This window comes from Bradyrhizobium iriomotense (assembly GCF_018130765.1).
Classification (GTDB): domain Bacteria; phylum Pseudomonadota; class Alphaproteobacteria; order Rhizobiales; family Xanthobacteraceae; genus Bradyrhizobium; species Bradyrhizobium iriomotense_A.
Genome location: NZ_JAFCJZ010000019.1, coordinates 114,463 through 168,567, shown reverse-complemented (window position 1 = coordinate 168,567; position 54,105 = coordinate 114,463). Strand labels below are relative to the sequence as shown.

Genomic DNA, 54,105 nt, shown 5'->3' with positions numbered 1-54,105 from the left:
TCATGATGTCGGCGCCGAACTTCTGCGCCTGGGTGAAGGCGCGTCCCGCCAGCGCCTGGCCGGAGATGCCGGTCGGGAAGCCCAGATAATTCTCGATGCGCGCGCTGGCGCCGGCCTGGCCGCCAAAGGCGCGGGTATCGACGACCGCGACCGAGAGACCTTCGGAGGCCGCGTAGACCGCGGTCGCAAGCCCTGCCGGTCCGCAGCCGACGATGGCGACGTCGTAGATGCGGTTGTCCTTGGCCCCGCCGATCATGCCGATGGCGCGGCCGAGCTCGGTCTCGCTGGGATTGCGCAGCACCGTGCCGCCCGCCGTGACGACGAGCGGCCAATCCTCCGGCTTCGGCGAATAGCGCGCGATCAGCTCGGCGGCGTCATGCTCGCTGTCGGGATCGAGCAGATGATGCGGCTGGCCGTTGCGGGTGAGAAAGCCCTGCAGGCGCACCACGCCGGCGGAGTTCGACGGCCCGATCAGCACGGGACCACCGATGCCGCCCTGGATCAGATTGACCCGGCGCAGGATCAGCGCGCGCATGATGCGCTCGCCGAGCTCGGCTTCGGCCACCAGCAGCGCGCGCAGCCGGTCCGGCCGGACCAGCAGCACCTCGACATCGCCCTCGGCGCGGCCGTCGACCAGCGCCGGCCTGCCCGAGAGCTGGCCGAGCTCGGCCAGAAATTGCCCCGGCCCCTGATCGATCACCGGGGTGACGTGACCGAGACCGTCGCGCTGGGTGATGGCGACGTGGCCCGCCAGCACCACGAACATGCCCGGCCCGGGCTTGCCGGTCTCGAACAGGAGTTCGCCGTCCTTATAGTGCCTGAGCTCGCCGAAATGGCGCAGGCGCTCGATCTCGACTTGTGTCAGCGTCGGAAAGGTCTGCTCGGGACGCGTGAACTGCGCCATCTGCGCCTCCCTGTCGGTTCGTTGCACCTCGTCCTGCGCCATCGTCATTCCCGCTCATTCCAAAATCTACGGCCTTCAATCGTCCGCCTTGCCGGCGGTCCCCTCATCTAGGGTGCCATCGTCGTTCTGCGAGGGCTCGGTGATTGCGGCGCGCTCGCGCGCCTGCAGCTTCCGCCGCTTCAGGTTTTCGCGCAGCGCCGATTTCAGCCGGTCATCCCGGGACGCCCGGCCCTGTTTCGAATTCTGGCTCGCGCTCTTGTCGTTTGGGTCAATCATCAAAGGTCCACCGCAGCGATCGGCCATAACATGCCCAACGAACATGGCAGCTCAAGAGGCGAGCGCGACCCGATCGTGCGAAACTCGAAATGGATCGAATCCGGGCCCTGGGCCAACTGGCCAGTTGGGCGGGGATATCGGACGCCGAATCGCCCGAAAGTCGGTCGTTTCAAGCGAAAACGGGCATTTTGGCCCCGATATCGACCCGATTTTCTCGTTTTGACGGAGCTTGCAAGCTTGCACAGGAGGGGGGCTTGTGGCAGATATCGGCCCGCTTGGTAGGCCCCTGTGGCGGCCGATTCTGATCCCAGCACATGCTGCCGTAGCTCAGTGGTAGAGCACTCCATTGGTAATGGAGAGGTCGACAGTTCAATCCTGTCTGGCAGCACCATTCTCTTCGTTCAATCCGACATGAATCAGCGTTCTCGCGGCATCTGACGCCCGAGTTTTGCTCTTCTCTTTCGCCCTCCTCTGTGAAGAGGGCGCAGGGAAGGCCGGGTGCCGGCTGGCACCCATGATCCGCTGCGCGAAGATTTGCACACGCAAATGCGCAGGCGGGACAACAGGTGGGCCGGAAAACACCCGGCCTTCCCTGCGCGATGGATTGACGGCTTATGCCTGCTCTCCCCGGAGCCGAGTTCCTTCTGGCCTCCGTCACCTCGCGAATTGGCGATGTCTCCAGGCCCGGTTGAGCCTAGAACCATCTCCGCAAGGCTTGACCGTAGCAACGACGGTCAGGACCACACGGTTTTGCCGTACGCAGCTGCGCCGTCCGTCCGCACGCTAGCCAAGACCTCACGAGGTTCATCTCGCCCTGGTCCCGCCTTCCCGTGCCCGACGCAGCCGCGTCCACCGCACCCCGATCCACGTTCGTTACGACGTACGATCGCCCCTCTCCGGGGACCGGGATGGCGGGATACTGCCGTAATTCCGAATTTCGGTAAAGTAGAATATTTTTGCGGGAGGGGATTGACGGGGGTTTGGCGCGAAGGGGGTGTTTTGCCCGACGGGTCAGATTGGCGTGCATGGAGAACACAAGCCCGACGGCACATCCCAAAGACCTGATGCCGAGGTTCCTGCCTGCTCAGCCGCGCAAGTAAGGTTAATTCTTCCTTTCGATTGTCGGTAAAATTTTATCTATTATCGTCTTCTCATTCATAACGAACCAGAGGCTCCGATAGTGTTTGCGTTTTGCCTGATCGTGACTGGGACTGTGCTGCTTCTGTCCGGCTTGGTTGCCTTCGGCTTTCATCGAAACTCGCTGCACTCAATGGCGTTGCTCTAGCCGCACCGGCCTTCCCTGAACGTCCGGATCTCTCTGGCCAAGACCTGAGCATCCGCGGCAGGATTACGAGAGATCGGGCGCTTCAGCGGACTTGCAGAGCTTTTGTTAAGAGTGCGCCAAAGGCCAACGCGTAGGATGGGTAGAGCGAAGCGAAACCCATCAGAGCCTTGATCGGTGACGAGACATGATGGGTTTCGCAAGTGCTCTACCCATCCTACGCGCTATCCATCACTTCGTCGGCCCGTCCAAATATTGTGACGGCTTAAGGCCAGAGGGGGACGTGGTGATTTTGACCGGCGCTGGGGCTATAGTTCCCAAAGTCAGCTTATGCCGTCCTTTCGTCAGCCCGTGCGTAGAGGATTGACTAATGACCCGCGGATATTTTGAAGACATCGAGATCGGTGACAGCCAGAAGGCTGGGCCATATTCTGTCTCCAAGGAAGAAATCATTCAGTTCGCCAAGCGGTATGACCCGAGGCCCTTCCATATCGATGAGGCCGCCGCTGCTCGTTCCGTTTTTGGCGGACTGTCGGCTTCTGCTGCCCACACGTTCGCGATCTTCATCTCGCTCACTAACGAATTACAGCCGCCGGTCCGTGCCGTTGCCGGGTTGGGCTATGATGAGCTGCGGCTACCCAACGCAGTGCGTCCCGGCGACGAACTCTATCTCGAAGCGACCACGTTGGAAAAGCGCGAGTCGAAGTCGAGACCCGATAGTGGAGTCGTTCGCGGCCAGTTCCGCTTGCGCAACCAAAAAGGCGATACGGTGCTCCAGTGCGTCGGCAACGGTCTCGTTGCGAGGCGACCGGATGCGAAAGCATCAACGTAAGCCATTGTCGGCTCGGTCGGTTGTCTGCCTTGGATCAGCCCGCAGGACGGGCAGAGCGAAGCGAAACCCGTCGAAGGCCTGCGCCAATGTGAAGCATGATGGGTTTCGCAAGTGCTCTACCCATCCTATGCGGGCACGCATCAACGTGTCTCCGATGCCTCTTCCTGCACCGCAACCTAGGAAGTATTGCGCGAACCGGCGAAGCAAGGAGTTGCGGCCCATCGACGAGCCAGAACCGTGGTCGAACCCCGCGACATCCGAACTGCGTCGCACTGTCCGTTGGCCCTCCAAATTCATGGTGATAGACTCATATCTCGCGGTCTGTCCGGGAGGACACAATGGGATGGTTTGACGGGCTGTTTGGAAGGACGTCGGCGCCTACGACCCCACCACTCTTTGCGAGATTCAGGCGGAAATCACGGGCACCGACTGATCCTGATCTTCTGAAGATTGCCAAAGACCGAAAAGGGCATGTTTCGAGGAGAGCCGTAAGAGACGAATATCATCGGCTGCTCCTGGAGAAGTACGCGCACGATAAGTCGTGACTTTCGCAGGAAGGGCGGAGTGAAGCCCGTAGGATGGGTAGAGCGAAGCGAAACCCATCGGCATGTCGCTCGGTGACGAAACATGATAGGTTTCGCAAGTGCTCTACCCGTCCCACGCACGACGCGTGATCAACTGCCATCACCCGCCCGTTGCCCGGCAAACCGATCGTCGGAGCGGCGCAGCCGCCGGCAAAGCTCGCGATTGATGTTCTGCAGGACGATCACATAGGCGTGGATATCGGTCTTGTAGCAGGCGTAGAGCTTTCGGGCCGTCAGCTCGTACAGCACGGTCGGACTTTCCGTGACCACCGTGGCCGAGCGATTTTGCATTTCGATCAGCGTCATCTCGCCGAAGAAATCACCAGGCTCCAGACGGGAAATCGGCACGATGCTCCCCGAATTCGTGCGTTTGCTCACCGCCAGCCGGCCGGACTTGACGATGAACATCGAGCGTCCGGGCTCGCCTTCGGCCACGACGGTTGCTCCGGCATCGAAGCGGCACTCGACCAGCATCGAGATCAGGAGGTCGAGGCTTGGATCCGGAAGACCGCCGAAGAACGGCGTCGCCAACAGGAACGCTTTCAGATCGGGGGCCGTGACAGTCATCGCGCAAGGATACGCCTCACCGCTACTTGCGGCAAGCAAAGCACATATCGGCGCCGACGACGCCCAACCTGTTTGAAGAAAGCGGCCTGCAAAAGCGCACAGCGCGTCGGACGGGCAGAGCGAAGCGAAGCCGCCGAGGCGCTGAATTTCGCCTATTCTACGCGCTCATGCCGCAGACTGCAGTCACGGGCCGCCGAACCGATAATTGAAGCCGACGCGGAGAATGTTGTCGGTGACGTGGGACGAATACCGGACAGTCACCGGTGCGCCGCTGGGCGAGGTCACCGGCGTGATCGCCGTCCCCGAAACGGTGCCGAGATCGACATAGAGATATTCGGCCCTGGCGGACCAATTCGCGCCGATGAGCCCTTCAACGCCGGCGCCGATCGTCCATCCCACCCGCGTGCTGCGGTCGCCGAAAGATGTCGCGGCCGAGGTCAGAATGACGGTGTTCGTGCCCTGCGGCCCCGTGATGTTGGTGCCGCTGACGCCGCCGGTCGTGCTGACCTCGCCATAGGCGAGGCCGCCGGTCACATAGCCCAGAATCGCGGGCATGAAAGTCGTGCCGATGCGGCCCCGTACGGTGCCGAACCATTCCAGCTTCTGGTTGAGATTGAAATTGACCGGCATGCCCGGCGTATTGAACGGCGCCGTGTCGCCGATATGACCTGGAGTGCAGGCGCCGTTGAACGGAGCCGCAGCGAGCGTTCCGCCGGCGCAAACCGCAGCAGTGGTGCCCTTTTGCGCCGAACCCTGAACATCAGTTTCGATGCCGAACACCCAGTTCATCCGCTGCCAATTGTAGCCGGCCTGGCCGCCACCAATCGCACCGGTCATATCGAAACCGCTGGCGGCCGAGCTCAGCAATGCACCGCTTGCCGAGTCATAAAACGATTGGGTCGTGGAGGAGTTGCCCCAGCTGTAACCGACATTGAGGCCGGCGTAGAAGCCGTTCCAGTTGTAGACGGCGGGCGGAGCCGCATGCGCGCCAGTCGCGATCAATGACACCAAACACACGATACCACTGAGGATGCGCTTCATAACCGCTCTCCAGCTCAATATCAAAGGTCGGGCAATCGTTGTGAGCGTAGCGGAGTTTGGCGGTTTTCGCTGTGGCCCTTGCGCCACAAGCCCGGCTTCTTTTTGGACCTCATGGAACCCAAAAGGCGGAGCGGCTCGAGGTGATGGACATCGGTTCCGCCAGTCGTCTCACCCCATCCCGGATGCGCTAGGCTTGCGCTTCTGCCTTCGTGTCCGGGCCATTTCGACCGAGGCGTGGTTCCGTTCGCGTCAGCAGCCGCTGAATGTTGGCGCGATGGCGAACGATCACATAGATGCCGCCTGCGATCACGAGCAACCGATAGGGCAGCGGCTGCGCAAAGGCGCAGACCAGAACGATTGCGGTCAACGCCGCGAGCATCGAGCTGAGAGAAACGATCCTCGCAATCGCCAGCACGATGCCGAAGACCGCGGCAGCTCCCAGTCCCACCGGCCACGACATCGCCAGTAACACGCCGAGCCCGGTCGCCGCGGATTTGCCGCCTGTGAAGCGCAACCAGATCGAGCGGCTATGCCCGAGCAGCACGGCAATTCCGGCCAGGCAAACAACCCATGGCACCCAGACTTGCAGGTCAGACGCTGTGGGCGGGATCGGGGACAGCGCGGCATAGAGCCAGGGACAGAACGCGCGGGCAACGATGATGGCCGCCACGCCTTTCAGCACGTCGGCGACCAGCACCAGCAGCGCGGGCCATTTTCCAAGAGTCCGCAAGACATTCGTCGCGCCGGTGGATCTGGAGCCATGCTGACGAATATCAATGCCTCGAAGGAGTTTCCCCGCCAGATAGCCCGCGGGGATCGAACCCAGGAGATAGGCGATCACCAATGCGAACGCGCCCGCAGTCCAGAAAGCCATGGGATGAATTGCCTTCGAAAAAGATCAACGGGAATACCTTAGCGCGCAGGATGGGTCGAGCGAAGCGAAACCCATCAGACTCGTGCGGTGGCGAAGATGATGGGTCTCGCAAGTGCTCCCCCATCCTCAGCGCTGAAAGCTATTTGGGCCGGTGTCCCCTGATCGCGTGTGCGCGCGCATTGTAGGTGATGCGACCGTCCGCATCTGCCGGCAGGCGCGCGCGGACCCGCGCGATGAGCGTCTCGACGTCTGCGGGTTTCATCGCTGCAACGGCAGGCCGGATCGCAGGCGACTTCAGATTGATGGCCCAGAAGTCGTCGAAACCTGAAAACGTCCGTTGCACCGTAATCTCTCGCATTTGCACGTCCTCGAGACCTGCTCCTCGCCACAGGTCGCGCAACGCGTCCATGCGAGAGGCGTCCAACCGCGGCGGGCGGGTCGCTGTAACTCCCATTACCTTCATCTCGTCGTAGATCGGATCGAGCGGAAAGCCGCCACCCAACATGTCCCACATGTAGGTCACGACCGCACCGCCGGGGACGACGACCCGCACCATTTCGCTGACGCCCTTGGCGGGATCCGGAACGAACACGAGAACCAACGCCATCACAGCCGCATCGAAGCTGCTATCGGCGAAAGGGAGTGCCATGGCATCACCCTGACGAAACTTTGCCACGCGCGCCGCAGGTCGCGTGCGTGCAAAAGCGAGTTGCTCTGCGGAGGGATCGATGCCCTGGACCTCGACGGGGCTGCATCGCTCGACCAGGAGTTCAGTGAAGGCCCCGTTGCCGCAACCGATGTCGATCCACCGCAAGCCCGCAGGAGGTGCCAGCCAATCAAGGAATATCTCGCCGGCGGACCGGCTCCAGATTCCCATCATCTGCTCGTAGGCGGCACCGTCGTCGAAGTGAATTGTCTGCTCTGCCATTTCGAGATCCTCCCGGCCCGATGACGATCCTTCGCGCGCCATTCTGCACACAAGGACGGCATCGGGAAAGTCTCGGATGTGACCCGGTCCGCGCGGCTCACTGCCGCGCAATGCTCTCGCCGCGCAACGTCCGTCGCTTTCGCCACACCTGCAGGTCAATCATGACTTTCACAGTTGCCGCGAGGACGAGCGCGCACAGCGCCGCCTTCGAGATCGTCTCCATCGTCCCTTCGATCAGCAGGCAATGAACCACGCTGCCTGCGACGATGACGATCGCGAGCGGCACATGAACGAAGCGCCAGGTTCGCGGTCGCAATCCCAAGCGCCGGCGCAATGCTGCCAGAAGCGCGACGATGAAGATGGCCCACATGGCAATGACGCCGAAGGGGGAGAACGGCGTCGGCGATGAGAAGGTCAGGGCGTCGATCATGTCAGGCGGGCTGGTGATCCAGAGGCCGGCGACATGGATCACGATCGCCAGAGCAAGCGCGCCGCCGATCCAGTGATGGGCGCGCCGCCCGCGATAGGCCGATAATCCCGGCAAGTAGCCGCCGATCAGCAGGGGCTGAACGAGCACGAGAGCGAGCGCGACGATGCCGGCGAATCCCGCGAAGATGTAGACCGGACCGCGCCATGCGAGCTGCTCGCTTGCCGCGGCAGCGGCGATCGGCACGCCAATGGCTAGAGCAAGAGCGGCCCAGATCAGGATCACCCGGGCCGATTTCCACCGCGTCATTCGCTCGCCCGGTCAGGCCGGCTGCAGGACGAAGTGCGCCTCGAGGCTGGTCTCCTTTGCGCTGCGCATCACCGGGCGCAGGAAGACGGTCTTGAACTCCCCGCTGTCATAGGCGAGGTGACCATGCGGCTGGCCGAAGATCGGAATGATCTGCGGCATCTCGAGCCGGAACTTGCCGTCCTTGTCGGTGAGCGTGGCGCCGTGACTCTGCGGCTCGTGCTCCTGGCCTTCGACCGTGTGCGCCCAGATCTGGATGCGCTGCCCGGCCAGCGGAGCCCCGTCGCCGGCACGGCGCACGGTGCCGCTCATCCAGAAGCCGCCCTTGCCGATCCGGTCCACGATCGCCGCGCCCTTGCGGTAATTGTTCGCTCCGCCCGACATCGACTCGGTCGGCGCGAGGCCGTCCGCACGGGCGGGCAGCAGCAGCCCGGGTACGCCGGCCGCCAACATTCCGGTTGCGAGGACGGAGCCGCCGGCGACCAGGAGATTGCGGCGGTTGAGTACGACAATGGTCATGTCAATTCCTCCCGGCGTCCGTGCAATGCCGCCGACAAGCGTACAACAACAGGCGCAAAACGCCCAGTTGAGACCTTGGGCGCCACAGGTCGCAATAACAGTGTTGTGAACGGAGGCGCGGGCCGCTCAGACAGGTCCGTAGCATGGGGAGAGCGAAGCGATTCGCAACTGCTCTGCCCGTCCCACCGCTATTCAGCCGCGCTTGCCCTGTTGTCGTTCAAGGCGGAGCCTTTGTGCTCTCATACGCTTTATCTCGTCATTGAGAGCGTCGGTTTTTTCATCAAGGCGTGAAGTCTCTGATTTCGGCTCGTCGCGCTGACGTATCTTTTCGAGCGCTTTCTCAACCGAGAGCTTGGTCGGATCAGCCATCATACCTCTCCAGAAAGGAAATCAAAGCAACCAATGCCGGAAGTGAAAATGAAGCCAAGTTTTGAATGTTGACGTAAGTCAAACCTGCGCTGGAAGTCCGCAGGGTCAAACACGTTACCTGGGCAGTTCGCCGGTCACCCACGACAATTCCGAATGGCATCGTTGCGTCCGTGTCCAATCGACACTGCAACGCTAACATTTGGGCTGGACGGTATTACATATGGAGCCCGCGCTCCACCCGGACCCCCACGCATGATTCCCTTCTCCGTGCTCGACCTCGCTCCCATCCGCCAGGGCGGCGATGCCGCACAGGCGTTCCGCAACTCGCTCGATCTTGCCCAGCATGCGGAGAAATGGGGCTTCAAACGCTTCTGGCTGGCCGAGCATCACAACATGACGGGCATCGCGAGCGCGGCGACGTCGGTGGTGATCGGACATGTCGCAGGAGGCACCAAGACGATCCGTGTCGGGTCCGGCGGGGTCATGCTGCCGAACCACTCGCCACTGGTCATCGCCGAGCAGTTCGGCACGCTGGAGTCACTCTATCCCGGGCGGATCGATCTCGGGCTCGGGCGGGCACCTGGCACGGACCAGTTCACGGCGCGGGCGCTGCGGCGCGATCTCGCCACCACGTCCGAGAATTTTCCGCATGACGTGCTGGAATTGCAGGCGCTGCTCGGCAACGTGCAGCCGAACCAGGCGATCCGCGCCGTGCCCGGCATGGGCACGAAGGTGCCGCTCTGGATCCTGGGATCGAGCACGTTTGGTGCGCAGCTTGCGGCCATGCTCGGCCTGCCCTTCGCGTTCGCCTCGCATTTCGCGCCGCAGATGATGATGCCGGCGCTGCGCGAATACCGCGCGCGCTTCGAGCCCTCAGTGCAGCTCGACAAGCCCTATGCGATGGTCGGCGTCAACGTGTTCGCAGCCGACAGCGATGCGGAGGCGCAGCGCATGTTCTCCTCATTGCAGCAGCAGTTCATCAACTTACGCCGCGGCACGCCGGGCCCGCTGCCGCCGCCGGTCGACGACATGGACGCGCTGTGGTCGCCGGCGGAGAAGGCCGGCGTCGGCCAGTCGCTGTCCTGCTCCGCGGTCGGCTCGCCCGCCGTCGTCGAAGAGAAGCTGAAGGCACTGATCGCCGAGACCGGCGCGGACGAATTGATGACCACGGGGCAGATCTACGATCACGCCGCGCGGCTGCACTCGTTCGAGATCGCGGCCGAGGTGCGCGACCGGCTGGCGTCGCCCAATCGCTGAACCAGGCACCGGCGCGCCGCCTCGGCTGAAACCATGCGTGAGATTGCGGGCCCCGCAATGCTGTCCTAAAATCGGGATATGGAAAGGTAGCGTAGCGCCGATCCCTCAAGGCCTGATCGGAAGATCAACGATGGATGTGATCCGCAGCCGCGCATTCGAGTTCATCGAGACGGTCCAGCAGCTTTCCGACACCGCGAGTGTCCTGGATGCAATGGGACGCATGCTCGGCCAGTACGGCCCCGATCAGTTCTGTTGCGCCTATGTCGCCCCGCTCTCGACCGAGGCCCCGCGCGAGGCCGTTCTCGCCCATCGGCTGCCGCCCGGCTTTCTGGACATGTATTCCGCCGAGCAGTTCGTCTGGGACGATCCGGCGCTGCGCTACTGCAAGACGACGCTGCGCCCGTTCCGATGGCTCAGGGAAGCGCCGTTCGATCCGACCCGGGAGCCGCGCGCGGTCGAACTGGTACGCCGCGCCCGCGACTTCGGGCTGCGCGACGGCGTGATGGTCCCGATCGCTTCACCCGCCAACCGCATCGGTCAGATGTTCTTCGGCGGCCGCGAAATCGATCTGCCGGAGCGTGATTTGCCGGCCCTGCATCTCATGGCGCTTTATGCCTTCGACCGGGCGCTGACACTGCGCGGCCAGCCCGAGGCACGAACACTCGCGCTGTCTCTGCGCGAGCGCGAGGTGCTGACACTGGCGGCAATCGGGCGATCCACCGAGGAGATCGCCGATGCCTTGACGATCTCGGCGCGCACCGTGAAGGCGCACGTCAAGAGCTGCTGCAAGAAGCTCGGCGCGACCACCCGCACGCAGGCCGTGATGATCGCCATGCGCGACCGGATCATCTCGCCCTGATCCGTCGCGCTATGGCTTAGTCCGGAAAGCCGAACAGTTTTGCGGGATTGTGCACCAGGATCTTCTCCAGCTCGGCCTGGTCGGGCGCGTAGCGGTACATCAGCTCGAGCAGATCGGCATCGTTCGGCGGCTGCTTGACCGACACCGGATGCGGCCAGTCGCTGGCCCAGACGCAGCGGTCGGGGGCCGCCTCGATATAGGCGCGCGCGATCGGGATCACGTCGTCGTAGGGAGCGCCGGTCTGCGAGGTCTTCTCGCCGAGCGAGAGCATGACCCAGAAATTGCCCTTCTTGAGCAGCTCCAGCATCTTGCGCAGGTTGGGATCATCCCTGCCATTCGAGGGCACGGGCCGCGCCATGTGGTCGATCAGCACGGGCACGTCGAGGTTCTCGTACTTGGCGACACTCGACATGATGCCGTCCTTCTCCGGCTGGATCTTGACGTACCAGCCGAGCTCGCGGATGCGGGCGATGGCACGGGCGAAATCGGCATCCGAGAGCACGGCGCCAAGCTCCTGGCGGAAGCTGAAGCGTGCGCCACGCACGCCGGCATCATGCAGCTTGGAAAGATAGGAGTCGCTCGCCTCCGCGAATACCAGCGCATTGGCACAGCCGCGATAGTTCGGGCCCATCGCGGCGAGGCCGTCGAGCACGACGGCATGATCGGCGCCATAAGTGGTTGTCTGCACGATGATGCCGCGCTCGATGCCGAGCGTCTTGTGCACGCGCAGCGCCGCTTCCCAGGTCGCGGTCGGCATCCGATAGGCAGCTCCAGGGCGCTCCGGATATTTGTCGATGGGACCCAGCACGTGGAACTGGCTGTCGACGGTCTTGGGCGGCGGCGCCTTGACCGGACGGCGCGGATTCGGGTCGAACGGCAGATAGGTCGGCATGCAAACGCTCCTTCAGTCGATCACGGCGGTGAAGTCGCACTGCACCAGCGCGCCGCCATCCATGTTGTCCATCGGCAGCGCGTGGCGGGCCGGGCGCGAATGCTCGTCCGGAAACATTTTCAGCCACTCGACATTCACCGGGCCGCGCTGCGAGCGGTCCTTCAGCCAGACCGTCATCTTGATGATGTCGTCGGTGGTGCCGCCGGCGGCCTCCACCGTCGCCTTCATATGCGCGAACATGTTGGCGCATTGGGCGTCGAGGCTCTCGGGCATCGCATTGGTCGCGGGATCGCGGCCGAGGATGACGCCCGACATCACGAGATTACCGATGCGGCAGGCGTTCGGGATCGGATTGACGTGCTTGAAGCCGCCGATATGGATGCTCTTGCGCCGTGACATGGTGCGCTCCCTGCTTGTTGTTGCTTCAGACGAACTGGCACGACACCGAGCCGAAGGCGCCATAGTCCGCGTGGAAGGTGTCGCCGCGGCGGATGTCGACCGGACGCGTGAACGATCCCGCCAGCACCACCTCGCCGGCGGCGAGATATTCGTCATGCGGCGCGAGGCGGTTGGCGAGCCAGGCGATGCCGTTGGCGGGATGATTGAGCACGCCGGCGGCAAGGCCGGTCTCCTCGACCTCGCCGTTGCGGAACAGCAGCGCGCCGATCCAGCGCAGATCGGCATCCATCGGGCGGATCGGCCGGCCGCCGAGCACCAGCGCGGCGTTGGCGGCGTTGTCCGAGATCGTGTCCATGACTTTTCGCGTCTTGCCTGTCTCAGGATCGACGCGATGCATGCGCGTCTCAAGGATCTCCAGCGCGGGCGTGACGTAGTCGGTGGCGTTGAGCACGTCGAAGATGGTGCAATCGGGCCCGCGCAGCGGTGCCTTCAGCACGAAGGCGAGCTCGACCTCGATGCGCGGCGCGTGGAAACGATCGAACGGGATCGGCGCGGCGTCGGCATAGAACATGTCGGCGAACAGCACGCCGTAATCGGGCTCATTGATGCCGACCGCGTTCTGCATCGCTTTCGAGGTGAGGCCGATCTTGTGGCCCTTGATGACGCGACCGCGGCCGAGCTGGAGTTTCGTCCAGCTGCGCTGGATGGCATAGGCATCCTCGATGCTGAAGTCCGGATACTCCTTCGTGAACATCGGGATCAGCGCCTTGGTGCGCTCGGCTTCATCGAGGCGCGCGGCAAGGCGTTCGATCGTGGCGGTATCCAGCATGGTCTATTGCTCCGCGGCGACGGTGTTGCGCAGCACGCCGATGCGGCTCGACTCGACCTCGACGACGTCGCCGACTTTCAGCCAGCGCGGCGGATCGAAGCGCGCGCCCGCGCCTGTGGGCGTGCCCGTGACGATCATGTCGCCGGGCTTCAGCGTGGCGAAGGTCGAGAGATAAGAGATGATGAAATCGAACGGGAACATCAGCCGCTCGGTGGTGTCCTGCTGCCGTACCTCGCCGTTGACGCGCGTGATGATGTCATGCGGTCCGCGCGGATCGAGCTCGTCCGCCGTGACGATCCACGGGCCGATGCTGCCGGAGCGGTCGAAATTCTTGCCCTGCGTGACGTTGAACTTGCCGTGGCGCAGCCAGTCGCGGATTGTGCCTTCGTTGCACAAGGTCATGCCGAAGATGTGCGACCACGCCTGTTCGCGCGGGATGTGACGGCCGCCCTGCCCGATCACGATGACGAGCTCGCCCTCATAGTCGAGCTGGTCCGAAACCTTGGGCTTCTCCAGCGGCTGGCCGGAGCCGGTCATCGAGGACATGCTGCGCACGAACAGGCTGGGATATTTTGGCAGGTCCGAATTGTCCTTATATTCCGCATTGCGCTCGGCGTAGTTGACGCCGATGCACCAGAGCTTTTCCGGCGCCAGCACCGGCGGCAGCAGGACGAGCTTGTCCAGCGCATAGTCCGGCTCTTGTCCGGCAATTGCTTCCTGCGCATCGGCGAGCGCATTGGCGGCGATCAGCGCCTTCACATCCGAATAGTCGCGTCCGATCCGTTTGGTCAGGTCGACCACGCCGCCAGCAACGGCCGCGCCGTAGCGCGCCTCGCCGTCCAGGAGATAGCTCAGGAGTCGCATTGTCATTTCCTCCGATGATCTTGAGGCGGCTGGGCGCGACGGCCGGCCCGCGCACTCAGTCTTTCGATTTGGGCGTCTGGAAAACGGTGTTCAGCGTCACGATCTCGCCGAGGCGGGCGTAGCGCGGCCCGCCGATGCGCGCGATCGGGTCGAGCGCCTTGGTCTCGACCTTGCCGTCGTTCACGAGGCCATCGCGTAGATGGAACATCACGACCTCGCCGACGATGAGCCGACTCTTCGCATCGCCGAACTCGAGGCACTGGCGGAAGCGGCACTCCATCGCGACCGGCGCAGCGCTGAGCCGCGGCACCTTGATGCGCTCGCAGGGCAGCGTTTCCAGCCCGAGATGCTCGACCTCACTGACTTCAGGCGGATGCTCGACCGAGCTGTCGTGCACCGCCTTCATCAGAGGCGTATCGGCGATATGGATCACATACTCCTCGGTGTCGAGGATGTTGTGCGCGGTGTCCTTGTAGTCGGCGCCCTTGCGGCCGACGCTGATGGCGAGCATCGGCGGCTTCTGCGAGACGAAGGTGAAGGCGCTGAACGGCGCGAGGTTGAGCACGCCCTTGCTTGACAGGCTCGTGACCCACGCGATCGGACGCGGCACCACGATGCCGGTCATCAGGCGGTAGATGTGCTCGGCGCCGAGCTCGGTGGGGTCGATCCGCATCGATCATTCAGCCCTGATGTTGGCCTTGCGCACGACCGGAATCCACTTGGCGTCCTCGCGCTCCAGATAAGCCCTGAACTCGTCCGGCGTCATCGCCGTTGCTTCGCCACCGAGTTTTTCGAACTTGTCGACCACGCCGGGGTCTTTGAGGATCGCGACCAGCGTTTCATGCAGCTTGTCCACGACCGGCCCGGGCGTGCCCGTAGGCGCGAACAGGCCCGTAAAGGTCTGGCCGTCAAAATCCTTGTAGCCGAGCTCGGCGAAGGTCGGCACATCAGGCAGCGACTTCAGGCGATGCGGGCTGGTGACGGCCAGCGCGCGGAACAGGCCGGCCTTGATGTGCTGGAGGCTGACCGTGAGCTGGTCGAATGCGAACTGCACCTGGCCGCCGAGCAGATCGTTGACCGCCGGCGCATTGCCGCGATAGTGCGCGGTCACCCATTGCAGCTCGAGGTTCGACTGCATCAGCTCGCTGAGCAGATGGTTGGTGGTGCCGGGGCCGGGCGAGGCCATGGTCAGCTTGCCGGGCTCGCGCTTGGCGAGGTCGATGAATTCCTTGAAGTTGTTGGCCTGCACCGACGGATGCACCTCGAGCACCAGCGGCGTCATCGAGATGGTCGAGATGGGAAGGAAATCCTTCTTCCAGTTATAGGCCTCGCGCTTGTTGATCTCGGTCGCGAACAGCACCGGGCCGTTGGCGCCGACGAACAGCGTGTAGCCGTCGGGCGCCGACTTCGCGAAGGCCTCGCCCGCGATCATGCCGCCGGCGCCGGCCTTGTTCTCGATGATGAAGGGCTGGCCGAGCTTTTCCTGGAGCTTGTCGGCGATGATGCGCGCGGCGCTGTCGACATTGCCGCCGGCAGGATAAGGCACGATCAGCTTGACGCTGCGGGCGGGCCATTGCTGGCCCGATGCGGGCCCTGCCAGCATCGCGGCCGCAGCAGCGATGGCAATCCAGATTAATCTCATGTTAACCTCCCAGCAGCGCTTCCAATTCCAGTATCGAGTGCCGCTGACGTCGCGCACGGCATCCCGATCGCGGCGCAATCTCCAGATGCGCACTTTACCTGTCGAGTGAATTGTGGCGTTCTTGTCCATATTATGGACAGAACCAGATTGACCCGCAACGCCATGGAACCGCGGCAGGGCGCGCAGGCGATCCGGCGCGCGCTCGCGGTGCTGCGTATTCTTGCCGCAGGCCGCGAGGACGGTGTGCCATTGGCCGAGGTGGTGCGGACCACCGGCCTCACCCGTCCGACCGTGCATCGCATCGTCCATGTGCTGATCGAGGAAGGCATCGTCGAGCGGCACGAGCGCACCGGCCGCTACGCGATCGGCAACCAGGTGCCGGAGCTCGCGCTGGCGCGTCCCCGGCCATCGCGGCTGCTGATCGCCGCCAATCCCTCGCTGCAACGTGCCTCCGCCGCGATCGGCGATACGCTGTTCCTGACGGTGCGCACCGGCAACGACACGCTGTGCGTCGACCGCAGGATCGGCGTCTATCCGATCCAGGTGCTGTCGATCGAAGTCGGCGCGCGCCGGCCGCTCGGCGTCTCCAGCGCAGGCGTCGCCATCCTCGCTGCGATGCCGGCGCAGGAGGCGCGAAAAATCGTCGCGGCCAACGAGAAGCGGTTCGAGGCCTACCGGACCGATGTCGCGACGGTGCTCGGCGAAGTCACCGCCGCGCGACGGCTGGGATACGGCATGAGGGAGATCGGCCTGGTGCAGGGCACGAAATCGATCTCGACCTGGATCAAGACCCCGGACGGGCAGCCCGCCGCGGCGATGACCGTCTCCGCCGTTCGCACGAGGCTGGGGCCAAGGCGCGAGCAGGAGGTGGCGGAGATTTTGTTGCGAGAGGCGCGGATCATCGAGCAGGCGATCGGGGGGTAAGCACAGCCGGCACGCAGATGGCGTTCCTTCGCCTCTCCCCGCCTGCGGGGAGAGGCCGGATTGCATCGTCAGATGCAATCCGGGTGAGGGGGACTCTCCGCGAGTCCGTCTATCACCGTCCCCGGGGAGACTCCCCCTCACCCCAACCCTCTCAGCGCGAGCGAAGCTCGTCGCGGCCCCGCATCCGCCTTCGCCAAGGCTTCGGCGGACAAGAGCGGGGCGAGGGAGCGCACTGCCGTTGCGGCGCTGTCAATGGCTGACTTGGTCCTCCGTTTTATGGCACAAGGGCCACCCTTACCGACCGACCAACGAGGCCACGCATGCCCGCGCCAAAGCCGCCTGCCTTCGAGACCCTGAGCCTGCATGCGGGCCAGCATCCGGATCCCACGACCGGTGCCCGTGCGGTGCCGATTTACCAGACCACGTCCTACGTGTTCCAGGATTCCGATCACGCCGCCGCGCTGTTCAACCTGGAGCGCGCCGGCCACATCTATACGCGCATCTCCAATCCGACCACCGGCGTGCTGGAGGAGCGGCTTGCGGCGCTGGAAGGCGGTGTCGGCGCGATCTGCACGGCGAGCGGCCAGGCGGCGATGCACCTGGCCATCGCCACGCTGCTGAGCGCCGGCGACCACATCGTGGCGTCGAGCTCGCTCTATGGCGGCACCATCAATCTGCTGGCCCATACGCTGCCGCGCTTCGGCATCACCACGACGTTCGTGAAGCCGCGCGATCTCGATGCGTTCCGCGCGGCGATCAAGCCGAACACGAGGCTCGTGATCGGCGAGACCATCGGCAACCCCGGCCTTGAGGTGCTCGACATCCCCAAGGTCGCTGCGATCGCGCATGAGGCAAAGATTCCCCTGCTGATCGACAACACCTTTGCCACGCCCTACCTCAGCCGCCCGATCGAGCTTGGCGCTGACATCGTCATGCATTCGGCGACCAAATGGATCGGCGGCCACGGCATCGCGATCGGCGGCGCCATCGTCGATGGCGGCCGGTTCGACTGGCGCGCATCGGGCAAGTTCGGCGTGCTGACCGAGCCCTATGGCGGCTATCACGGTATCGTCTTCGACGAGCAGTTCGGCACCGCCGCTTTCATCATGCGCGCGCGCACCGAGGGCCTGCGCGATTTCGGCGCCTGTCTGTCGCCAACCAACGCGTTCCAGCTCCTGCAAGGCGTGGAGACGCTGGGCGTGCGCATGGACCGCCACATGCAGAACACGCATCTGGTGCTGGAGGCGCTGAAGTCCAACAAGGCCGTCGACTGGGTGCTGCATCCCTCGCTCGAGGACCACACGGACTACCAGCTTGCAAAGCAGTTGCTGCCGCGCGGCGCTGGCTCGATCGTGTCCTTCGGTATCAAGGGCGGCCGGCCCGCGGGCCGCAAGTTCATCGAATCACTGCGCATGATCAGCCATCTCGCCAATGTCGGCGATGCCAAGACGCTGGTGATCCACCCCGCCTCGACCACGCATCAGCAGATGGACGCCGAGCAGCTCAAGGCCGCCGGCGTCGGCGAGGAGCTGGTGCGGCTCTCGGTCGGCATCGAGACCGCCTCCGACATCATCGACGACCTCAACCAAGCGCTGCGCATCTCGCAAAAGGCCTGACACCATGAAGCTTTCCGTCAACGGCGCCGAGGTATTTGCCGCAACCGGCGGCCGCGATTTCGACAAGTCCCTGCCTACCGTGGTCTTCATCCATGGCGCCGGCTTCGATCATTCGACCTGGGCGCTGCACACGCGCTGGTTCGCCCATCACGGTTTTGGCGTGCTGGCGCCCGACCTGCCCGGCCACGGCCGCTCGGCGGGACCCTCGCTCTCGACCATCGCTGACATGGCCGACTGGACGGCGGCGCTGCTCGATGCCGCCGGCGCCGCGGAGGCGCATCTGATCGGCCACTCCATGGGATCGCTGATCTCGCTGGAGACGGCGGCGCGTCATCCCGACAAGGTGTCGGCGCTGAGCCTGATCGGCACTGCCGCGACCATGACGGTCGGCCCCGATCTGCTCAAGGCCGCCGAAGCCAACTCGCAGGATGCCAACGACATGGTGTCGATCTGGGGTCTCGGCTTCAACGCGGAACTCGGCGGCAGCCTCGCGCCGGGCCTGTGGATGCATGGCGGCGCGCAGGCGGTGCTGAAGGCATGCGAGCCGGGCGTGCTGTTTAGGGATTTGTCAGCCTGCAATGCCTACGCGAATGCGCTTGCCGCCGCGGCAAGCGTCAAGGTGCCGACGACGCTCATTCTCGGCGAGCGAGACATGATGACGCCGGCGAAGGCGGGCAAGGCGCTTGCAGCCGCGATCCCACACGCCAAGACCGTCGTGGTGCCGGGCGCCGGCCACATGATCATGGCCGAACGCCCGGACGAGTTGCTGGCGGCACTGAAGGGCTAGGCGCCGCTCAGGAGCCTGGCGTCCATTTCCAGACGATGTCGGAGACGTTGACCGGCTTCGGGATCAGGCCAAGCTTTGCAAAACGGTCGGCGACCGCCTGCTGGCTTGCGACAATTTCGGCATCCAGCGGCACGACGCGGAAGTTGGAGCGATCCACGAAACGCCTGACGGCCTCGATGTCGACGCCGGTCGCGTCTGCCTGCGCCTTGGCGACGTCCTCGTGGTGCTGGTTGGCCCAGATGCCTTCGGACGCGAAGGTCGTGTTGAGCTTCGCGACGAGCGACGGATACTTATCCACGAAGTCGGTGTTGGCGATGTAGAACGCGTTCGGCTTGTGCACGTCCTTGTCGAAGGCGATGACGCGCGCGCTCTCCTTCAATTCGGCGAGCGCGAGATACGGGTCCCAGATCGACCAGGCGTCGACCGAGCCCTTGACGAAGGCGGCCGTCGCATCCGCGGGCGCGAGCGGCGCCGGCGTGATGTCGGACCAGGACAGGCCAGCCTTTTCGAGCGCCGCGACGAGGAGATTATGCGCGCTCGATCCCTTGCCGAAGGCGACGCGCTTGCCCTTGAGATCGGCGAGCGTCTTGATGGCTGAGTCCTTCGGCACGATGATCGCCTGCGTGTTGCCTTCCGACTTCACCGCAGCGACGTAGCGGATCTTGGCGCCGCCGGCCTGCGCGAAGATCGGCGGGGAGTCGCCGACATAGCCGAAATCGACGCTACCGACATTGATCGCCTCCAGCAGCGGCGGACCGAACTGGAAATCGACCCACTTGATCTCGATGCCGAGCGGCTTGAAGGCATTTTCGAGCGTCTGACGCTGGCGCACCGCCGGGAAGAAACCGCCCTTCTGCGTGCCGATGCGGATTTCCGCCGGCTTGTCCTCGGCGCGCGCGGGGGGCGCAAGAGCCGTCGCAAGCAACAGGGCCGTTGCGAGAATGTGTCGTCGGGTGATCATAACGCGGTCCTTTCGGTGGGATCAGTTGGCGAAGAGTTGCGAGCTTGCGCGACGGCTCCGCTCGGAGAACACGGCGCGGGCGGCGCGCTCGGCCTCGCGGGCCGAACGGAACTGGCGGCCTTCGAGGCTGTCGAACAGGCGCTCGGAGGAGAAGAAGCGGAAGCCGCGCTCATCTCTCGTGATGATGCCGGCGGCGCGGTCGTGGATCTCGATGATGTAGGCGTTGGACTGGGTCTGGGACATGACTGCTCGTTCGCCGAAGTGTCGGCGTTCCTGTCTTGAGATTGTGCTGTGAGGTGTTGCTAAGAGGCGGTCAGCAACAACAACAGGCGCCCGTGGCCGCCGAGAAACAGCGCCGCGTCATGCATGCTTGCATGTCGTTCTGATTGCGCTGGCGATCGGTTCTCATGGTGCGGCTTCGGCTCGGGGAGCAGTCTCTACGCTCCGAATATCGAGCGAACGGCGCGATCGGTCAATGAAATGGCTATCCATATTTGCGGCGCGCGCGCTGGCGCGCTTCTCCCGCCGCAAGCACCGGCAGACGGATTCATCTCGCGATGAGTTCAACACGCGAACGGCGGAGCCGTAGGGTGGGCAAAGCGGAAGCGTGCCCACCATTTCTATCGTGGTGTTGGATAGGTGGTGGGCACGGCGCAAGTGCGCCTTTGCCCACCCTACGATTCTGGACTCGGGGAGAGATACCCTCTCTCACACGGGGAGAGGGTAAGAAAGATCACCACATCGTGGCCGCAGCCCGTTCCGGCCAGATGCGGTCGTACTCCGCGCCGCCGACCTTGTTCTGGCTCATCTCGGCGAGGATCTGCCCCGGCGTCGGCAGCGTCTTCGGATCGACGCGCTTGTCGGGATTCCAGAGATCGGAGCGGACGATGGCGCGGGCGCATTGGAAGTAGATTTCTTCCACCTTCATCACCATCACGCTGCGCGGCGCCTTGCCCTCGACCTTGAACGAAGCCAGCAGCTCTGGATCGATGGACAGATGCGCGCGCCCATTGGCGCGGACGGCGTTACCGGAGCCGGGGATCAGGAACATCAGCGACACCCGGGGGTCACGCACGATGTTGCGCAGCGAATCGACCCGGTTGTTGCCGCGCCGGTCCGGCAGCATCAGCGTCTTGGGATCATGGATGCGGACGAAGCCGGGCAGATCGCCGCGCGGCGAGCAGTCGATGCCCTCGGGCCCGATGGTGGCGAGCGCGGCGAACGGCGCCTTCTCGATGAAGATGCGGTAGAGCGGCGTGACATGGTCGGCGACTTTCACGGTCGAGGCGTCCCCAACGGCGCCGTAGATGGCTTCAAGCTGCTCGACCGTTTCGATCACCGTCATTCCACTCTCTCCATGTTGCGCCAGCTATTCGTGCCAGCCTTCATTCCTGATCACGCGAACGAGCTGGCGGCTGTGATACTCGGCGCTGCCGGCGTTGAGGATGGTGACGTCGGCGTTGGCCGACGCGCTATCGACGCTGCGCGACAGCCGCTCGGCGATGTTACCATCGCTGTGCCGGGCGCGAGCCGCGAGCCGCTGTGCCAGCACATCCGGCGGCGCGGTGATCGCGACCACCACGACGTTGGTGTAGGCTTGGCGCAGCGCGGCGATCACGGTGCGCGAGACATTGGCGACGACGGCGCGGCCAGCGCGGATGTCGTCGTTGATCTCGAGCGGCAGCGCATAGGAATGCCCATGCGCCTCCCAGTGTACGGCGAAATCGCCATGCTCGCGCGCCCGGCGGAATTCGTCGGGGCTCACCGCGATATTGTCTTCATCGGCCGATGACGCACGCGTCACGACACGGCGCGGGAAGACGATATCGAGATCGTCGCTGCAGGCCGCCTGCGCCAGCCGCAGCAGAGTATCCTTGCCGGCGCCGCTGGGGCCGACCACGAGCACGAGCCGGCCGGGGCCAATCGCCCCCGCCTCGCCCTGCGCCGTGGTCGCCATCTCGCTCATGCGACCCGGCTTCCCTCGCGCCAGACGCTGCGGACCACCGGAACGCTGCCGGCAACATGCACGCGGATCAGGTCGGCGCGCTTGCCGGTCGCGACCTCGCCGCGATCGATGAGGCCGACGGCCTCTGCGGGCGCCTTGGTCACGGTGCGAACCGCCGCCGGAAGGCTGATCGCCGGCACATGCTCCGGCAGTTGCAGCGCGGCCATCAGGAGGCTCGACGGAATGTAGTCCGACGACAGGATGTCGAGCAGGCCTTCGCGGGCGAGATCGACCGCGGCGATGTTGCCGGAATGCGAGCCGCCGCGCACGACGTTCGGCGCGCCCATGAGGATGTCAATGCCGGCCTGGTGCAGGCCGCGCGCTGCCTCCAGCGTGGTCGGGAATTCCGCCACCGACACCCGATCGCGCACGGCATCCGCGACGTTCTCCTCGGTGGTGTCGTCGTGGCTGGCGAGCGGAATCTTGTACTGATGCGCCAGCGCCACGATCTCGCGCATGTTGGCCGCGGCATATTTCTGCTGATACTCGAAGCGCTTTGCGAACAGCTCGTCGAGCTCGGCATCGGTCTTGCCGCCGTTCTTGCCACGGTAGTAATCGCGGAGCTTGCCTTCGTCGCGGAACTGGCGCTGGCCCGGCGTGTGGTCCATCAACGACATCAGCTTGACGTCGGGACGGTCGATCAGCTCCCTGGCCTCCTCGACCACGCTCGGCATCGGGATTTCGCAGCGCAGATGCAGGAAGTGGTCGGCACGCAGCAGGCTGGCCTCGCGCGCGGTGGTGATCGCGGCGGCGAGCACGCCGGCGCGGCCATCGACCTCCTCGGCGCCGTCCTCGCGCCAGACCCGGAGCGAGTCGAACACGGTGGTGATGCCTGATGTGGCGAGCTGGCCGTCATAGGAGATGACGGCCGCGACCGGATTCCAGAACACCTTTGGCCGGGGAACGTAGTGCGCTTCGAGATGATCGGTGTGGAGCTCGATCAGGCCGGGCATAATCAAATCGCCGCCGGCATCCTCGGCGCCCGCAGGCGCAGTCCCATCGCCGATCTCGGCAATGCGTCCGTCGGCAAGGGCGAGCCAGCCCTGCTCGATCACCCGGTCAGCCAGCACGATCCTGGCGTTGGCGATCACTGTGTCCTTCGGCTTCATTTCCATGTCCTTCAGGCCGCGGCGGCAAAGCTGGTGACGTCAACGATACGGTCGGCAATCAGATGACGGATTTCGTCGTCATGGACAATGGCGACCATGGCAACGCCCTGGCGCTTTTTCTCCGCGACCAGCTCGACCACGACGGCCCGGTTGGCGGCATCGAGCGAGGCGGTCGGCTCATCAAGCAGCAGGATCGGCAGATCCGAGATGAAGCCGCGCGCGATGTTGACGCGCTGCTGTTCGCCACCGGAAAAGGTCGCAGGCGGGAGCTGCCAGAGTCTTTCGGGGATGTTGAGACGATGCAGCAGCTCGCCGGCGCGGGCCTGCGCATCGGCGCGGCTCATGCCGTTCACGATCAGCGGCTCGGCGACGACGTCGATGGTCGCAACCCGCGGCACGGCCCGCAGGAACTGGCTGACATAGCCGATGGTGGCGCGGCGGATATTGAGAACCTGCCGCGGCTCGGCGGTGGCGAGATCGATCAGCGTACCACGATGGCGGATGCCGATGCGGCCGCTGTCGCAGCGGTAATTGCCAAAAATCATCTTCAGGATCGACGATTTGCCTGCGCCCGACGGCCCCGACAGCACGACGCATTCGCCGGGATTGACGTGGAAGGTCACGCCGCTGACGACCGGCAATTCGATGCCGCCCTGCAGGTGCATCGTGAACGTCTTTTGCGCATCGGCGATATCGATCATGGCGGTCATTGGAAAACTCATGGTGGCAGAATCGAGGAGACGAGGAGTTGCGTATAGGGCTCGCGGGGATCATCGAGCACCTGGTCGGTGAGACCGGTCTCGATGACGCGGCCGCCCTTCATCACCATCACGCGGTGCGACAGCAGGCGTGCGACCGCGAGATCGTGGGTGACGATGACGACGGCGAGGTGCAGCTCGGCGACGAGGCTGCGCAAGAGGTCGAGCAGGCGCGCCTGCACGGAGACGTCGAGGCCACCGGTCGGCTCGTCCATGAACACCAGCCGCGGCTCGGTGACGAGGTTGCGGGCGATCTGAAGACGCTGGCGCATGCCGCCGGAATAGGTGCGCGGCGTATCGTCGATGCGCGCTGTGTCGATCTCGACGCGGGTGAGCCAGTCGGACGCGGTGTCGCGGATGCGGCCGTAGTGATTCCAGCCCACCGCCATCAGCCGCTCGCCGACATTGGCGCCGGCCGACACCGCCATGCGCAGCCCCTGCGCGGGATCCTGGTGCACAAAACCCCAATCGGTGCGGAACAGGAAGCGACGCTCGGCTTCGCCCAGTGTCGCGAGATCGCGGGTGATGCCGTCGCGCATCCGGTAGGAGACGTGGCCTGAGCTGGCTGCGAGCTGGCCCGACAGCATCTGCAGCAGCGTCGACTTGCCCGAGCCGGATTCGCCGACGATCGCCAGCACTTCGCCCGGATAGAGCGAGAACGACGCGTCGCGGCAGGCGGCGATGCGCCCGAACGACTTGCTGAGAGATTTTGCGACCAGCAGCGGCTCGTCGTTCTCGACCAGATTCTGATCAGCCATTCGAGGCCTCCTGCGCCTTCTCCTTGTACGGCGCGGCACTGAGGCTGCCGTGATGGCCGGCGGCCTGACGGCCTTCGCAATAATCGGTGTCCGAGCAGACGAACATGCGGCCGCCCTTGTCGTCGGTCACGATCTCGTCGAGGTAGGAATTCTCCGCCGCACAGAGCGCGCAAGGCGCGTTGAAGCGGTAGGGCTCGAACGGATGATCCTCGAAATCGAGCGAGACCACCTGGGTGTAAGGCGGGATCGCGTAGATGCGCTTCTCACGGCCGGCGCCGAACAATTGCAGCGCCGGGCAATTGTCCATCTTGGGATTGTCGAATTTCGGCGTCGGCGACGGGTCCATCACGTAGCGCGCGTTGACCTTCACCGGATAGGCGTAGGCGGTGGCGATGTGGCCGAAGCGGGCGATGTCCTCATAGAGCTTCACATGCATCAGGCCGTATTCGGCGAGCGCATGCATGCGCCGCGTCTCGGTCTCGCGCGGCTCGAGGAAACGCAGGGGCTCCGGGATCGGCACCTGGTAGACCAGCACCTGGTTCGCGTGCAGCGATGTCTCCGGGATGCGATGGCGGGTCTGGATCACCGTTGCCTCGTCCGTCGCCGTCGTCGTGGCAACGCCGGCGGTCTTGGCGAAGAACTTGCGGATCGAGATCGCATTGGTGGTGTCGTCAGAACCCTGGTCGATCACCTTCAGCACGTCCTGGGGCCCGAGGATCGCGGCGGTGACCTGCACGCCGCCGGTGCCCCAGCCATAGGGCATCGGCATTTCACGGCTGGCGAACGGGACCTGATAGCCGGGGATCGCGATCGCTTTCAGGATCGCGCGGCGGATCATCCGCTTGGTCTGTTCGTCGAGATAGGCAAAGTTGTAGGCGGGCGCGTTCATTCCGCGGCCTCCTTCATGGCGTCGGGCGTGTTGGCCTCGGCAAACTCCTTGCGCAGCTTGCGCAGCAGGCCGAGCTCGGACTGGAAGTCGACATAGTGCGGCAGCTTCAGGTGCTCGACGAAGCCGGTCGCCTGGACGTTGTCCGAATGCGACATCACGAATTCCTCGTCTTGCGCCGGGGCGAGCGCCTCCTCGCCGAGCTCGCGGGCGCGCAGCGCGCGATCGACCAGCGCCATCGACATGGTCTTGCGCTCGCTCTGGCCGAAGGCGAGGCCATAGCCGCGGGTGAAGCACGGCGCTTCCGTCGCAGAGCCCTTGAACTGGTTCACCATCTGGCACTCGGTGAGCTCGATCGCGCCGAGCGGCACGGCGAAGCCGACGTCCTCGGCTGCGAATTCGACCTCGACCTCGCCGAAACGGATCTCGCCGACGAAGGGATGGTTGCGGCCATAGCCGCGCTGGGTGGAGTAGCCCATCGCGAGCAGAAAGCCTTCATCGCCGCGCGCGAGGTTTTGCAGGCGCAGGTCGCGGTCGGCCGGAAAATTCAGCGGCTCGCGGGTGAGATCGCCGACGCTGGCGCCCTCTTCGGCCTCAGGCGAGGATTCGATCAGCCCGTCGCGGCCCAGAATGTCGGTGACGCGCGGTGTGGGCGCCGTCGAAGCTTCGGTCGTCGCCGGTGCCTCCGGCACAAAGCCTTCAGCGAGCGAGGGATCGAGCAGGCGATGGGTGTAGTCGAAGGTCGGCCCGAGGATCTGGCCGCCGGGAATGTCCTTGAACGTCGCGGACACCCGCCGCTGCACCCGCATCGCGCCGGTGTCGACCGGCTCGCTGGTGCCGAAACGCGGCAGGGTGGCGCGGAAGGCGCGGACCAGGAAGATCGCCTCGATCAGGTCGCCGCGCGCCTGCTTGATCGCGAGCGCCGCGAGCTCGCGGTCATAGAGCGAGCCTTCGCTCATGACGCGATCGACGGCCAGCCCAAGCTGCTCCGAGATCTGGTCGAGGGAGATTTCCGTAATGCCTTGATCGCCGCGCCGCTTATGTGCGAGCAGGCGATGGGCGTTCTCGATGGCGCGTTCGCCGCCTTTGACTGCGACATACATGCTTCTAGCTTCCCTTGCTCACGACGCGCGTGGTGCGCGGGATCGCAACCACGGCATCATCGGCGACCAGCACCACGTCGATGCCGCGCGGAAACAGCGCCTCGTTGAAACGCAGCCGCTCGAACAGGTCGAAAGGCTTGATCGACGCCTGCAGCGTCGCGACGCCATCGATGCCGGGGCCGCGCAGTTCGAAGCTGCGCCCCGAGTTGAGGCTGTCGACCTGAATGATCACCGTGGTCGAGCGGTCCGGATACTCGCTCGTGCCGAGCGCAAAGTGGTCCAGCGGCGGAAGCAAGGCGCCGTCCCGAATCAGCGCGAAGCTTGCGATCGAGGAATCCTGCACCACCGGCGCGCCGGTGTGGAACTTGAGCCACTTCGTCACATCCAAGCTTTCCGCCATCCGCGCGTCGAGCCAGAGCGGCGTGTCGTGATCAAACAGCGTCAGCGCGATCGCCGCAGTGCCGCGCATCATCATGCCGGGCGCCCCCGCCATCGGCACGATGCGCTGGACCGAGCCCGGCCGCGCCATCGCGTCCATGACCGAGCGAAAGGTCGATTGCGCCGACAAGACCTTGTCGGCGAAACCCGGCGGCAGTTCCGCAATCGTGGTCATGATCTCACCCCTCACCGCGCACCATGGTGTAGAAATCAACCTTCGTCGCGGCGGTCTCTTCCGCCGCCCGCTTCCGCCTGACCATAAGCTGCTCGCGCAACGGTGCGATTACATCGCGCTCGAGGGCCGCCCCGAAATCACGCGACTGCACCAGCGCGTCGCACAGTGCGATCAGCCGGGCCTTCTCGCCATCGCGCCCGAGCGTGTAGCCGAAGCCGACCTCGCCGCTGGCGAGTCTCACCGCCGCGCGCGACACCGTGGCTTCGCCGAGGTTGAACGGCGCACCGTCGCCGCCGACCCGGCTGCGCAGCATCACGAGGCCGCTCTCCGGCGCACGCAGATCCTGATGAGCCGGCAGAGCGAGATCGCGGAGGCGAGCGGCGATCTCGCCCGCCTCCGCGTGCGCCAGCACGGCCATCGCGGCCTTGCGCTGGGCTTGCTGATTGTTTTGCTGCGTCACCCTGTCCACCGAACTTTTCTACAGAACTTGCCGAATCCAAGTTGTCTATGATACTAGACAACTTCATACGGACGCGCCATGACTGTTTCGTGACAAAGATGTGATTTCCGGGCTAGGCTGACCGACGACATGAGCATGCAGGACACAGCCTCTTCGGGCGTCGCTCTGTGGCGCCTCGTTGCCGACGGCATCGAGCGCGGCATTGCCGACGGCCGCTTCGCCGCGGGCGACAAGCTGCCGGGCGAGATGGAGATCGCCGAAACCTACCGCGTGAACCGCCACACCGTGCGCCGTGCGCTGGCCGCCCTCGCCGAGCGCGGCCTCGTGCGCGCCGAGCGCGGCAGCGGAACCTATGTCGAGGCGCAGAAGCTCGCCTATCCCTTGCGCTCGCGCACGCGCTTCTCCGAGATCGTCGGCGCTGAGGGCCGCGAGCCGCATGGCCGGCTGATCGAGGCATCCGAAGATTCAGCGACGCGTGAACTCGCGCGGGAGCTGGGACTGAAAACCGGCGCGCCCTTGGTGCGGATCGAGGCGATCCGCCTCGCCGACCGCACGCCGATCTGCGTTTCCACCACCTGGCTGTCGGCGGACCTGTTTCCGGGCGCTGGCGAAGTGTTCGCCGCAACGCGCTCGATGACGAAGCTGCTCGAACATTACGGCGTCCGCGACTATCGCCGCGGCGCGACCCGGATCACCGCCGGCATCGTCGATGCCACCGACGCCGCACGTCTCGATCTGCCGCTGGGGCGGCCGATCCTAGTGGTCGACGCCACCGACCACGATCTCGCCGGCAAGCCGCTGGTGACGAAGCATTCGCGCTTCGCCGCGGAGCGGGTGGAGTTTCTGGTGGAGAACGGGTGAACGCTTCGCCACGCGGCGCGCTGTCTTCCCCTCTCCCCTTGTGGAAGAGGGTGGCTCGCCGCGCAGCGGCGAGACGGGTGAGGGGTATGTTTCCGCAAACGCTGATCTGAGTCTGGGGAGACATACCCCTCATCCGGCGCTTCGCGCCACCTTCTCCCACAAGGGGAGAAGGGAAGTGGCGTTCGCGTTGACGCCTGCGACTACGCCACAGCCCTTCGCCCGATGATCGCAAACCGCAGCTTGCCCGAGATGAAATCGATCGCGGCGACCGCGACCAGAATCATCAAAATCAGGAACGACACCTTCTGCCATTCCAGCACGCGGATCTGCTCGGCGAGCTGGAGGCCGATGCCGCCGGCGCCGACGATGCCGATGATGGTGGCCGACCGCGTGTTGGATTCGATGAAATACAGCACCTGGCCGGCGATCACGGGCAGGACCTGGGGCAACAGGCCGAAGCGGATCTCGTGCAGCGCGCTGCCGCCGGAGGCGCGGATGCCTTCGACCTGCTTCTGGTCGGCCCCCTCGATCGCCTCCGAGAACAGCTTTCCGAACGCACCGAAATCCGACACGGCAATGGCGAGCACGCCGGCGAACGGGCCGAGGCCTACGACGTTGATCCAGACCAGCGCCCAGATCAGCGTGTCCACGCCGCGGATCGAATCGAGGAAGCGACGGATCGGGAAGCGCAGAATGTTGGACGGCACGATGTTGCGCGCCGCCAGCAGGCTCACCGGCAGTGCAAACACCGCCGCCAGCGTGGTGCCGAGCAGCGCGATCGAGAGCGTCTCGCCGAGCGCCTTTAGATAGATCGGCAAGGACGAGCCGGGATCCGGCGGGATCATCATCAGGCCGATCCAGCCGAGCTGGCTGAGGCCGGCGAAGAAGCGCGACGGCGAGAAATCGAGATCGACGAGGCCGTAAATGAGGATCGCGAACGCCACGACGATCATCGCCGGCATCGCGAGCCGTGCCGAGGCCGGCTGGTCGAACACGTCGGGGTAGCGCGCGCGAAGCTCTTGCGTGTCGACCTGCTGCGGCTTCGTCACGTCCGCGCCTCCTTGCCGAACAGGCGGCCGCGCAGCCAGCCGGTGGTGATGTCGATGATGAAGACCGTGACGATGATAGTGAGCAGGATGGCGCTGACGTCGGAGTAGTAGAACTTGCGGATGGCGACGACGAGCTCCTGGCCGATGCCGCCGGCGCCGACAAAACCCATCACGGAGGCTTCGCGGACATTGATCTCGAAGCGCAGCAGAGCATAGCTGGCATAGCCGGCCGTGACCTGCGGCACGATGGCGAAGCGCATGCAAGACAGCCAGCTCGCTCCGGTCGAGCGGATGCCCTCGACCGGCTTCATGTCGGCATTCTCGACGATCTCCGAGAACAGTTTTCCCAGGGCGCCGGTGGAGTGGATCGCAATCGCCAGCACGCCCGCCATTGGCCCCAGGCCGAAGGCAATCACGAAGACCAGCGCGAAGACGATGCCGGGGACGGTGCGGGCGAATTCGAGCAGCCGCCGCACAACGAAGCGTAGCCAGGGCGCGGGCGAAGTGTTCTCGGCCGCGAAGAAGTTGAGGGCGAAGGCGAGGGTCGCGCCGATCAACGTGCCGACATAGCTGATGAGCAGGGTCTCACCCAGCATCTTCAGCCATTTGCGCCAGCCCCAGAGCCACTCGCCGACATCGGTCCAGACCCGCTGGCCGCTGTCGAGCGTGAGGATGCGGTCGAAATAGCTGATGAAGTTGCCGAAATAGGTGAACAGCGTGCGCAAATTCACTTCGGCGCCGATCGCAGCGAGAACCAGCGCTGCGGCAAAGCCCGCGGCTCCCAACAGCAGACGTAGCCGCCGGCGCGCAACCGCTTGACTATAAGCGGCGTTGAGCGCGGCAAGCTGCTGCTCGGGGAGGATCGAAACCGCGACGGTCATCTGGTCAGGGCGAGTGGTGGCTCAGAAAAGAGAAAGAGCCGGGTCCATCGACCCGGCTCAAGTAGCTCGTCCCGAAAACTCAGGACGCCTTCTTCTTACGCAGCGCATCGACGAACTTGATCAGCTCGATCGTGCCATCCCAGTCCTTGGTGGTGGCGGGATGAAAACCCTTCTTCTGGCCGTCGGAGAGACGGTCGAACGCGGCCTTGTCCTTGGCCGGCGCGTCGAAGAACGCCTTGGCGATGGCGGCCTTGGCGTTTTCCGGCAGGTCCGAGTTGTAGGCATAGGGACCGTTGATGATCGGCGCCGACTTGTGGATGATGCGGAAATCGTCCTTCTTCATCGCCGAGCCGTCGGCGTTCTTCAGCATGCCCTTGGTCAGCATCTGAGCCAGCGTGGAATCGTCATCGCTGGTCCACTGGTTGGCGGCAACGTCGACCGTGCCCTGCGCCAGCGCCAGCATCGCGTTCTCGTGGCTGCCGGTGAAGACGACCTTGCTGAAATAGGTATCGGCATCCGGGATGCCCATCTTGTCGAGCTCGAAGCGCGGCACGTTGTTGCCCGAGGTCGAGTTCGGATCGACCAGGCCGAGGTTCTTGCCCTTGAGATCATCGACCTTCTTATAGGCGCTGCTCGCCTTGACGAAGAACACAGAATAATAGCCGGTCGAGCCGTCGGCGTTGATGTCGTTGGCGAAGGCGTCGGTCTTGACGCCGGTCAGGCGGGCGCGGGCGAACGAGGCCGAGCCGTAGCTGGCGATGTGGATGTTGCCGGCCCGCTGGCCTTCGATAACGGCGGCATAGTCGTTGGCGATGCGCAGCGTCACCTTCACGCCGAGTTCCTTGGAGAGATAGCTCACGAACGGCGCCCAGCGCTCGGTGACGCCGGAGGCGTTCTCGGCCGGGACGACCGCGAAGGTCAGCTCGGGATATTTTGCTTTCCAGTCGTCAGCCGAAGCGGAAGCCGTAAACGCGAGTGCGGCGGCGCCGGCAAGAATGAGTCTGCGAGTGATCATGATACCCTCTTCATCGGTTGGGGTCGGTTGACGCAAAACTGGCAACAAAAGATGTGGCGCGGCTCAGGCGGCCGCGGCGGTTCCGAGCGCCGGCACGCCCTCGGGCGCGGGGACAGGCACGCCACCCATGACGTCGGCAGCCTCGAGATCGTAGAGCTCGCGCGCGACGTGATCGGTCAGCGCGGACGGCGCGCCGTCGAACACCACGCGGCCGGCGGCCATGCCGATCAGGCGGTCGCAATAGCTGCGGGCGAGATCGAGCGAATGCAGATTGCAGAGCACGGTGATGCCGAAGTGCTTGTTGATGCGCAGCAGCGCATCCATCACGATCTTGGTGTTGCGCGGATCGAGCGAGGCGATCGGCTCGTCGGCGAGGATGATGTCGGGCTGTTGCACCAGCGCGCGGGCGATCGCGACGCGCTGCTGCTGACCGCCGGAGAGCTGGTCGGCGCGCTGGGCCGCGAGCGAAGCAATGTCGAACTGCTCGAGCGCGGACATCGCCAGCGCCTTGTCCTGCTCGGGCCAGATCTGCGACAGCGAGCGCCAGGCTGGCATCGTCGCGAGGCGCCCCATCAGGACGTTGGTGAGAACGTCGAGCCGGCCGACCAGGTTGAACTGCTGGAAGATCATCGCCGAGCGGGCGCGCCACTGCCGCAGCTCCTTGCCGCGCAGCGCGGTGACGTCGATGCCGTCGAACAGGATGCGCCCCTCAGTCGGCGTCACCAGGCGATTGATGGTCCGGAGCAGCGTCGACTTGCCGGCGCCGGATCGTCCGATCACACCGACGAAGCCGCCGGGGGAGATTTGAAACGAAGCGTCGTCCACCGCGGCTTTTGCGCCAAAGCGGCACGTCAGACCTTCAACCACCAGCATGCAGGGCTCCAGAGTAGCTGGGACCCACCGCTAACGCCGGCGCTTAACACTTGTGTGACACGCGCATTGCGGTGCGGCGATCCTACACACCTCGTCCCCTGTCATCGTCATGTCATGACATTGTCACCAAGCCACTCGAAGAGGAACGCCCGCCCTCGAACGTTCGGACGCAACATGGCCGGCAAGGTGCTCTCGGTCCAACCGACCATCGACGCTTCCGCGAAGCTCCATGAGACCAGGCTCGGCGCCTACACCGAGGTCGGCGCGCGGACGATTCTGCACGAGGTCACGATGGGCGATTACTCCTATGTCGTGAACGACGCCCAGATCACCTACACCACGATCGGAAAGTTCTGCTCGATTGCGGCGATGACGCGGATCAATCCCGGCAATCATCCGATGCACCGCGCGACGCAGGCGCATTTCACCTATCGCTCCAGCGCCTACTTCCCGGGCGAAAGCGACGACACCGAGTTCTTCGACTGGCGGCGCCAGCATCATGTTCATATCGGCCACGACGTCTGGATCGGTCATGGCGCCATCGTGCTGCCGGGCCGCAACATCGGCACCGGTGCGGTGATCGCGGCCGGCGCCATCGTCACCAAGGACGTGCCGGCCTACACCATCGTCGCCGGCAATCCGGCGCGGATCGTGCGGCGGCGGTTCTCGGAGGAGATCGCCGGACGACTTGCAAGGCTCGCCTGGTGGGACTGGGATCACGACAAATTGCGTGAAGCCCTGCCCCATTTCCGCAAGCTCGGGATTGAAGATTTCCTCGCCACGTATGAAGCACGGGCAGGCTCCCATCGCAGCAGCAAGAAAAGCGCAATCGCGTGACAGACATTTTCCTTGAAGGCGGCCGGGCCCTGATCGGCACCGAACTCGCTGAAACGTCGCTGGCAGTGTCCGGACCTGATATCGCGGACGTAGAGGCGTCTCGCGGCCGGGCGCGGCTCGCGATCGATGCGCGCAACTTGCTGGTGCTGCCCGGCATCGTCGATCTGCACGGCGATGCGTTCGAGCGGCAGATGATGCCGCGCGCCGGGGTCGACTTCCCGATCGACGTCGCGCTCGCCGACAGCGACCGTCAGGCCATCAGCAACGGCATCACCACCGTGTTTCACGCCACGACCTGCTCGTGGGAGCCGGGCCTGCGCAGCGCCGACAACGCGCGCGGCCTGATGGAGGCGATCGAACGGCAGCGCCCGCAATTCGCCGCCGACACCCGCTTCCATCTGCGGCACGAGACCTACAATCTCGACGCGGAGGCAGAGATCAGTCAGTGGCTCAGCGAGGGCCGCGTCGATCTGTTCGCCTTCAACGACCACATGGACGGCGTCGTGGCGGACATCTCCAATCCGCGCAAGCGCAACCGCATGGTGGAGCGCACCGGGCTGTCGAGCGAGGCGTTCGACCGGCTGGTCGAGCGCGTGGTCGCACGGGCCGCCGAGGTGCCGGCCTCGGTTTCGAGGCTCGCCGCCGCAGCCCGCGGAGCCGAAGTGCGCATGCTCTCGCATGACGATGCGACGCCGGCGATGCGCCAGGAGTTTCGCGAGCTGGGCGCGATGATCGCGGAATTCCCGATCAACGAGGAGACGGCGCGCGCAGCGGCAAGCCACGGCGATGCCATCGTCTACGGCGCGCCGAACGTCGTGCGCGGCGGCAGCCACACCGGCTGGACCAGAGCGTCCGACATGATCGCAAAAGGGCTCTGCTCGGTGCTGGCGTCAGATTACTACTATCCCGCACAGCTGCTCGCCGCGTTCCGCCTCGCCGCCGACGGCATGCTGCCGCTGACGAAGGCCTGGGATCTGGTCTCGGCCGGCCCCGCACGCGCGACGGGCCTCTCCGATCGCGGTCAGCTCGCACAAGGACTCCGCGCTGATATCCTGCTCGTCGACGACAGCGCGCCATTGCGGCCACGGCTCGTCGCGGTGATCTCAGGCGGAAAGCTCGTGCATCTCACCGATGCGACGCGGCTGCTCGCAGCGTTGGCTGCGCCGCGCGAGGCTGTCGCGGCGGCATAAATTGGTTATGCTCGGGCAATGACAGGTTTTCCCCGCTACGCGATCTATTTTGCCGCAGGCGCCGACAGCGCTCTCTCCCGCTTCGGCGCCGAACTGCTCGGCTACGACGCCCACACCGGCGACGAGCTGCCGTTTCCGCGCGAGGCGCTGCAAATTGCACCGGACTGGCGCGACGTCAGCGCCGATCCCCGCAAATACGGCTTTCACGCCACGCTGAAGGCGCCCATGACGCTGGCGTCCGACAAGACCGAAGCCGAGCTGATGGCCGCCTGCGCGGCCTTCGCCGACAAGGCACAGTCCGTTCCGGTGATCCGCCCCATCGTTGATGCCATCAGCGGCTTCATCGCCGTCATTCCGGCCGAGCCGGTCGAAGCGCTCCAACAACTGGCCGCCGATAGTGTCCGCGATTTCGACGCCTTCCGCGCGCCGCTGACGGCGGAAGACCGCGCGCGGCGCAAGCCTGAAAAGCTCAGCGAGCGGCAGCGCGACTATCTCGACCGCTGGGGCTACCCTTACGTGATGGAAGAATTCCGCTTCCACATGACGCTGACGGGGCGGCTCGATGCGGAGCGGCGCGGGCCGATTATCGAGATGCTGCGGGGGCGGTTTGCGGCGCTGAAGCTCGATGCGCTGACCGTCGACCGCATCGCGCTGTTCAAGCAGGATGATGCCAGGGCGCGCTTTCGCATCATCGGCGAGTGGGCTTTGAAGCGGTAGACTTCAGCGCCAGCTCGCGAGATTGAAGGCGAGCGCCACCGCGCCAACCAGAATGAGGCTGGCCGCCCAGACTGCATCGAGATTGAACCAGCTTCGCGAGACGAACCTCAATCCGAGATGGCGGTAAACCAGCCACGCCAGACATCCGCCGGCGCCGACCATGGCGGTCACGTGCACCAGGGACACCAGCACCGCCATCCCGAGACTTGCCTTCATCAGCGCGCCCGCCGCCTCATGGCCGGCATCGAGCTCGAAGGCCTGGCAGAGCCCGAGATAGATCGGCACGAGCATCAGGGCGGCGCCGTGAGCAATGGCGACGGCAAATGACCAAAGCGCCAATTGCGTCGGCGGAATTCGTGCCAGCGTGCGCGGATGACGCCGGTCGATCAGCCGATAGACGCCAAAGCCGATGACGAGAAGGCTCGCGCTGAGCTGGATCGGACGCTGCCACTCGGCCAGCACGAGCAGGAAGGCGAATGGCAGCAGCACGAGAAATGTTGCCAGGAGATGCCCGGCCGCCAGGGCCCACAACGCGCGAAAGAGCGCGCGTGGGTTCTTGTCCAGGAGCCCGGCGGAAACGGCGAGCGGCCATCCCATTCCCGGATTGACGCCGTGGTAGAGACCGCTCGCAACAAGCGCGAGCCAGAGCCAGCCAAGCGCCGGGCTCGCATGCGTCCCGTCTAGACCGACGGGTAACAAAAGGAGTCCGTCGAACAGTCGCCGCCCTCGAGCCTGATCTGGTGCGCACGATATCCGTCGGGGAAGCTCACAAAATAGTTCTTATCGAGCTCCAGGCCGCCGTTGCGACCGACATTGGCCATGACCTCCACGCCCGGAACACCGTCGGGATAGAACTGATCGTCCCAGGTCGAATACAGCGAATTGGTCCAGTACACGCGCCGGCCGTCGCGGCTGATCTCGACCATCTGCGGACCTGCCGCAAATGCCTTGCCGTTCGGATGGGGCGTGCGGCGCGCGATGCCGCCGATATGGACGGAGCCCGCAAGCTTCGGTTTGCGCGGATCGCTGACGTCGTACTGGCGCATTTCACCCGTGCCCCAGCACGAGACATAGAGAAACCGGTCGTCCATCGACAGGTCGATGTCCGTCACCAGCGGCGGCACGGCGCCAAATCCCTGCAGCAGCGGCGGCAGCTTCTCCTTGGGCGCGGGTTCGGGAGGGATCGTCGCCGTCTTCTCGGCATGGAATTTTCCGCCCTCCCGCCACCAGGTCCAGATCGATGCTTCGAGGTTGGTGGTGTCAACCACGACGCCGACGAAGCCGTACTCGCGAACCGGATCGTGCGCCGGCCGCACCTCCAGCGCCATCTGATGATTGGCGCCGAGATCGATCGTTTGCACGTTGCGCCGGGCACGGAGATCCCAGAAGTGGAGACGATGACCATATTTGTTCGACAGCAAATCCTCCGGGACGATCCCGTTCTCGAACTGCGGCGGCAACGCCCATTCGCTGGTCACCATATAGTCGCGCGGCAGATTCCACCAGAAATCATAGTGCAACGTCTGCGGGCCGCGGTCGATCTCCCATCGTCCAAGCACCTCGAACGTCTCGCAATCCATGATGAAGACGCCCGGAGGCCCATTGGTGCCGTCTTTGCCGCCGCCGCCCAGCGTGCTCACATAGATGCCGTCCGGCCCGCAATGGATGGTATGCGGCCGCGAGTAACCGGTCTTCTTGAAGACCTCCTCCGGTTCGATGATCTTGTGGATCTTGGCCTTGGTCGGATCCGGCTTGGTATCGATGATGTAGATCCGCGACGAGCGCAGCCCGGGGATGATGAGGTAGCGCCGCTCGATGAAGGCGTGCCCGGCGAGCGGCGACAGGGCGGAGGAGCAGGCATTCCAGCCGAAGTGATGAAACTCATCGCCCTTGTTGGGCATCGTCACGGTGTGAACGATCTGGCTATAGCTCGGCGATCCCGGCTTGACGTCGATGACCGCGAGAGCATCCGGCTTTGAGAAATCCGGACTGAGCAGCAAGGTGTAGGCAAAGTTCTCCGCAGGAGCTTCCATCGCAAGCTTGGGCGATGCGTGAAAGGTGGGATCCGGCCTCATCGTCATGGCACTGCCTCCCTGTTCTGTCGGTTCGCTCCAACCTGGCTCGGGATAGCGGCGTAATGAAGAAATGTTACGCGATGTCTTGAAATGCTCCGCAGGGCCGGTTGGCGAGCGTACAATATGCCATCGCGGAGCTGCGGGAAACAGCCCGGGCCGCGCTAATTCGACGCCTTCAGGCGAAATGGAATCCGATGGATCAGGCGGGGCGCGCACCTCACACTCAGCGTCGTCCCGGCCTAGTGCGCAATTGCGCACGGGGGCCGGGACCCATAACCCCAGGGAGTGGTTATGGAGCAGGCTGATAACTCCAAATCTTCGCCAAACCCGATCCTGTGGTTATGGGTCCCGGATCTGCGCGCGCTTGAGGCGCGCTTGTCCGGGACGACACTGAATGTTTGGCGCCGCTACTTCGCCCACCGCAGCGCCAGCGCATCGCGCTCCTTGGCGAGCTCCAAGAGCCCGGCGCGCGTCGCCGGGTGCAGCGGCTGCAGCGGATGGCGCACCGCCTCCGACTTGATCACGCCGCCGGCCTGCATCATCACCTTGCAGGCGATCAGGCCGCATTGGCGGTTCTCGTAGTTGATCAGCGGCAGCCAGCGTTCATAGGCCGCCTTGGCCTTTTCGCGGTCGCCGGCGAAATAGGGATCGATGATCTGGCGGATGCCGTCGGGATAGCCGCCACCGGTCATGGCGCCGGTGGCGCCGGCGTCGAGATCGGCGAGCAGCGTGATCGCCTCCTCGCCGTCCCAGGGGCCCTCGATGTCCTTGCCACCGGCCTCGATCAGGCTGCGGAGCTTTGAGGCGGCGCCGGGAACCTCGATCTTGAAATAGCGGATGTTGGAGAATTCGCGCGACAGCCGCGCCAGCAGCTCGACCGACAGCGGCGTGCCGGCGACCGGCGCATCCTGGATCATGATAGGAATGTTGATCGCGCCCGAGAGCACCTTGAAGAATTCGACGATGCCCTTCTCCGGGACCCGGAAGGTCGCGCCGTGGTAGGGCGGCATCACCATCACCATGGCGGCGCCGGCGGCTTCGGCCTGCTTGCTGCGCGCGGCGCAGACGGCGGAGCTGAAATGGGTGGTGGTGACGATGACGGGAACCCGGCCCGCGACATGTTCCAGCACCGTATGCATCACGGTTTCGCGCTCGGCGTCCGTGAGCACGAACTGCTCGGAGAAGTTGGCGAGAATGCAGATTCCGTGTGAGCCGGCATCGATCATGAAGTCGATGCAGCGGCGCTGGCCCTCGAGGTCGAGCTCGCCGCGCTCGTCGAAGATGGTGGGCGCGACCGGGAAGACGCCGCGATAGGGGCGCTGGGCCTTGTGTGGGGTGACCGGCATCGAACTCTCCATCCCTGATGTGTCTTAAGTCTATGGCCGCATACGGGGCGCGGCGGCACACATGTACCCGCCACGCGGACCGGCGGCAATGCCTGCGCGACGTCAGGATGGAGGATGAGCGAAGTTATGCGGTCTTCACGGCTCCCAGGAAGCCTTCAACTGCGACGCGCAGACGATCGGCATCAGCCGACATCTTCTTCACGGATTCCGACAGCACCGTGCCGGCATTGCCGGTCTCCTGGTTGAGTCTCGCGACGCTGCCGATGGTGTCGGTGACCTCGCGGGTGCCTTGCGCGGCCTGCTGGAAGTTGCGCGAGATCTCGGTGGTGGCCGCGCGCTGCTGCTCGACCGCGGCGGCAATCGCCGTCATCTTCTCGTCAATGCCGCTGATGGCGCCGCCGATCGAGCGGATGGCGGTCACAGCCTGACCGGTCGCGCCCTGGATCTCCTCGACCTGGCGGGAGATCTCCTCGGTGGCCGTCGCCGTCTGCGCGGCGAGGCTCTTGACCTCGCCGGCGACCACGGCGAAGCCGCGGCCAGCCTCGCCCGCGCGCGCGGCCTCGATGGTGGCGTTCAGCGCCAGCAAATTGGTCTGGCCGGCGATGGCGTGGATCATCTTCACGACTTCGCTGATGCGGCTCGCGGTCTGGTCGAGGATCTCGACCGTCGCATTGGTCTGCTCGGCCTGCGCCACCGCCTCGCGGGCCTCGCGCGCGCTCGACTGCACCTGCGCGGAAATCTCGCCGACGGACGCCGAGAGCTCCTCGGTCGCGGCCGCGATGGTCTCGAGATTGTTGGTGGCCTGCTCGGCGGCGGAGGACACCGCCGCGGTCTGGCTGCTCGACTCCGCAACCAGCGAGCGCACGCCGGTTGCCGTCGCATCGAGCTCCTTTGTCGACGCCGCAACGCTGTGAATGACAGCCTGCACGGTGTCGTCGAAGCTGCGGCACGCCGCATCCACCGTGCCGGAGCGGGCGAGCTGCAGCGCCTGCTGCGATTCGCGTTCCTGGCCGAGACGCTCCGCGGTCGCCGCGCTCTCCCGCAGGCTTTCGAGCGCTGCGGCCATGGTGCCGAACTCGTCGGGATACTTCGATTGCGGAACCGGCGTCGCGTAGTCGCGCGCTCCGATCCGCGCGATGGCATCGAGGATGGCGCGCACCGGGCGCATCAGGCGGCTGCGCACCACATAGACGCCGGCCAGGGTCACCGCGAGCGCCAGCAGGAACGCGAGCGATTGCACCACGAGATTGGTGAGCGCCTTGGCCTGGATCGTCTCCGCGCGCGCGATCGACTGGTCGAGGGCCTTGTTCGCAATCCCGACAATGAGCGGGAACGGCGACTGGCAAAACGCATTCCACTCAGCAGCGGGCATCGCGGGCTTGCCGCTGCCGTCGAAATTCCTGGTGAGATCGCCGATCTGCTTCAGGGCGCCGTCGGTCTTGGCCTTCGCGTCCGACGCTGCCGTCACCAGCTCCGCCGTCACGTCGGGCGCAGCCAGCAACTCCGCCATGCCCGCCCAGCCGGAGGTGATCGTGCCATCCCATTGCGCCAGTGACCGCTTCTGGGCGTCGTCGAGCGGCTTGCTGCTGTTGACGTTGGAGCGAAGCGACGAGCAATGGATGCCATAGCGGTCGCGCACCTGCCAGGCGAAGCGGCGGACCTGGATCATGCGGGCGATATAGGGATCGTTCATCCAGGCGCGGTTCGACACCGCGGTGGAGGCGAGGTTCGCGGTGTCGATGACCTTGGTGACGGCATCGTACCAGGAATTGGTCCGCTCGATCTTGCGCTCGGCGCGTGGACGCTTGGCTTCGTCGTGGAACAGCTGGAACTGCGGCGCGGCGTCGTTCCAGCGCTGCTTCAGCGTGCTGGCGAGCTCATCGCGGCGCGCGAAATCGACGGTCGCGAGCGCGGCGTTGATGCCGTCATAGCCGGCCTGCTCGGCTTTCTCGGCTTCGGCGAGCTTTGCCTTGGGATCGTCCTCGCCAAGGATGGCGCTCTGGGCGTCGCCGCGATTGTTGCGTAGCGCGAGCACGCCATGGAAGATCGCCTTGTCGGCAGCGGCAAGGCGGGCCGTTTCCAGGCTGTCGCTGTAGCGGCCGAAGGCGCCGACCATCTGGATCGCGGTGCTGGTGAGCGCACCGGCAGCCAAGAGCGCCATCAGCACGAGGAGCAGCGTGCTTACCGATTTCTTAAGAATTGCCATGAGCCAGGGGCCTATTCGTCAATAGCGGCCACCTTGCATCGCGACATGCCAATGTTTCGTTAAGGTTGTAGTCAAATGCCGGCTTTCCGGCCTGCCGCATCTGCGCCAGGCCGGGCCAGAGCTCGTTACGCGAGTTTCGTGAAATCCGGCGGACGGCGCTCGGCAAACGCCGTGAACGCCTCGCGCGCCTCGGCGGTGCGCAGACGCTGCGCGAACTGCTCGCCTTCCGCCTGCATCTGCGCGACCAGCGCCTCGCCGTTGCGCATCAGCTTCTTTGTGGCAGTGAGCGCGCCGGCCGGCTGGCGGGCGAGCCGCTGTGCGAGCGCAAGTGCATCGGCGTCGAGCCTGTCGAGCGGGACGACGCGGTTGGCGAGGCCCCAGTCCAGCGCGGATTTGGCCGGCACGGTCTCGCCGAGCGCGAACATCTCGTAGGCGCGCGCATAGCCGATGCGCGCGGGCATCAGCAGGCTGGACGCCGCCTCCGGCACCAGCGCAAGGCTGACGAACGGCGTCGACAATTGCGCGTTGTCAGCGAGCACGACGAGGTCGCAATGCAGCAGCATCGTGGTGCCGACGCCGACGGCGCGGCCCTGCACGGCGGCGACCAGCGGCCGGGTGCAGCGCGCCAGCGACTGGATGAAGCGGATGACGTTGCGACTGCCTTCCGACTTGCCGGATGCGACGGCTGCGAATTCGCCGACATCGTTGCCGGCCGTGAACATGTCGCCCTCGCCGCGGATCAGGATCACGCGGGCGGATGGATCGAATTCGGCGGATTCGATGGTGTCGGCAAGCTTGCCGTACATCGCATCGGTCAGCGCGTTCTTCTTGTCGGGGCGCGCCAGCGTGAGGGTGAGAACGCCGTTGTTGTTCTCAACTCGCACATGCTCGGTCATGGGTCTCTCCTCTAGTCCTCTGGATCTCTTGAAGTATCTCTTGGAAACTTGTCCTGAATGCTCGTCAGCCAGCGTGCGACGATGTCGATCTCCGTAGCTGTAAATCCTTCCGTCAGCGCGGCGTTGATCTCGGCGGCTTCCGTTTTCACCTGCGCCAGCACGGTGCGCCCTTTCGGCGTCAGCCACACGCGCCAAGCCCGCCCATCATCGCGATCGGCCCGCCGCTCGACCAGTTTTGCAGCAGCACTGCGGTCGACGAGGCCGGAAATGCCGGCCGGCCCCATGTCGAGCGCCGCACCCGCCTCGCCCATCAGGACGCCGTCCTGCTTGCCGAGGATGAACAACAGCCCCGCCTGCGCCGGCGTCACTTCATTCTGTGGCTGCGCTGCCATCCAGCGCTGCAAGCGCCGTTGCGCGACGCTCAGAAGGTAGATCAGCCGGTGATGCCTCGCCGCGGCGTCTTTATTTCGCATGCGAAGTATTTAATCGAGGCGCTGAAGATTGTCAAACGGGGCCGTCAGGGCGATTTGGCGCGGCAGCCGTCGAGGAACAGGGCCGCGCAGGTCTGCACCCGGCGCTCGATCTGCTTGCGTGACGGCAGAGGCACGCCGCCATAGATCGCCGCGCGCTGCGGCGCCGATGCGACCATACCGATCAGCATGCCCGCGGCTTCCTCCGCGTCGTCGATCACGATGCGCTTGCGCCTGACCTGGACGCGCAGCCAGCCGGCGAGTGCCGTCACGGTGCGGGAGATGCCGTTCTTGTAGAAGTTCGCGGCAAGCTCAGGGAATGCGGCGGATTCCTGCAGCACCATGCGCTGCAACGCCACGACCTCCGGATCGAGCGCGAGATCGGCGCAGGCGAGCAGCGCGGCGCGCAAGCCGGTTTCGATGTCGACATCATCGCTTCCTTGCAGATCCACGGCGGAGAGCAACTGCTCGAGCCGGTCGGCGCACATCGCCTCGAACAAAGCGGCCTTGCCGGGGAACAGACGATAAAGAGTCTTGGTCGAGATGCCGGCGCGACGCGCCAGCTCTTCGGTACTGGTCGCGGCGTAGCCGTCGCCGGCAAAGGCGTGCCGCGCGGTGTCGAAGACGATCCGCCTGGTCTCGTCCTCGCTACGGACCGGTGGCCGCCCGCGCGGACGAACTTCACTGTCCGATTTTGCCTGAGCCAAGTTTTTCTGAGCCATGCTTTTAAATGACGCCTGTCATTCCATTGACAATTCCAAAGCTAGTCTCATTTTGGAAATTATCAAGTTTCCTAATTCAGGGGAGCCGGCCATGACCGTCCACACCACCCCATCCGCTGCCGCCCAGACCGCCGTCGCGGCAACCGCCCTGGAGGGCGTCCTGCCGGCCGCGCCGGTCTACGCAAGCCGGAAAAAGCTCAATTTTCGCAAGCTGTTGCTGCTGGGGGCCGCGGCCGTCGCGCTGGCCGGTGCCAGCTTGTACGGCTACGATTACTGGACCGTCGGCCAGTACCTCATCTCCACCGATGACGCCTATGTGAAGGCCGACAACACGACCATCGCGCCGAAGGTCAGTGGCTATCTCAACCGGGTTCTGGTCGCCGATAACGAGCATGTGAAAGCTGGCCAGGTGCTGGCCGGGATCGACGACCGCGACTTCCGGGTCGCACTCGACCAGGCCCGCGCCGACGTGCAGGCGGCGAACGCGACGGTCGTCAGCAAGGAGGCGCAGCTCGAAGTTCAGGAAGCGGTGATCGCAGCCGCGAAGGCGACCATCGACGTCGCCACGGCCGCGAAGACCTTCGCGCAGCAGGAGAACAAGCGCTACACGGATCTCGCCAGGACCGGCTATGGCAGCATCCAGAACGCACAGCAGGCGCAGGCGCGCGATGCCGGCGCCGACGCCGCGATCGCGCGCGACAACGCCAACCTCATCTCCGCACAGAAGCAGGTCGATCTCCTCAAGGCCGAGATCGTGCAGGCCAAGGCCGCCACCGCGCGCGCAGCCGCGGTCCAGCAGCAGGCGGAGCTCAATCTCGGCTACACCACGATCGTCTCGCCGATCGACGGCGTCGTCGGCAATCGCTCCTTGCGCGTCGGCCAGTTCGTGCAGGCCGGTACGCAGCTGATGTCGATCGTGCCGGCCGCTGGCGCTTACGTCGTCGCCAATTTCAAGGAAACGCAGCTCACGCACGTCGCACCGGGACAGGCCGTCGATATCGAGGTCGACATGTTCCCGGGCCAAATCGTGCATGGTCACGTCGATTCCCTCGCGCCGGCCAGTGGCCAGGAATTCGCGCTGCTGCCGCCCGACAACGCCACCGGCAATTTCACCAAGGTGGTGCAGCGCATCCCGGTCAAGATCGTGCTCGATGCCGAGCATGGACCCGCCATTGCGCTCCGGCCCGGCATGTCCGTGATCCCCACCATTGCGACACGTTCAAGCGCGCCGACCGCGAATGCGGCCGCGGCGCCCAAGACAACGTCTAAGGCAAAGCTCGTTTCCGGAGGGTCGTGCCATGTCAAACAGCCTCTCACTTTCGACGCAAGCAACACCGGCCGCGACGCCTGATCGCGCCGTCAGCGATCCCAACCGCGCGAGCCTCGCAACCTGGATCGCCGTGCTCGCGGCCATGATCGGCTCGTTCATGGCGATCCTGAACATCCAGATCACCAACGCCTCGCTGGCCAACATCGAGGGCGGCATCGGCACCGGCGCCGACAACGGCTCCTGGATCTCGACGTCGTATCTGATCGGCGAGATCATCGTGATCCCGCTGACCGATTACCTCAGCCGCGTGTTCTCGTTCCGCCGCTACATGCTGGCGAGCGCGACGCTGTTCGCGGCGTTCTCGGTCGCCTGCGCCTTCACCCATGATCTGCCGTCGATGATCGCGATGCGCGGCCTGCAAGGCTTTGCCGGCGGCGTGCTGATTCCGATGGCCTTCACGCTGGTGCTCACCAAGCTGCCGAAGCCGCAGCAACCGGTCGGGCTCGCGATCTTCGCGCTGTCAGTCACCTTTGCACCGGCGATCGGCCCGACCATCGGCGGCTATCTCACGGAGACCTATGGCTGGCGCACCATCTTCTTCGTCAACGTGATCCCAACCGCCGTGATGGTCGCCGCGCTCTATCTGACGCTGGAGCGGCAGAAGATGCAGCTTGGTCTCCTGAAGGAAGGCGACTGGGCCGGCATCGTCACCATGGCGATCGGCCTGTCGGCGCTGCAGGCCGTGCTCGAGGAAGGCAACAAGGACGACTGGTTCTCCTCACCCTTCATCGTCAAGCTCGCGATCATCGCCGCTGTCAGCCTCACGCTGTTCGTCACGATCGAGCTCACGATCGAAAAGCCGCTGATCCGGCTGCGCCTCTTGAGGCAGCGCAATTTCGGCTTCGGCACCATCGCGATGACGATGGTGGGCTTTGCGCTGTTCGGCTCGGTCTACATCCTGCCCGCCTATCTCGGCCAGGCGCAGGGCTACAATGCGGAGCAGATCGGCAATGTGCTGGCCTGGACCGGCCTGCCGCAGCTCGTGCTGATCCCGCTGATCCCGAAACTGATGCAGCGCTTCGACACGCGCTACATCGCCATCACCGGTCTTCTGATCTTCGCCTATAGCTGCTTCATGAACACGGCGATGTCGCCGGACTATGCCGGCGATCAGCTCTGGATTCCGAACATCGTGCGCGCGGTCGGCCAGGCCATGGTGCTGACGCCGCTGACCTCGGTGCTGACAGGCGGCATCGCGCCGCAGGACGCGGCTGCGGCCTCCGGCATCAGCAACATGTTCCGCAATCTCGGCGGCGCGATCGGAACGGCAACGCTGGCGACCATCATCACCAAGCGCGAGCAGTTCCACTCCAACATCATCGGCCATTCGGTCACGCTCGGCCGCGAGGAGGTCCGCAGCCGCATCGCCCAGATGACGGACTATTTCATGGCCCACGGCGTGCCCGACCCCAATGCCGCACGCGAGCAGGCCATCATCGCGCTCGGCAAGACGGTGAAGCGCCAGGCGCTGGTGATGGGCTATTCCGACACCTTTGCGGTGATCGGCGTGGTGCTGGTGCTCGCCGCGGTCGCCGTGCTGCTGACGCGGCGGGTGAAGGCAGCGGGCGGGCCGGCGCATTAAACGAGTCCCTGGGGCACTCTAATACTCGGCCGCCAGATGCCGGGCGATTTCGCCGACCGGAAGTCCCGTCAGGTTCTTGGATAGCTCGCCGACGACGCGCGCCTTGACATCGGCATGAAAGGCATTGCGCAAGTCCGCGAGCACTCTCGGCGGCGCGACGACCACGATCGCCTTGACGTCGCGCTCGCGCGCGAGCCGCTCCATTGCGCCGGCGACACGATGCGCGAATCGATGCTCCTCGATATTGTGCCAGTCGGCATTCTCTACGGCTACTCTTTCCCCGGTAGGCTTGTTCACGCGGCCGGGACGATCGGTGCCCTGCTCTCGCGTGGGCGGATTGTCGTCCTCGAAGACGTTTTCAGTCTTCAGATCCGGATGCGAGGGATTTCCCTCGTTGCGCAGGAACAGGGCCTTGCGGCCATCGCCGACGAACACGAACGCGTTGTGAGGAATGATCAGACCGCCCATGTTCGACGCTCCGACGTTGGCACCCAGCATTCAAACCTTTCTTCGTAGACCTTGTTGATTCAAATCAGCGCGAGCTTCCCGCTCAAAACGGTACGCAGTCCTTACCAATGTCGGAGCACGGGAACCTCGAGGCATCCGATATCGCGCTTTTCAAATTTGAGAGAAATCAACGACGGGTCGTGGGCACGGGGAGAGAATTTCTTGCATAGACCAAGCTCCATTTTCTGAGGAGAAGATCATGGCAAGCGAAACCAAGCTCCCTGTCACCAAGAAGGCCAACGAACCCGCATTCGCAAGCGAAGCGTGGCGACCATTCGAGACGCTCCGCAAGGAAGTCGACCGGCTCTTTGAGGATTTCGGTGGCGACGATTTCTGGCGCCGGCCCTTCCGTTCGCTCGCCGGCTTCGAACGCAATCTCGCGCAGAAGCTCGCCAGCACTCCGGCCGTCGATGTCGCCGAGAGCGACAAGGCCTATGAGATCACAGCCGAATTGCCCGGGATGGACGAGAAGGACATCGAGGTGAATGTCGCCAATGATGGGCTGACCATCAAGGGCGAGAAGAGGGTGGAAAAAGAGGAGCAGCAGAAGGACTACTACGTCTCCGAACGCCGCTATGGCTCCTTCGAGCGATATTTCAGACTGCCCGAGGACGTCGAAGCCGACAAGATCGAGGCGTCGTTCAAGAACGGCGTGCTCAAGGTGACGCTGCCCAAGACCGCCGAAGCGCAGAAGCCGGCCAAGAAGATCGAGGTCAAGGCAGCCTGACGATGAGTTCAAGCGGGGCTGCCGGGACCGGCAGCCCCGCGCATTTCCCCCTCAATTGTCGCGCTCCCTCACTGCGCGCAGAAATAGCTCGACGCTTCCGTCACCGACCCCGCCTTGTAGTGCGGCCAGGCCGGCCAGCGGCACAGTGGCAGCGCGCGGACGACAGGGAACGCAGGCGCTTCGACCTTCTGCTCGGTCACTTCGAGGTCACCGGGCGCCTTGTCCTTCTCGACCCAATCGACCAGCACACTGAGCATGTCGACATTGGCGGGCGCGCCCGAGCCGACATGATCGACGCCGGGCGCGGTGTAGAGCCGCGCGAACTGCGCCGCCGTCGCCGTACCCATCAAGCGCTCGACATTCTCGAAATAGCGGATGCCGGCATAGGGACTCTGCGCATAGTCAGCCATGTGCTCGAGGATGATCAGCTTGCCCTTGCGCTCGCGAAAGCGGCTGAGATCAGGATTGGTCGAATCCATCAGGCTGGAAACCTCGAGCAGCCGCGCATTGTGGTCCTCGGGCTTGTAGGTGGTGACGTCGAGCTTGGGATCGCGTGCGAACACATACTGGATGCCGCCGGCGCCGTAGATCCAGGCGATGCCGTTGTTCGGCGCAGGCGGCTGCGCGGGCGGCGCAGTGCCGAGCCACCACGCGGTCCAGCCGCCGGTCGGGCCGGCCGCCGGCGTGTCCTCGCCCGACACACCCCAGCCCGGATAATCGTCGAGGCCGTTGGCGAGCACGAACGGGAATTTGTAGGTCGCGTGCAGCGTGTTAATCGCCTTGATCTGCGGATCGGTGAGGCACTGATCGCCGCTCTTGCCGGCCCCGCAGCGCAGCGTCTCGACCTTGAACACTGCCTTGCAGGTGACGGGATCCTGCACCAGTGCGTCGTCGGAGCCATCGGCCTTGTCGCACGCCGCGCGCACGGCCTCGCCGACGAGCTTGACCTGCGCCGGATTGATCCAGCCCTCGCCCATGGTCGCAAGTCCCGAACGCATGCCGGCATGCTGCAGGCCGACCCAGTTGATGACGGGCACGCGCGAAAAAATGCCGTCGAAATCGTCGGGGTAACGCTGCGCCATGGTGAGGCCTTCGCGGCCGCCCTCGGACGAGCCCATGAAATACATCTTCTCCGGCTTCTTGCCGTAGGCGCGCTCCATCAGCGTCACGGCCGCGTCGCGTACCTTCTTGTAGGCGCGGTGGGCAAAATTCTCGAAGGCTTCGTCATTCAACGCGAACAGCTGCGGCAGCTCGCCCGGCTTGGTCTCGTGACCTGAATCGGTGCCGTAGGTGACAAAACCGCGCGCGAGCGGCGACGGCTTGTCGAACGGATAGGCCGGCGGCAGCGCAAGGCCGGTGATCAGCACGCCGTTGAAGCCGCCGCCGCCATATTGCACCGAGCGCCCGTTCCATTCGATCGGAAGATTGACCTGGAATTTGATCGGCGGCGCCTTGGGATCGACAGGGTCGATATGGCCGAGCACCTTACAGAACGCAGGATTGGCGGGCGTAACGCGCCCCGATGGCGTCGGGCCGCGCTCGGCGACAGCGAGAGTCGATGGAGACTGAAACGTCGCGGCATCGATCTTCACGGCATCAGTGCCGCCGACCAACCCCTTGCAGACCGTCTCGGCATCCTCCGCCAGCGTCAGCGCCGACGCGCCGCTCGCGCTCATTGCGGCCGCCGTGCCCACCAGCCATGCACACAGCTTCGCTCTGTTTCGCATCATCGTTTCCACCCGGCTTGTTCTGTTGCGTTCGAAAGTTGGCTGCATTCAATGCAACCTTCGCCCGTCCGTCAATCGCTCACGTGCGCATTCGGCTCACGAGCCCAGCGCAGTGCCCAGGGCGATCACGGCCACCAGCGCCAGGAGCGACGTCACGATGCCGACCATGACGATGTCGAAATAGCTGTCGCGATGGGTCAGGCCGCAGATCGCGAGCAGACTGACCACGGCGCCGTTGTGCGGCAGGATGTCGAGGGTCCCCGCGCCGATCACCGCCACGCGATGCATCAACGCGAGGTCGATCCCGGTCCGCGCGGCAAGTTCGACATAGGTCGGGCCGAGGGCGTCGAGGGCGATGGTGAGCCCGCCCGATGCCGAGCCGGTCAGCGCGGCCAGGATGTTGGTCGCAACCGCAAGCGAGACCAGTGGTCCCCCTTCGATCGCCAGCACCCAGTCGCGCACGATCGTGAACGCCGGCAGCGAGGCGACGACGGCGCCGAATCCGACGAGGCTGGCGACGCTGAAAGCCGGCAGGACCGACGCATTGGCCCCGGCATCCATGGTCCGGCGCAGCGCCGGCAGGCGCGTCCAGTTCAGCGCGATGGTGGTGACGATGGCAGCAGCCAGCGCAACCGCGACCGACCACACGCCCGCGACGGCTGCAAGCGTCGTGTCACCAAAGCGCGGCTCGGCGAGATAGCTGACATCGAGCCGCGGCAGCACCACGAGCGACATCACCAGATTCACGGTGACGACGACGACCAGCGGCGCGATGGCATTCAGCACCGGCGATGACCGGTCGCTGCGATGACCGTGCTGCAGCTCCGCCGGATCGAACTCGCGGGCTGTCGTCGCGCGCTCGCGCACGAACTCGTCGGCGGCGGCGCGCTCGGTCGCGCCCTCCGCATCGTCGCCGTAGCCCTCTCCGGCGCGGCGCGCTGCCGCTTCGGCACGGTGCAGCCACCACAATCCGGTGCCGAGCATGATGAGCGAGGCGACGATGCCGAGGCCCGGCGCGGCAAACGGCGTCGTGCCGAAGAACGGCATCGGGATCGCGTTCTGGATCGACGGCGTGCCCGGCAGGGCCGACATCGTGAAGGTCGATGTCCCCAGCACGATCGCGGCCGGGATCAGACGACGCGGGATCGAAGCCGCGCGAAACAGCGAACGGGCCATGGGAACGATGACGAAGAACGCAACGAACAGGCTCACGCCGCCATAGGTGACCAGCGCACCGGCGAGAACGACCGCCAGGATCACGCGCCGCTCGCCAAGACGCTCCGCCATGAAGCCTGCGACCGACGTCACCGCGCCGCTGTCATCCATCAACTTGCCGAAGACGGCGCCAAGCAGAAAGATCGGGAAGAACTGCGCCAGAAATCCCGCTGCGTTCACCATGAACACCTGGGTCAGGTTCGCGAGCAGCGGCTCGCCGCCGAACAGCGCGGCCACGAGTGCGGCGAACGGTGCGAGCAGCAGGACGCTCCAGCCGCGGAAGGCGAACAGGACGAGCAGGCCGAGCCCGACGAGGAGGCCGAGGAGACCCATGCCTCAGCACTCCGACAGGAGGACGTCGAGATCGGCGGTCGAACGACGGCCGATATCCGCGCCGTGCTCGGCGAGGAAGGCGTCTGCCGCCATACGTCCCTCGGCGCGCAGCATCGAGACGAACTCCCACTCGGCGTTGAGCTTCGAGGACGCGCCGAACTTCGCCAGCATGTCGCTCTTGATCCGGTGGGTCCGCATCTTCGCCCAGCGCGCGCCCTCGCCGCTGCCGGGGTCGGCCGCCTGGCGCAGCAGCGCGATCATGCGCAGCTCCTTCATCAGCGGCGAGTTGAAGGAGATTTCGTTGAGCCGGTTGAGGATCTCCGCAGCCGTCCGTGGCTCCTCCGGCCGCTCGGTCGGATTGATCTGGACGAGGATGGTGTCGTGCGCGTCGCTCTCGCGAACCAGCGGCGTGATCGTCGGGTTGCCGGCGAAGCCGCCGTCCCAATAGGGCTCACCGTCGATCTCGATCGCGCGGAACATGGTCGGCAGGCAGGCCGATGCCAGCAGCACATCCGCCGTGATCTCCGCGTTGCGGAAGATACGGCCGCGCCCGGTGCGCACCCGCGTCGCGGTGATGAACAGCTGGATCGGCGAGCGCACGAGGCGTTCGAAATCGATGCTCTCGGCCAGCACCGCGCGCAGTGGATTGTAGCCCGTGGGATTGAGGTCGTAGGGCGACAGCACGCGCGACATCAAATCGGTGAGAATGTAGAAGGGCGACGTATCGAGGGTCCAGCGCCCCATCAGGCGGTCGAGCGGCGAGCGTTGCAGCGGGCTGAAGGCCGCGGCCCTGGAGACGCGGCGCCAGTATTGCTCGAGCGCCTCGCGCGCGCCCTCGGCGCCGCCGGCCGTCCAGCCATCCGCCAGAACCGCCGCATTCATCGCGCCTGCGGAGGTTCCGGAGATTGCGGCGATCTCCAGCCATTTCTCTTCCAGGAGGCGGTCGAGCACACCCCAGGAGAAGGCGCCGTGCGAACCGCCGCCCTGCAGCGCGAGATCAATCAGTACGGCGTCCCGTTCCATGGCGGACACTCACGCAACTGAAGCTCAAATTCGACGTGATTTCTGGCCACGTCGAATTTGACGACAGTGTGAGAGCAGTTGCCGCAAGATGCAACCGGAACGTGGGGGCGTTTAGTGCTCGAATACCAGCCTTGCGCCGACCGTGCCGTCGAGCGCGCGGATCTGCTGGAGCAGCTCGCCCGAATCCTGGCCGCCGAGATCGGCGTCGAGCACGACGTAGCCGAGATCGCCGGCGGTCTCCAGATATTGCGCGGCGATGTTGATGTCGCGCTGGAGGAAGACCTCGTTCAGCCGCCGCAGCATGCCGGGCACATTGCGATGGACATGGCTGAAGCGCGCGCCGGAGGGGCGCAGGTGCAGCTGCACTTCCGGGAAATTCACCGCGCCCATGGTCGAGCCCGTGATGAAATAGTCGACCAGCTTGCGCGCGACCTCGCCGCCGATGCGCTCCTGCGCCTCCTCGGTCGAGCCGCCGATATGCGGGGTGAGGATGACGTTGCCGAGGCCTTGGATCGGGCTCTTGAATCGCTCCGAATTCGAGGACGGCTCGACCGGAAACACGTCGACGGCAGCGCCGGCGATGTGCCCATCACGCAAGGCGCCGGCGAGCGCATCGAGATCGACCACGGTGCCGCGGCTGTTGTTGATGAAGAACGAGCCCGGCTTCATCGCCCGCAGCTCCTTCTCGCCGATCATGCCTGATGTCTCCGGCGTCTCCGGCACGTGCAGGCTGACGACGTCGCTCTGCGCCAAGAGCTCCTCGAGCTTCTCGACCGGCTCGGTGTTGCCGTGGCGGAGCTTGTCGGTGCGATCGTAGAAGATCACGCGCATGCCCATGGCCTCGGCCAGCGTCGAGAGCTGCGAGCCGATATTGCCGTAGCCGACGATGCCGAGGGTGCGGCCGCGCACCTCGCGGCTGCCGGCCGCCGACTTGTCCCAGCCGCCCTCATGTGCGGACACCGAACGCGGAAAGATCTGCCGCAGCAGCATCACGATCTCGCCGATTACGAGCTCGGCGACGCTGCGCGTGTTTGAGAACGGCGCGTTGAATACGGGAATACCGCGCTTGCGCGCCGCCAGCAGGTCGACCTGGTTGGTGCCGACGCTGAAGCAGCCGACCGCGAGCAGCTGATCGGCGGCCGCGAGCACGTCGTCGGTGATCTGGGTGCGCGAGCGGATGCCGAGCAGCGACACGCCTTTGAGCGCCCGGCGCAGATCCTCGCCGTCCAGCGCCTTGGTCAGCCGCTCGACATTGGTGAAACCCGCGCTCCTGAACAGGTCCACAGCGCTGTCATTGACGCCTTCGAGCAGAAGCGCCTTCGCGCTCCGCTCAGGGCTTTGGCCTGGGGCTGGCATAGTATCTCCTGAAATGGCGGCTTTGCCGCAGCTCATAGACCGCGGACGGTGCACAGCACAATAGGGTTTGGATACGGGGAGAAGATGGCGGGGCGATGGGTGTGCTTGGCATCCCACCAGCCCGGTAATCCCCGCGACCAGAGCAGCCGTCCCGTCATCCTGAGGTGCGAGGCATGGGGCGCAACGCGTCCCATGGGGAGCCTCGAAGGATGAACGGCCCCGATGCAGCCGGGCCGTCGCCCTTCGAGGGCCGCCAAGAGGCGGCCACCTCAGGGTGACGGATAACAAAATTCAAATCACATAGAACCCGTGTGTCCCGTCGCGCCGGAGCTGCTCGACGAGGCCGTACTCCCAATCAAGATAAGCCTGCATCGCCCGCTCGGCGACGCCAGTGCCCTCATAGGGACGGCGGTAGCGGTGGGCCGGATCGGGCTTCGGCAGCACGAGCGGCGGGCCGACGTCCAGCGCGCCGTCATAGCCGCCCTCAAGCACATAGAGCTCCCAGCCCATCTGCGCGAGCCAGGACGCCGTCATGTCGGCGCGTACGCCCTTGTCGTCGGTCAGGACGATGCGCGCGCCGCGCGCCGGCGCGGCCATGTCGGTCTCCTGGACCAGCTGGCCGCCGGGATAATGACGGAAGCCCGCCAGATGGCCGGCCGCATATTCCTCGGCATCGCGCACGTCGAAGCGATAGAGCGTGCGATCGGGCTCTGCGAGCAGCGCCGCCATCTCGCTAGCGCCGATGTGGCGGACGCCGGCGCGATAGGCGACGTCGCGGGCATTGGCCGGGCCGCCTTCAAACGACCCGATTGCGCCGCGCCGGTCGGCACCGTGGTTGAGCGCGTGCCGCGCCAGGGTCCAGCCGATCGTGCCGTTGCGCAGCGCCCGCACCTTGTTGGGCACGCCGGCATTGATCAGCGACTGCGTGCCGATGATCGAGCGCGTACGCCCGGCGCAATTGACGATGATGGTGGTCTCAGGGTCGGGCGCGGCCTGCCCTGCCCGCAGCACCAGCTCCGCGCCGGGCACGCTGACCGAGCCCGGGATGTTCATGGTCGCATATTCATCGAAGCGGCGGACGTCGAGGATGGCGATGTTGGCCTTGTCCGCGATCAGCTTTGCCACCTCGTCGGCGCTGAACGAGGGCGTATGGCGGCGCGCCTCGACCAGCTCGCCGAACGCTTTCGAATAGGAGTTGACGTCCTCGAACACCTGATAGCCAGCATCGCGCCAAGCCTTCAGCCCGCCGCCGAGTGCGCTGATATTGCTGTAGCCGAGCGCGGCAAGGCGTTCCGCGCCGGTCGCGACCAGCCCCTCGCCGTCATCATAGAGCACGATTGCCACATCCTTGCGCGGCAGCCGCACCTCGGCCTCGACAGCGATCCGGCCCAAAGCCATGTTGGCGGCGAACAGCGGATGGCCGGTGGCAAAGCCGGCCTCGTGCCTGAGATCGAGCAGCGCAATTTCCTCGCGCAGAAGCAAGGCGCGGCGAATATCGGCGGGGGTGACGGTCGGGATCGTCATCGGACAGGCAGC

56 protein-coding genes and 1 tRNA gene (1 of these 57 only partly in view) are annotated in these 54,105 nt (G+C 65.1%); 14 read left to right on the top strand and 43 right to left on the bottom strand.

Annotated features, from left to right (window positions below):
• Positions 1-946, bottom strand: the 5' portion of a protein-coding gene (locus JQ635_RS28505) for an FAD-dependent oxidoreductase (RefSeq protein WP_211413103.1). The gene continues 761 nt to the left of window position 1, outside the view; 946 of the gene's 1,707 nt are visible here — the first part of the coding sequence; its start codon is at positions 944-946; its stop codon lies beyond the left edge, outside the window.
• 33 nt (positions 947-979) lie between these two features.
• Positions 980-1,180, bottom strand: coding sequence for a hypothetical protein (locus JQ635_RS28500; protein ID WP_211413087.1), 201 nt, complete (start codon positions 1,178-1,180; stop codon positions 980-982).
• A gap of 316 nt (positions 1,181-1,496) precedes the next feature.
• On the opposite strand from JQ635_RS28500, the gene JQ635_RS28495 reads away from it, so the two are divergent.
• Both JQ635_RS28495 and JQ635_RS28490 read left to right on the top strand, forming a co-directional pair.
• Positions 1,497-1,571, top strand: a tRNA-Thr gene (locus JQ635_RS28495).
• Between the two features lie 1,261 nt (positions 1,572-2,832).
• Complete coding sequence (locus tag JQ635_RS28490) at positions 2,833-3,294, top strand: MaoC/PaaZ C-terminal domain-containing protein (RefSeq protein WP_211413086.1); 462 nt, start codon at positions 2,833-2,835, stop codon at positions 3,292-3,294.
• A gap of 674 nt (positions 3,295-3,968) precedes the next feature.
• Here JQ635_RS28490 and JQ635_RS28485 read toward each other — a convergent pair.
• From JQ635_RS28485 to JQ635_RS28455, 7 genes are all read right to left on the bottom strand, one after another.
• Positions 3,969-4,445 (bottom strand): Crp/Fnr family transcriptional regulator, encoded by a 477-nt coding sequence (locus tag JQ635_RS28485; RefSeq protein WP_211413085.1) that lies wholly within the window; start codon positions 4,443-4,445, stop codon positions 3,969-3,971.
• Positions 4,446-4,628: 183 nt separating this feature from the next.
• Positions 4,629-5,486, bottom strand: a complete 858-nt coding sequence (locus JQ635_RS28480) for an outer membrane protein (protein WP_211413084.1) — start codon at positions 5,484-5,486, stop codon at positions 4,629-4,631.
• 187 nt (positions 5,487-5,673) lie between these two features.
• Positions 5,674-6,360: a glycerol-3-phosphate 1-O-acyltransferase PlsY gene (plsY, locus tag JQ635_RS28475; RefSeq protein ID WP_211413083.1), complete on the bottom strand. Its 687-nt coding sequence runs from the start codon at positions 6,358-6,360 to the stop codon at positions 5,674-5,676.
• Positions 6,361-6,499: 139 nt separating this feature from the next.
• Positions 6,500-7,288, bottom strand: a complete 789-nt coding sequence (locus JQ635_RS28470; RefSeq protein WP_211413082.1) for a class I SAM-dependent methyltransferase — start codon at positions 7,286-7,288, stop codon at positions 6,500-6,502.
• A 97-nt stretch (positions 7,289-7,385) separates the two neighbouring features.
• Entirely contained in the window at positions 7,386-8,024 is a 639-nt protein-coding gene (locus JQ635_RS28465) for a ferric reductase-like transmembrane domain-containing protein (RefSeq protein ID WP_211413081.1), read from the bottom strand.
• Positions 8,025-8,036: 12 nt separating this feature from the next.
• The gene (locus tag JQ635_RS28460; protein ID WP_211413080.1) at positions 8,037-8,540 is read right to left on the bottom strand and encodes a Twin-arginine translocation pathway signal; all 504 of its coding nucleotides are present in this window, start codon (positions 8,538-8,540) and stop codon (positions 8,037-8,039) included.
• A gap of 192 nt (positions 8,541-8,732) precedes the next feature.
• Positions 8,733-8,909, bottom strand: a complete 177-nt coding sequence (locus JQ635_RS28455; protein ID WP_211413079.1) for a hypothetical protein — start codon at positions 8,907-8,909, stop codon at positions 8,733-8,735.
• 252 nt (positions 8,910-9,161) lie between these two features.
• Here JQ635_RS28455 and JQ635_RS28450 point away from each other — a divergent pair, with 252 nt between their 5' ends.
• Both JQ635_RS28450 and JQ635_RS28445 read left to right on the top strand, forming a co-directional pair.
• Positions 9,162-10,166, top strand: coding sequence for an LLM class flavin-dependent oxidoreductase (locus JQ635_RS28450; RefSeq protein ID WP_211413078.1), 1,005 nt, complete (start codon positions 9,162-9,164; stop codon positions 10,164-10,166).
• Positions 10,167-10,296: 130 nt separating this feature from the next.
• A complete protein-coding gene (locus tag JQ635_RS28445) occupies positions 10,297-11,025 on the top strand; it encodes a helix-turn-helix transcriptional regulator (RefSeq protein ID WP_211413077.1) in 729 nt (242 codons plus the stop codon).
• Between the two features lie 16 nt (positions 11,026-11,041).
• Here the strand turns inward: JQ635_RS28445 and JQ635_RS28440 are convergent, their stop codons facing one another.
• From JQ635_RS28440 to JQ635_RS28415, 6 genes are read right to left on the bottom strand one after another with little or no spacing between them, the layout of a single operon-like run.
• Positions 11,042-11,917 (bottom strand): amidohydrolase family protein, encoded by an 876-nt coding sequence (locus tag JQ635_RS28440; protein ID WP_211413076.1) that lies wholly within the window; start codon positions 11,915-11,917, stop codon positions 11,042-11,044.
• 12 nt (positions 11,918-11,929) lie between these two features.
• Entirely contained in the window at positions 11,930-12,316 is a 387-nt protein-coding gene (locus JQ635_RS28435; protein WP_211413075.1) for a RidA family protein, read from the bottom strand.
• Positions 12,317-12,341: 25 nt separating this feature from the next.
• A complete protein-coding gene (gene hpaH / locus JQ635_RS28430; protein WP_211413074.1) occupies positions 12,342-13,145 on the bottom strand; it encodes a 2-oxo-hept-4-ene-1,7-dioate hydratase in 804 nt (267 codons plus the stop codon).
• 3 nt (positions 13,146-13,148) lie between these two features.
• A complete protein-coding gene (locus tag JQ635_RS28425; protein WP_211413073.1) occupies positions 13,149-14,009 on the bottom strand; it encodes a fumarylacetoacetate hydrolase family protein in 861 nt (286 codons plus the stop codon).
• A gap of 55 nt (positions 14,010-14,064) precedes the next feature.
• On the bottom strand, positions 14,065-14,682 hold the full coding sequence (locus JQ635_RS28420; protein WP_211413072.1) for a flavin reductase family protein: 618 nt from the start codon (positions 14,680-14,682) through the stop codon (positions 14,065-14,067).
• A 3-nt stretch (positions 14,683-14,685) separates the two neighbouring features.
• On the bottom strand, positions 14,686-15,651 hold the full coding sequence (locus JQ635_RS28415; RefSeq protein ID WP_211413071.1) for a Bug family tripartite tricarboxylate transporter substrate binding protein: 966 nt from the start codon (positions 15,649-15,651) through the stop codon (positions 14,686-14,688).
• Positions 15,652-15,783: 132 nt separating this feature from the next.
• On the opposite strand from JQ635_RS28415, the gene JQ635_RS28410 reads away from it, so the two are divergent.
• The 3 genes from JQ635_RS28410 (at position 15,784) to JQ635_RS28400 (ending at position 18,978) form a co-directional block, all read left to right on the top strand.
• Complete coding sequence (locus JQ635_RS28410; protein WP_211413070.1) at positions 15,784-16,575, top strand: IclR family transcriptional regulator; 792 nt, start codon at positions 15,784-15,786, stop codon at positions 16,573-16,575.
• 320 nt (positions 16,576-16,895) lie between these two features.
• Positions 16,896-18,191, top strand: coding sequence for an O-acetylhomoserine aminocarboxypropyltransferase (locus JQ635_RS28405; protein WP_211413069.1), 1,296 nt, complete (start codon positions 16,896-16,898; stop codon positions 18,189-18,191).
• Between the two features lie 4 nt (positions 18,192-18,195).
• Positions 18,196-18,978: an alpha/beta fold hydrolase gene (locus tag JQ635_RS28400; protein ID WP_211413068.1), complete on the top strand. Its 783-nt coding sequence runs from the start codon at positions 18,196-18,198 to the stop codon at positions 18,976-18,978.
• 7 nt (positions 18,979-18,985) lie between these two features.
• On the opposite strand, the gene JQ635_RS28395 is transcribed toward JQ635_RS28400, so the two are convergent.
• The 11 genes from JQ635_RS28395 to phnG form a co-directional block, all read right to left on the bottom strand.
• Positions 18,986-19,939, bottom strand: a complete 954-nt coding sequence (locus JQ635_RS28395) for an aliphatic sulfonate ABC transporter substrate-binding protein (RefSeq protein ID WP_211413067.1) — start codon at positions 19,937-19,939, stop codon at positions 18,986-18,988.
• 21 nt (positions 19,940-19,960) lie between these two features.
• Positions 19,961-20,182, bottom strand: coding sequence for a hypothetical protein (locus JQ635_RS28390; protein ID WP_063693420.1), 222 nt, complete (start codon positions 20,180-20,182; stop codon positions 19,961-19,963).
• Positions 20,183-20,672: 490 nt separating this feature from the next.
• On the bottom strand, positions 20,673-21,284 hold the full coding sequence (locus JQ635_RS28385; RefSeq protein ID WP_211413066.1) for a pyridoxamine 5'-phosphate oxidase family protein: 612 nt from the start codon (positions 21,282-21,284) through the stop codon (positions 20,673-20,675).
• Between the two features lie 24 nt (positions 21,285-21,308).
• Entirely contained in the window at positions 21,309-21,905 is a 597-nt protein-coding gene (gene phnN / locus JQ635_RS28380) for a phosphonate metabolism protein/1,5-bisphosphokinase (PRPP-forming) PhnN (RefSeq protein ID WP_211413065.1), read from the bottom strand.
• The gene (locus tag JQ635_RS28375) at positions 21,902-23,059 is read right to left on the bottom strand and encodes an alpha-D-ribose 1-methylphosphonate 5-triphosphate diphosphatase (RefSeq protein ID WP_211413064.1); all 1,158 of its coding nucleotides are present in this window, start codon (positions 23,057-23,059) and stop codon (positions 21,902-21,904) included. Before JQ635_RS28375 ends, phnN begins: the two co-directional genes overlap by 4 nt.
• Before the next feature lie 5 nt (positions 23,060-23,064).
• Positions 23,065-23,763, bottom strand: coding sequence for a phosphonate C-P lyase system protein PhnL (phnL, locus tag JQ635_RS28370; protein WP_211413063.1), 699 nt, complete (start codon positions 23,761-23,763; stop codon positions 23,065-23,067).
• An 8-nt stretch (positions 23,764-23,771) separates the two neighbouring features.
• The gene (gene phnK / locus JQ635_RS28365; RefSeq protein ID WP_211413062.1) at positions 23,772-24,569 is read right to left on the bottom strand and encodes a phosphonate C-P lyase system protein PhnK; all 798 of its coding nucleotides are present in this window, start codon (positions 24,567-24,569) and stop codon (positions 23,772-23,774) included.
• Positions 24,562-25,458 (bottom strand): alpha-D-ribose 1-methylphosphonate 5-phosphate C-P-lyase PhnJ, encoded by an 897-nt coding sequence (locus JQ635_RS28360; protein WP_211413061.1) that lies wholly within the window; start codon positions 25,456-25,458, stop codon positions 24,562-24,564. The genes phnK and JQ635_RS28360 overlap by 8 nt, the downstream gene beginning before the upstream one ends.
• The gene (locus JQ635_RS28355) at positions 25,455-26,558 is read right to left on the bottom strand and encodes a carbon-phosphorus lyase complex subunit PhnI (protein ID WP_211413060.1); all 1,104 of its coding nucleotides are present in this window, start codon (positions 26,556-26,558) and stop codon (positions 25,455-25,457) included. The genes JQ635_RS28360 and JQ635_RS28355 overlap by 4 nt, the downstream gene beginning before the upstream one ends.
• Before the next feature lie 4 nt (positions 26,559-26,562).
• Positions 26,563-27,171, bottom strand: a complete 609-nt coding sequence (gene phnH, locus JQ635_RS28350; protein ID WP_211413059.1) for a phosphonate C-P lyase system protein PhnH — start codon at positions 27,169-27,171, stop codon at positions 26,563-26,565.
• Between the two features lie 4 nt (positions 27,172-27,175).
• Positions 27,176-27,589 carry a phosphonate C-P lyase system protein PhnG gene (phnG, locus tag JQ635_RS28345; protein ID WP_246583834.1) on the bottom strand — a complete coding sequence of 138 codons (414 nt, stop codon included), beginning with the start codon at positions 27,587-27,589 and terminating at the stop codon, positions 27,176-27,178.
• Positions 27,590-27,760: 171 nt separating this feature from the next.
• On the opposite strand from phnG, the gene phnF reads away from it, so the two are divergent.
• Positions 27,761-28,492, top strand: a complete 732-nt coding sequence (phnF, locus tag JQ635_RS28340) for a phosphonate metabolism transcriptional regulator PhnF (RefSeq protein WP_211413057.1) — start codon at positions 27,761-27,763, stop codon at positions 28,490-28,492.
• A 200-nt stretch (positions 28,493-28,692) separates the two neighbouring features.
• Here phnF and phnE (JQ635_RS28335) read toward each other — a convergent pair whose 3' ends face one another.
• From phnE (JQ635_RS28335) to phnC, 4 genes are all read right to left on the bottom strand, one after another.
• Positions 28,693-29,541: a phosphonate ABC transporter, permease protein PhnE gene (gene phnE / locus JQ635_RS28335; RefSeq protein ID WP_211413056.1), complete on the bottom strand. Its 849-nt coding sequence runs from the start codon at positions 29,539-29,541 to the stop codon at positions 28,693-28,695.
• Positions 29,538-30,422, bottom strand: a complete 885-nt coding sequence (phnE, locus tag JQ635_RS28330; RefSeq protein ID WP_211413055.1) for a phosphonate ABC transporter, permease protein PhnE — start codon at positions 30,420-30,422, stop codon at positions 29,538-29,540. The genes phnE (JQ635_RS28335) and phnE (JQ635_RS28330) overlap by 4 nt, the downstream gene beginning before the upstream one ends.
• A gap of 79 nt (positions 30,423-30,501) precedes the next feature.
• Positions 30,502-31,437 carry a phosphonate ABC transporter substrate-binding protein gene (gene phnD, locus JQ635_RS28325; RefSeq protein WP_211413054.1) on the bottom strand — a complete coding sequence of 312 codons (936 nt, stop codon included), beginning with the start codon at positions 31,435-31,437 and terminating at the stop codon, positions 30,502-30,504.
• Between the two features lie 63 nt (positions 31,438-31,500).
• Positions 31,501-32,310, bottom strand: a complete 810-nt coding sequence (gene phnC / locus JQ635_RS28320; protein WP_211413053.1) for a phosphonate ABC transporter ATP-binding protein — start codon at positions 32,308-32,310, stop codon at positions 31,501-31,503.
• A gap of 174 nt (positions 32,311-32,484) precedes the next feature.
• Here phnC and JQ635_RS28315 point away from each other — a divergent pair, with 174 nt between their 5' ends.
• Genes JQ635_RS28315 through JQ635_RS28305 form a run of 3 tightly spaced genes read left to right on the top strand, consistent with a single transcriptional unit; the run spans position 32,485 to position 35,054 of the window.
• Entirely contained in the window at positions 32,485-33,147 is a 663-nt protein-coding gene (locus JQ635_RS28315; RefSeq protein WP_211413052.1) for a chloramphenicol acetyltransferase, read from the top strand.
• On the top strand, positions 33,144-34,337 hold the full coding sequence (locus JQ635_RS28310) for an alpha-D-ribose 1-methylphosphonate 5-triphosphate diphosphatase (RefSeq protein ID WP_211413051.1): 1,194 nt from the start codon (positions 33,144-33,146) through the stop codon (positions 34,335-34,337). Before JQ635_RS28315 ends, JQ635_RS28310 begins: the two co-directional genes overlap by 4 nt.
• 18 nt (positions 34,338-34,355) lie before the next feature.
• Positions 34,356-35,054, top strand: a complete 699-nt coding sequence (locus tag JQ635_RS28305; protein WP_211413050.1) for a DUF1045 domain-containing protein — start codon at positions 34,356-34,358, stop codon at positions 35,052-35,054.
• A gap of 3 nt (positions 35,055-35,057) precedes the next feature.
• Here the strand turns inward: JQ635_RS28305 and JQ635_RS28300 are convergent, their stop codons facing one another.
• The 7 genes from JQ635_RS28300 to JQ635_RS28270 form a co-directional block, all read right to left on the bottom strand.
• Entirely contained in the window at positions 35,058-35,651 is a 594-nt protein-coding gene (locus tag JQ635_RS28300) for a hypothetical protein (protein WP_211413102.1), read from the bottom strand.
• Positions 35,652-35,734: 83 nt separating this feature from the next.
• Positions 35,735-37,135, bottom strand: a complete 1,401-nt coding sequence (locus JQ635_RS28295) for a selenium-binding family protein (protein ID WP_211413049.1) — start codon at positions 37,133-37,135, stop codon at positions 35,735-35,737.
• 401 nt (positions 37,136-37,536) lie between these two features.
• Positions 37,537-38,475 carry a dihydrodipicolinate synthase family protein gene (locus JQ635_RS28290; RefSeq protein ID WP_211413048.1) on the bottom strand — a complete coding sequence of 313 codons (939 nt, stop codon included), beginning with the start codon at positions 38,473-38,475 and terminating at the stop codon, positions 37,537-37,539.
• A gap of 124 nt (positions 38,476-38,599) precedes the next feature.
• Positions 38,600-40,681 carry a methyl-accepting chemotaxis protein gene (locus JQ635_RS28285; RefSeq protein WP_211413047.1) on the bottom strand — a complete coding sequence of 694 codons (2,082 nt, stop codon included), beginning with the start codon at positions 40,679-40,681 and terminating at the stop codon, positions 38,600-38,602.
• 125 nt (positions 40,682-40,806) lie between these two features.
• Positions 40,807-41,577 carry an enoyl-CoA hydratase gene (locus JQ635_RS28280; protein ID WP_211413046.1) on the bottom strand — a complete coding sequence of 257 codons (771 nt, stop codon included), beginning with the start codon at positions 41,575-41,577 and terminating at the stop codon, positions 40,807-40,809.
• An 11-nt stretch (positions 41,578-41,588) separates the two neighbouring features.
• Positions 41,589-42,050 carry a MarR family winged helix-turn-helix transcriptional regulator gene (locus JQ635_RS28275; RefSeq protein WP_211413045.1) on the bottom strand — a complete coding sequence of 154 codons (462 nt, stop codon included), beginning with the start codon at positions 42,048-42,050 and terminating at the stop codon, positions 41,589-41,591.
• Between the two features lie 44 nt (positions 42,051-42,094).
• Entirely contained in the window at positions 42,095-42,769 is a 675-nt protein-coding gene (locus JQ635_RS28270; RefSeq protein WP_349631888.1) for a TetR/AcrR family transcriptional regulator, read from the bottom strand.
• A 91-nt stretch (positions 42,770-42,860) separates the two neighbouring features.
• Here JQ635_RS28270 and JQ635_RS28265 point away from each other — a divergent pair, with 91 nt between their 5' ends.
• Both JQ635_RS28265 and JQ635_RS28260 read left to right on the top strand, forming a co-directional pair.
• Positions 42,861-44,120: an HlyD family secretion protein gene (locus tag JQ635_RS28265; protein WP_211413044.1), complete on the top strand. Its 1,260-nt coding sequence runs from the start codon at positions 42,861-42,863 to the stop codon at positions 44,118-44,120.
• On the top strand, positions 44,068-45,681 hold the full coding sequence (locus JQ635_RS28260) for a DHA2 family efflux MFS transporter permease subunit (RefSeq protein ID WP_211413043.1): 1,614 nt from the start codon (positions 44,068-44,070) through the stop codon (positions 45,679-45,681). The genes JQ635_RS28265 and JQ635_RS28260 overlap by 53 nt, the downstream gene beginning before the upstream one ends.
• A gap of 18 nt (positions 45,682-45,699) precedes the next feature.
• Here JQ635_RS28260 and JQ635_RS28255 read toward each other — a convergent pair whose 3' ends face one another.
• Positions 45,700-46,179, bottom strand: a complete 480-nt coding sequence (locus tag JQ635_RS28255) for a host attachment protein (RefSeq protein WP_246583827.1) — start codon at positions 46,177-46,179, stop codon at positions 45,700-45,702.
• 208 nt (positions 46,180-46,387) lie between these two features.
• Here JQ635_RS28255 and JQ635_RS28250 point away from each other — a divergent pair, with 208 nt between their 5' ends.
• Complete coding sequence (locus JQ635_RS28250) at positions 46,388-46,915, top strand: Hsp20/alpha crystallin family protein (protein WP_211413042.1); 528 nt, start codon at positions 46,388-46,390, stop codon at positions 46,913-46,915.
• Positions 46,916-46,983: 68 nt separating this feature from the next.
• Here the strand turns inward: JQ635_RS28250 and JQ635_RS28245 are convergent, their stop codons facing one another.
• The 5 genes from JQ635_RS28245 to JQ635_RS28225 all read right to left on the bottom strand — a co-directional run bounded on the left by JQ635_RS28245 (position 46,984) and on the right by JQ635_RS28225 (position 54,093).
• A complete protein-coding gene (locus tag JQ635_RS28245; protein ID WP_211413041.1) occupies positions 46,984-48,645 on the bottom strand; it encodes a tannase/feruloyl esterase family alpha/beta hydrolase in 1,662 nt (553 codons plus the stop codon).
• 93 nt (positions 48,646-48,738) lie between these two features.
• A complete protein-coding gene (locus JQ635_RS28240; protein ID WP_211413040.1) occupies positions 48,739-50,190 on the bottom strand; it encodes a GntP family permease in 1,452 nt (483 codons plus the stop codon).
• Between the two features lie 3 nt (positions 50,191-50,193).
• Positions 50,194-51,213 carry a patatin-like phospholipase family protein gene (locus tag JQ635_RS28235; RefSeq protein ID WP_211413039.1) on the bottom strand — a complete coding sequence of 340 codons (1,020 nt, stop codon included), beginning with the start codon at positions 51,211-51,213 and terminating at the stop codon, positions 50,194-50,196.
• A gap of 111 nt (positions 51,214-51,324) precedes the next feature.
• The gene (serA, locus tag JQ635_RS28230) at positions 51,325-52,569 is read right to left on the bottom strand and encodes a phosphoglycerate dehydrogenase (protein ID WP_211413038.1); all 1,245 of its coding nucleotides are present in this window, start codon (positions 52,567-52,569) and stop codon (positions 51,325-51,327) included.
• Between the two features lie 291 nt (positions 52,570-52,860).
• A complete protein-coding gene (locus tag JQ635_RS28225; RefSeq protein ID WP_211413037.1) occupies positions 52,861-54,093 on the bottom strand; it encodes a rhodanese-like domain-containing protein in 1,233 nt (410 codons plus the stop codon).
• Between the last annotated feature and the right edge of the window lie 12 nt (positions 54,094-54,105).

What these genes read in the sequence shown, in the direction of transcription:
- JQ635_RS28500 (WP_211413087.1), bottom strand. Translation starts at nt 1,180, where the DNA reads ATGATTGACCCAAACGACAAGAGCGCGAGCCAGAATTCGAAACAGGGC.
- JQ635_RS28490 (WP_211413086.1), top strand. Translation starts at nt 2,833, where the DNA reads ATGACCCGCGGATATTTTGAAGACATCGAGATCGGTGACAGCCAGAAG.
- JQ635_RS28485 (WP_211413085.1), bottom strand. Translation starts at nt 4,445, where the DNA reads ATGACTGTCACGGCCCCCGATCTGAAAGCGTTCCTGTTGGCGACGCCG.
- JQ635_RS28480 (WP_211413084.1), bottom strand. Translation starts at nt 5,486, where the DNA reads ATGAAGCGCATCCTCAGTGGTATCGTGTGTTTGGTGTCATTGATCGCG.
- plsY (WP_211413083.1), bottom strand. Translation starts at nt 6,360, where the DNA reads ATGGCTTTCTGGACTGCGGGCGCGTTCGCATTGGTGATCGCCTATCTC.
- JQ635_RS28470 (WP_211413082.1), bottom strand. Translation starts at nt 7,288, where the DNA reads ATGGCAGAGCAGACAATTCACTTCGACGACGGTGCCGCCTACGAGCAG.
- JQ635_RS28465 (WP_211413081.1), bottom strand. Translation starts at nt 8,024, where the DNA reads ATGACGCGGTGGAAATCGGCCCGGGTGATCCTGATCTGGGCCGCTCTT.
- JQ635_RS28460 (WP_211413080.1), bottom strand. Translation starts at nt 8,540, where the DNA reads ATGACCATTGTCGTACTCAACCGCCGCAATCTCCTGGTCGCCGGCGGC.
- JQ635_RS28455 (WP_211413079.1), bottom strand. Translation starts at nt 8,909, where the DNA reads ATGGCTGATCCGACCAAGCTCTCGGTTGAGAAAGCGCTCGAAAAGATA.
- JQ635_RS28450 (WP_211413078.1), top strand. Translation starts at nt 9,162, where the DNA reads ATGATTCCCTTCTCCGTGCTCGACCTCGCTCCCATCCGCCAGGGCGGC.
- JQ635_RS28445 (WP_211413077.1), top strand. Translation starts at nt 10,297, where the DNA reads ATGGATGTGATCCGCAGCCGCGCATTCGAGTTCATCGAGACGGTCCAG.
- JQ635_RS28440 (WP_211413076.1), bottom strand. Translation starts at nt 11,917, where the DNA reads ATGCCGACCTATCTGCCGTTCGACCCGAATCCGCGCCGTCCGGTCAAG.
- JQ635_RS28435 (WP_211413075.1), bottom strand. Translation starts at nt 12,316, where the DNA reads ATGTCACGGCGCAAGAGCATCCATATCGGCGGCTTCAAGCACGTCAAT.
- hpaH (WP_211413074.1), bottom strand. Translation starts at nt 13,145, where the DNA reads ATGCTGGATACCGCCACGATCGAACGCCTTGCCGCGCGCCTCGATGAA.
- JQ635_RS28425 (WP_211413073.1), bottom strand. Translation starts at nt 14,009, where the DNA reads ATGCGACTCCTGAGCTATCTCCTGGACGGCGAGGCGCGCTACGGCGCG.
- JQ635_RS28420 (WP_211413072.1), bottom strand. Translation starts at nt 14,682, where the DNA reads ATGCGGATCGACCCCACCGAGCTCGGCGCCGAGCACATCTACCGCCTG.
- JQ635_RS28415 (WP_211413071.1), bottom strand. Translation starts at nt 15,651, where the DNA reads ATGAGATTAATCTGGATTGCCATCGCTGCTGCGGCCGCGATGCTGGCA.
- JQ635_RS28410 (WP_211413070.1), top strand. Translation starts at nt 15,784, where the DNA reads ATGGACAGAACCAGATTGACCCGCAACGCCATGGAACCGCGGCAGGGC.
- JQ635_RS28405 (WP_211413069.1), top strand. Translation starts at nt 16,896, where the DNA reads ATGCCCGCGCCAAAGCCGCCTGCCTTCGAGACCCTGAGCCTGCATGCG.
- JQ635_RS28400 (WP_211413068.1), top strand. Translation starts at nt 18,196, where the DNA reads ATGAAGCTTTCCGTCAACGGCGCCGAGGTATTTGCCGCAACCGGCGGC.
- JQ635_RS28395 (WP_211413067.1), bottom strand. Translation starts at nt 19,939, where the DNA reads ATGATCACCCGACGACACATTCTCGCAACGGCCCTGTTGCTTGCGACG.
- JQ635_RS28390 (WP_063693420.1), bottom strand. Translation starts at nt 20,182, where the DNA reads ATGTCCCAGACCCAGTCCAACGCCTACATCATCGAGATCCACGACCGC.
- JQ635_RS28385 (WP_211413066.1), bottom strand. Translation starts at nt 21,284, where the DNA reads ATGACGGTGATCGAAACGGTCGAGCAGCTTGAAGCCATCTACGGCGCC.
- phnN (WP_211413065.1), bottom strand. Translation starts at nt 21,905, where the DNA reads ATGAGCGAGATGGCGACCACGGCGCAGGGCGAGGCGGGGGCGATTGGC.
- JQ635_RS28375 (WP_211413064.1), bottom strand. Translation starts at nt 23,059, where the DNA reads ATGGAAATGAAGCCGAAGGACACAGTGATCGCCAACGCCAGGATCGTG.
- phnL (WP_211413063.1), bottom strand. Translation starts at nt 23,763, where the DNA reads ATGACCGCCATGATCGATATCGCCGATGCGCAAAAGACGTTCACGATG.
- phnK (WP_211413062.1), bottom strand. Translation starts at nt 24,569, where the DNA reads ATGGCTGATCAGAATCTGGTCGAGAACGACGAGCCGCTGCTGGTCGCA.
- JQ635_RS28360 (WP_211413061.1), bottom strand. Translation starts at nt 25,458, where the DNA reads ATGAACGCGCCCGCCTACAACTTTGCCTATCTCGACGAACAGACCAAG.
- JQ635_RS28355 (WP_211413060.1), bottom strand. Translation starts at nt 26,558, where the DNA reads ATGTATGTCGCAGTCAAAGGCGGCGAACGCGCCATCGAGAACGCCCAT.
- phnH (WP_211413059.1), bottom strand. Translation starts at nt 27,171, where the DNA reads ATGACCACGATTGCGGAACTGCCGCCGGGTTTCGCCGACAAGGTCTTG.
- phnG (WP_246583834.1), bottom strand. Translation starts at nt 27,589, where the DNA reads ATGGCCGTGCTGGCGCACGCGGAGGCGGGCGAGATCGCCGCTCGCCTC.
- phnF (WP_211413057.1), top strand. Translation starts at nt 27,761, where the DNA reads ATGAGCATGCAGGACACAGCCTCTTCGGGCGTCGCTCTGTGGCGCCTC.
- phnE (WP_211413055.1), bottom strand. Translation starts at nt 30,422, where the DNA reads ATGACCGTCGCGGTTTCGATCCTCCCCGAGCAGCAGCTTGCCGCGCTC.
- phnD (WP_211413054.1), bottom strand. Translation starts at nt 31,437, where the DNA reads ATGATCACTCGCAGACTCATTCTTGCCGGCGCCGCCGCACTCGCGTTT.
- phnC (WP_211413053.1), bottom strand. Translation starts at nt 32,310, where the DNA reads ATGCTGGTGGTTGAAGGTCTGACGTGCCGCTTTGGCGCAAAAGCCGCG.
- JQ635_RS28315 (WP_211413052.1), top strand. Translation starts at nt 32,485, where the DNA reads ATGGCCGGCAAGGTGCTCTCGGTCCAACCGACCATCGACGCTTCCGCG.
- JQ635_RS28305 (WP_211413050.1), top strand. Translation starts at nt 34,356, where the DNA reads ATGACAGGTTTTCCCCGCTACGCGATCTATTTTGCCGCAGGCGCCGAC.
- JQ635_RS28300 (WP_211413102.1), bottom strand. Translation starts at nt 35,651, where the DNA reads ATGGGATGGCCGCTCGCCGTTTCCGCCGGGCTCCTGGACAAGAACCCA.
- JQ635_RS28295 (WP_211413049.1), bottom strand. Translation starts at nt 37,135, where the DNA reads ATGACGATGAGGCCGGATCCCACCTTTCACGCATCGCCCAAGCTTGCG.
- JQ635_RS28290 (WP_211413048.1), bottom strand. Translation starts at nt 38,475, where the DNA reads ATGCCGGTCACCCCACACAAGGCCCAGCGCCCCTATCGCGGCGTCTTC.
- JQ635_RS28285 (WP_211413047.1), bottom strand. Translation starts at nt 40,681, where the DNA reads ATGGCAATTCTTAAGAAATCGGTAAGCACGCTGCTCCTCGTGCTGATG.
- JQ635_RS28280 (WP_211413046.1), bottom strand. Translation starts at nt 41,577, where the DNA reads ATGACCGAGCATGTGCGAGTTGAGAACAACAACGGCGTTCTCACCCTC.
- JQ635_RS28275 (WP_211413045.1), bottom strand. Translation starts at nt 42,050, where the DNA reads ATGCGAAATAAAGACGCCGCGGCGAGGCATCACCGGCTGATCTACCTT.
- JQ635_RS28270 (WP_349631888.1), bottom strand. Translation starts at nt 42,769, where the DNA reads ATGGCTCAGAAAAACTTGGCTCAGGCAAAATCGGACAGTGAAGTTCGT.
- JQ635_RS28265 (WP_211413044.1), top strand. Translation starts at nt 42,861, where the DNA reads ATGACCGTCCACACCACCCCATCCGCTGCCGCCCAGACCGCCGTCGCG.
- JQ635_RS28260 (WP_211413043.1), top strand. Translation starts at nt 44,068, where the DNA reads ATGTCAAACAGCCTCTCACTTTCGACGCAAGCAACACCGGCCGCGACG.
- JQ635_RS28255 (WP_246583827.1), bottom strand. Translation starts at nt 46,179, where the DNA reads ATGCTGGGTGCCAACGTCGGAGCGTCGAACATGGGCGGTCTGATCATT.
- JQ635_RS28250 (WP_211413042.1), top strand. Translation starts at nt 46,388, where the DNA reads ATGGCAAGCGAAACCAAGCTCCCTGTCACCAAGAAGGCCAACGAACCC.
- JQ635_RS28245 (WP_211413041.1), bottom strand. Translation starts at nt 48,645, where the DNA reads ATGATGCGAAACAGAGCGAAGCTGTGTGCATGGCTGGTGGGCACGGCG.
- JQ635_RS28240 (WP_211413040.1), bottom strand. Translation starts at nt 50,190, where the DNA reads ATGGGTCTCCTCGGCCTCCTCGTCGGGCTCGGCCTGCTCGTCCTGTTC.
- JQ635_RS28235 (WP_211413039.1), bottom strand. Translation starts at nt 51,213, where the DNA reads ATGGAACGGGACGCCGTACTGATTGATCTCGCGCTGCAGGGCGGCGGT.
- serA (WP_211413038.1), bottom strand. Translation starts at nt 52,569, where the DNA reads ATGCCAGCCCCAGGCCAAAGCCCTGAGCGGAGCGCGAAGGCGCTTCTG.
- JQ635_RS28225 (WP_211413037.1), bottom strand. Translation starts at nt 54,093, where the DNA reads ATGACGATCCCGACCGTCACCCCCGCCGATATTCGCCGCGCCTTGCTT.